The organism is Candidatus Blochmannia festinatus (nom. nud.), from assembly GCF_059936355.1.
Window position 1 is genome coordinate 439,514 of record NZ_CP012116.1, and the last position, 51,221, is coordinate 490,734.

Consider the following 51,221-nt stretch of genomic DNA (forward strand, 5'->3'; position numbering starts at 1 on the left):
GCCTACTTAATTCATACTCAAAACCGTTAATTATACTTAAAACAATTATAGATGCAGCAATACTTATAGTTATGATAATAATAGAAATCAAAGATACTAAACTGGTTAAAATATTTTGTTTAAAATTTTGATAAAAACGTAATGCAATTCTTACAGAAAATAACATATGCTTAAATACACTTCCAAAAACAAAAAAAATCATTTTGTATATTGTTTTAATACTCCATTCGCTATTATATAAATTTTATGGCATCTTCGAGCCAAATTTAAGTCATGAGTTGCTATAATAAAAGTTGTTTTATAATTTAAATTCAATTTTTCTAATAGATTAAAAAACTTATCTGAATTTTTTTGATCTAAATTTCCGGTAGGTTCATCTGCTAAAACCAAAACAGGGTTATTAATAACAGACCGTATTATCGCGACTCTTTGACTTTCTCCGCCAGATAATTCATGAGGATAATGATGATTACGCTCATGTAATCCAACTAATTCTAATAAAAATTGAGCTTTTTTTTTAGCTATATTTAATTTCATTCCTCCAATCAATAACGGCATTGCAACATTTTCTAAAACAGAAAAATCTGATAATAAATGATGAAACTGATATATAAATCCCATCCGTTTATTCCGTATAAACGAACAGTCTTTATCAGATAATTTATTTAACGCACTTCCTTCAAAAAAAACATCACCTGAATTGGGTTTATCTAAGCCTCCCATTAAATGCAATAAAGTGCTCTTTCCTGATCCAGATTCGCCTATTATAGCAATAATTTCATTATATTTAACAGCAATAGTAATACAATTTAATACTTTTATTGAAAAATTAGAGTATTTATAATATTTTACTAACTGTGTACAATTTAATAATAGTGAAGAAATAATACTACAATCCCTTTTAACCATGACGTAACACCTGAATTGAATGAATAGATGATATTTTCCAAGCAGGAAACAATATTATTAATATAATTAAAATATAAATTATTATACTTATACTGAATATTTGAACATACTGTATTTCTATAGGAAAATGTATTTTTTGAAAAACATCAAAAAAAGATAATATTGGATTTAAACTTTTAGCAAATAATACTCCCATACCAATTCCTAATATTATTCCTATAATACTATTACTCATCCCTTGTATAATAAATAATATCAAAACTTGATTTCGATTAAATCCATATGTTTGTAATATTGCTATTTCTTTTTGTTTTTCTGTTATTAATAAAACTAAAAATGACACGATATTGCATCCAGATATAATTGTTATTAAAATGAATAAAAAAGACATTACATTTTTTTCTATTTTTATAGCTTGAAATAATGATCCATTATATTCACGCCAATCTGTCCAAATCCAATCTTTAGGAATATTTAAATGATTAAATTTATCAAGTTTACATGGGTTATGTACCCATATCCTCCAACCTGTAATACATTGATTAGGATAATTCATTAAAGCTGCCGCATCATCTTTATGAATTAATACTTTAGGAGAACTAAATTCTTCATTGTTAATAAAATAAATATCTGATATTGTAAATAATCGTTGACTAGGAAAATATCCAACAGGGGTAGGGCGTGTGACAGATGGAACAATAACGCGAATTTGATCATTAATATTAACTGATAATTTTCTAGCTAATTCTGATCCAATAATAATATTGTACTTTCCAGCAACCAATTTATTTATATTATTATAAATTAAGTATTTAGATAACGGTTCAAAATGATTAGGATCAACCCCAAACATCATCCCTAACGATATATCTTTAAAACTTTGTAACATTATATTAGAAATAACTAATGGTTTATAATATTCTATATTATTTGATACCTCATGAAATAAAAAATTAGGGAAATTTTCTATATGCATGTACCCTTTAGAGGAAGTAATTAAAATATGAGGGGTAAAATATAAAAGATTTTTTTTTAGTTCATGTTCAAATCCATTCATCACAGACAATATTGTGATCATTATTGTTAAACTTAACATGATAAAGATACTAGAAATCCAATAAATGCATTGACTAAACTGGCTTATTGTTTTTCCACATATATACCGTAATGCAATAAACCATATTATTGAAATATTCATACTATTTTTATCTAAAATTATCTAATTTAAACAAATTACTTTAATAATATAAAGATACTAAAATATTCAATTTATAAAATTTTTATCATCACAATTATTTAATTTATTATAAATAAATATTAAAAATAACTATATTTATCATTTAGTTTTGTATTAACAACACATATAATTTCACCAGTTCTGGATGTTAATAATTGCAATTCTATATTAAGCTCTTTTAAATCTCCATAAATATTACCATAAATTATATAATCAGCCTTTAGATAATGTGCTATTTTTAAGGAATACTCATAAGAATTAAAAATATCTTCGGAAGAAATTTCTAGTTCTCGGTACACATGATGTAATTCATCTAAACTTATGACAGTATATGTATTATTATTTTTTAAAATTAAGTCAATTAAAATATTTGTAATTTTTGTCGTTTGCAATGTATGACTATTACTATTGTTTTTAAAAATATTTACTAAAACAGAACTATGTTCAGGAATATTTTTTTTAAAAAAAGATACATCTTGCAACATTGTATATAAAATAATTTTCCAATTTATTATCCTTGTATTATCAGAAATATTACTAAATAACTCTTCTGCTAATATTTTAGTAACAGTTTCAGTAAATATATTATTAATACATACACTTAGGTCAATTAAAAAAACTAAAACAATAACAACCCCAACATTTATTCCCATTTATCTAATAACATATCTTTATAAAATTTCTACGATATTTTATTAAAAATTTATTTTAATAAAATATTACACAAAATAACTTATTTGCATCCATAATTAATAATTACTATACGCAATACAGTACAAAAATCATTTATTTATATTAATAATCTTTATGTAATAAAGGGCCAAGTAATTTACCACCTAACAAATGCATATGTAAATGATAAATTTCCTGACCAGCATTTTTGTTACAATTCACTATTAACCTATATCCTGAAATATCTATATTTTTTTGTATTGCTATTTTTGATGCCACTAAAAATAATCTACCTAAGGTTATTTCATGTTCATTTGTAACATCGTTAACAGTTGGAATTAATATATTTGGAACAATCAAAATATGAACAGGAGCTTGTGGATATAAATCATAAAATGCAGTAACTAAATCATCTTGATATACAAGATCAACTTTAATATTTTTTTGAATAATATCTATAAATGGGTTCTTTTTTTTCATTGATTTCCTTTATGAAATATAATCACTTTATATAGTACGAAATTATATATAATTTCGTACTACAATTTAATTTTATTATGATATATGTCATAATGTAATTTGAAATAATTTACAAAAATTCGATGTAGTAGTAGATGCTATTTCATCTAAAGTAATTTTTTTGATATCAGAAATATATTTGGCAATATCATATACATAAGCAGGTTGATTTTCTTGACCTCTATGTGGAACAGGGGTAAGATAAGGTGAATCTGTTTCCAATAGCATTCTATCTGTTGGTATATATCGAATGACCTTTTTAAAACTATCAAAATTTTTAAATGTTATCATTCCAGAAAAAGATATATAAAAATTCATATTTAACAAAATTTTAGCAACATATGTATTTTCACAAAAACAATGAAGTACTCCTTTACATTTATTAGCACCTTCTTCATTCAATAAAACTAAAATATCTTCAATAGCATTACGACTATGTATAACAAGAGGTTTATTTAAAGTTTTAGCAATATCTATATGTTGACAAAATATTTCTTTTTGTACATTTCTATTATTCATTTTATAATAATCTAATCCAGTTTCTCCAATAGCTACTACACTTGTACTAGAAGCATAATCATATAATTTATTAAAATCTATTTTATTAGTGATATTAGATATATTAAGTGGATGAACTCCACAGGAAAATACAACATCTTTTCTAAATCCAATCAATTCTGTCATACCTTCGTAATCCTCTAAATCAGTACTCACTGATAAAACTAATTTTACTCCTTTTTGATATGCTTTGTTTAAAACATCTGTTACATCCTGATGAATATTTGTATAGTTTAATTTATTAAGATGGCAATGAGAATCAATTAAAAACATAATATTACACACTCCATAATTGAAAATAAGGCTCTGTTATACCTTGTTCCCAGTTTAATAAACGACAAGTTAATAACAATTTATAATTAATATTATCAAATTTTTTAAAATAATAAAACAAGGTTAACCATTGTGTTAATTGATCAAGTAAATAGAATTTATTCCACTTCATAGATATAGTATAAATTAATGGTAATTGGTCTAAATTCATAAAAAACTTTTCTTTAATCTCTTGTTGTTGTTTTAATGAATCCAAAAGTAAAGTTATTAACCAACACACAGACATATCTATATACCCTTCTACACTTAAAGGTAATAAAAGTTGTAAAAAATTTTTATTTTTAATAACAACATTATTAAGGATTTTACACAATTCTAAACGACAATTCCATATATTTACTTTCAACATACGTTCAGCTAATATAGGAGATCCGTAATTCAGTCTTAGTGCAGTTTTAATTGACACGATATCATTATTATTACTTACATTTTTGTGTTTTATTAACCACTCTAATCCTAATTTTTCTTCAGGTGGAGAAACAAACCATTTTATACATCGACTTCTTATAGTTAAAGCGATATGCATGTATTCTCTAGTCTTTAAAATAAAATAAGTATTAAAAGGGGGTTCTTCTATAACTTTAAGAAGTAAATGTATAGATTCATCATTTAAATGTTCTATATATTTTATATAAATAATTTTTACTCCACTATATGTAGTATTTTTATAAAGAGAATTTATACACATTTTTATTAAATTTGAATTTATAGATTGAGAATTATTTTTTAAATATAATTGATAATAATTAGGATATTGATTGGTGTTCATTAAATAACAATGATGACAAACATCACAAAACTTCATATTATGAGGATTTTTGCAAATTAACCAACGAGCAAGACAATCAATTAATATATCTTCTCCATTATTCCATTTACTGCTAAATAGTAATGCATGATGGCCCTTTCTAAGATAGTAAGAATTTAAAATTTGATAATAAGTAGTTTTTAACCATGGATAATTTAATATAATCATATTAAATTATGTTGAGAATCAACTAACCATATATCTAAATACTGACAAATAGACTTAAATACTGTTTCTAAACTTTGATTAGCGTTAATTGTAATAATATTTTTTTGAATATCAGCAGCTTTTTTGTAATAATTACGCACTTTATGAAAAAAATTTAGAGATTCTAATTCAATACGATCTAATTTATCTCTTTTTTTTATACGTAAAAAACAAACTTCTGGAGCAATATCGAGATAAAATATTAATTTTGGAGATAAAAAATCACTATCTATTACATTTCGAGATAAAAAACGTAACAAAAATTCATCAATTCCACGACCTCCACCTTGATATGCAAAAGAAGATAAATCACATCTATCTCCAATAACCCAATTTCCTTTCAGCAAAGCTGGCTTTATAATATTTTCTAATAATTGAGAACGCGCAGCATATAACATTAACACTTCTGAAATATTAGTAATAGATTCATTTATAGCATTATCTTTAATTAATGCTCGTAATGTATCTGAAACTTTTGTACCTCCTGGTTCATGTGTAGTTATGATATCAGTAATATTATAATGATCATTAAAATATTTGACTAATTTATTAACAATAGTTGTTTTACCTGATCCATCTAATCCCTCAACCACAATAAATTTACTATTCATATTATATCAAATCAAAAATTTATAATTATTATAACTTTATAAAATAAAAAATCTCTTTAAATTTAAATGTTTTAATACACACTTTATAATCAATTGATTACACTAAAATAATTTAGTATATAAAAACCTTCTCAAAATATTCATACAATAAATATCATTAATTTATTATCAATATTTACATAAAAATATACAACCGAAATATCATAAAATAATTAATTTACTATATGAAGTTTTAGTAAATTTAATAATGTTTTGTCTGAATAACAATAATTATTAATAGTATTAACAGAAGCTATCGGCAATAAAGAATTAGTAATAAAAATTTCATCCATTTCCTTCAAATGTTCTATTCCTACCATTACTTCTCGCGCAAAATAACCCAATTTAGGTAATAATTTTAATACTAATTGCCTAATTACTCCATTTACTCCAGAATGATATAAACAAGGGGTAAACACTTTATCTTTTTTACGCCAAAAAATATTAGAATTACAACATTCAATAATGTTATTTTCAGTATCTAATACCAAAGCTTCATCAACTCTTGGCTTATTATTATATATTTCTGATGAAATTAAGACTTGCTCTAGACGATTTAAGTGTTTAATTCCAGAAAACATTGAATTACGAGCTAATCGTATTGGGCTAATTTTTAAGCACACACCAGAATCATATAACTTCTTATAATATTTAGGAAATGGAACAACGCGAATAATACGTAAGACTTCTGATTTATCATCACATCTATATCCGTGAATTTTTCTATCATGATTTATTCGACTTATAATAACTTTTATTATTCCTTGTGTACTATAATCAGCTACTTTCACAATTTCTGCATATAAAAGATTAAAATCTATATTATTAAACATTAATCGTCGAGCTGATAAAATTAATCTATCCATATGGTAATTAAGCCATTTTACCTTTCCATTTTGAATCTGAGAAGTTGTAAAAAACCCATCTCCAAAATGCAAAGCACGATTATCCAGCGATATATTTTTCTTTAAACTTCCATTAACCCAATACATTATGTAAATAAATAATATTAATATAAAAGTAAATATCAAACATAAAACAATGTGCTTTATTTATATCATTTAATTTAAATACATTATTAAAATATCTTTTTTATTACAAATAAGTATTAATAAAAAATACAGATTAATATCTTAATGCACTAATATACAAAATAATAAAAAATTCAAAAAAACATTTACATATTTAATTCTTAAAGAAAATAAGTAACTAATTCGTTCAAATACACACAGTGTTTTCATCAAGAAAAATAATATTATTATATGCACATCAAAATTTGTAGTTTCATTAAACTATCTTATTTTTATTAAGATTAATAAAGTCTATAGCTGATTGAACAGTAGTAATTTTTTCTGCTTCTTCATCTGGAATTTCTAGATTAAACTCTTCCTCTAGTGCCATCACTAATTCCACAGTATCCAATGAATCTGCTCCTAAATCTTCAATGAATGAAGCATGATTAACCACCTCTTCTTTTTTTACTCCCAATTGTTCAGCAATTATAGTTTTTACTTTTTCTGCAACAGTGCTCATACTAATTATCCCATTAAATTATATCACAGTCATATATATTGAACAAATTTATTAAAAACAAAAAAATAAATAAACTACTCACTTCTCTTCCTTAAGCAGAACTATTGATAATAAGCTAAATATTATTATCAATTTATCATGAAGTATAATATTATATATAAATAATGCTTTATTTTAACCCATATACATTCCTCCATTTACATGAATAGTTTGCCCAGTAATATAACTAGAATCATCAGAAGCAAGAAACACTACTGCATTTGCTATATCTTTAGGCTCTCCAAATCGATGAGCAGGAATATTAGATAAAATATTCTTTTTTTGTTTATCAGTCAAATTTTTTGTCATATCAGTATATATAAATCCTGGAGTCACTAAATTTACAGTAATTCCCCAAGATGCTACTTCTCTAGCTAATGATTTCGTAAATCCAATCAAACCTGATTTAGCTGCCGAATAATTTACTTGCCCAATATTTCCCGTCATACTTACTACAGAACCTATATTAATAATCCTACCATAACGATTTTTTATCATCGATCTTATCACTGCTTTAGACATTCGATATACTGCATTTAAATTAACATCTATTACTGACTGCCACTCATCATCTTTCATATATACTAAAATTTTATCTTTTGTAATACCAGCATTATTTATTAATATATCTACATTACCAAATTCTTTATGTATCGTCTGTAAACAAAAGTTAATTGAATGTTGTTCAGTAACATTTAAACAAATACCTTTCCCTTTATTACCTAGATACATATTAATATCTTTTACACCATATTCATCAGTTGCAGTGCCTATTACTGTAGCTCCATAATTTATAAATAATTCAGCAATAACTTTTCCAATACCTCTTCTAGCTCCAGTCACTAAAACATTTTTTTTTGTAAAAATCATTTTGTATATCTATTCCCGTTATAAAACTCATTATTATGAATGTATAATTAATTTTTCGAACATATATCTATTGCAGTTATTAATCCATTAATATCATTTATTGGCAAACTAAGTATATTATTATACATAGATCTATGTATTAATTGAGTTAATATTTTCCCAGGACCCATTTCTAAAAAAATTTTAATATTTGCATCAATAATTTTATGAATAATTTCTTTCCAACGAACTGGAGTATACAATTGACGTATTAATGCATCACGAATAGCTAATGGATCTATTTCAATAGACACGTTAGTGTTATTTATTAATGGTATTTTAGGAGAACAAATCTTCACTTTTTTTAAAGCTTTTCTAAATTCATCAATTATTGGTTTCATTATAACACAATGTGATGGTACACTAATTGGAAGAAATGCAACATATTTTGCTCCTGCTTTTTTACAAAGTAAATTTACCTTTTCTACTGCTTTCATATGACCTGAAATCACTATATTTCCATCAGCATTAAACACAGAGGGAGCTACAATTTGATTACATAAAAATTCAGTAGTTACTTTTTTACACAATTTAATCACAACGTCATCACTTAATCCAATAATAACAGACATTGCTCCATATCCATATGGAGACACTCCTTGCATCAATTCACCCCGAAGCATTACTAATTTTACTGCAGATAATAAGTCTATGCTTTCTGAACATACTAACGCAGAATATTCTCCTAAACTATGACCAGCCATGATATTTGGAATTTGACCTCCCTGTTCTCTCCAAATTTTCCAAATAATTACTGAAGCTGTCAAAATAGCTGGCTGAGCATAACATGTTTTATTTAATTCATCGATAGGTCCGTATTGTATTAATTTCCAAATATTACAATTCAAAATTTCAGACACATCAGAGAAAATTTTTTTCACTAATTTATAACGAATAGCAAAATCTGATAACATGCCTAAATGTTGTGATGATTGACCAGGAAATATCACAGCTAAAGTTCTATCTAAAGTATTCATATATATCCTTTTTGATATTATTTATAAACGTAATAAAACTGACCCCCACGTAAATCCTGCTCCAAATGCTTCTAATAATAATAATTGATTCAATTTAATACGTCCATCTCGAACCGCTTCATCTAACGCTAAAGGAATAGAAGCTGCTGAAGTATTCCCATGTTTATCAAGTGTAATTATTATTTTTTTCATATCTATGTTTAATCGTTTAGCAGCAGCGGAAATAATTCTTAAATTAGCTTGATGAGGTATTAACCAATCTAACTCATCTTGATGTAAATCATTTAATCTTAAAGCTTCTTGGACAGCATGTGTTAATATAGAAATAGCCATTTTAAATACTTTATTACCAGCCATTGTTAAATAAATAGATGAGCAAGAATTTACACATTTGTTACAATTTGGCAAAGTTAATAAATCTCCATGTTTACCATTAGCATGTAAATGAGTAGAAATAATTCCTGGACTATTTGAACGACCCAATATTACCGCTCCAGCTCCATCTCCAAATAAAATTAATGTACCTCGATCTTTAGGATTTAAAGAATGACTTAAAATATCTGATCCCACAATTAAGGCGTATTCAACAGTACCGTTTTTAATATATTGATCTGCTACATTTAATGCATATATAAAACCAGAACAAGCCGCTGCTAAATCAAAAGCAATAGTATCCCGTATATTCAAATCACGTTGAATTTGGCAAGCTGAACTAGGAAACGCATGACTAGAAGATGTTGTTGCAACAATAATTATACCTATTTTGTCAGGCTGGATATTCGACATATCTAATGCTTGTTTAGATGCAAAGTAACCCATTTTAGCAACAGTTTCATAAGAATTAGATATACGACGTTCCTGAATACCAGTACGATCTATAATCCATTCATTTGAAGTATTTACCATTTTTTCTAATACAATATTCGATCTAATATGTTTAGGCAAATAACTACCTGTTCCAAAAATTCTAGTAAACATATAATATATTATTAGTGGTAATTATTTTGAGATAAAATCATTTTGCTTAATCGATCAGCAATTTTTTCTGGTATTTTTCTTTCTACTGCATGAATAGCTTGCATTATGGCTGTAGCAAATGCATATTGATTAGCTCCCCCATGACTTTTTATTACTGTGCTACGCAATCCCACCAAATATGCTCCATTATATTGATCTGGATTTAATTGAATAAATTTTTTAAAAAAAATTTTACTAAACCAACATTTGATATTTTTAATAAAATAACAATATATCTTATTTTTTCCTTCTGATTTTTGAAGTAAAGATAAAATAACTCTTATAACTCCTTCCATAGTTTTTAACGTAATATTTCCAGAAAAACCATCACAAACTAAAACGTCTGTTTTTCCCATTAATAAATCATTAGCTTCAATATAACCAATATAATGAATTGAAGAAATAGTATGTAATATTTTTGACGCTTGACGAATATTATCTAAACCCTTAGATTCTTCTGATCCTATATTTAATAGGGCTACTTTGGGGTTGTTTATTCCTACAATTTGTTCTGATAACACTGTTCCCATAATAGCAAACTGCACTAACATTAAGTCATTGCATAAAATATTAGCGCCTAAATCTAAAATTACAGTTCTTCCTTTATTTTGATTTGGTAAAAATGCTGTTAAAGCAGGTCGATCTATTCCATGAATAGATTTTAAAACTAACTTCGATAATCCCATAAGAGCGCCAGTGTTTCCTGCACTAACACAAGCTTGAGCATGTCCTGACTTAATTAATTCTAGTGCAACTCGCATTGATGTATCTTTACTTACTCTGATAGCTTGAGATGGTCTGTCATTATCGTTAATTACAGATTTTGAAGGTACTATAGTTAATCTATTAACATATTTAATGTTATTTTTTTTTAAAACAAACTTAATTTTATTAGGATTACCAACCAACAATAACTTAAGCTTTGGATATAAATTCAAAGCTTTTAAAGACGCAGGCACAGTCACCTCTGGACCAAAATCCCCACCCATAGCATCTAAAGAAAGAACTAAATTTTTCAAAACTATATATTATGTGAAGTTGACTTTTTAATCACTTTTAATCCTTTATAAAAACCATCATTAGTAATATGATGTCGGCGATGAATTTCTTTAGATATTTGATCTATTGATAGATTTGCTAATTTTAAAGCATGATGAGAACGACGCATACCCCGTTTAGAACGAGTGGATTTATTTTGTTGAACTGCCATTATAATATACCTCCTTTAATTTATTTTTTGATATTTACTTATTAAGTAATGAAACATTATTTATAATCAAAACAAATATTTCTAGTACTAAATACATTAAATTTACAACGAATTACTAAAATTTAACTAGCATTAAGTGAAATAATCTTATAACCAAAACTAAATTTTGTATATATAATTACTTTTTGTATTATTATATTAACAACATCTTCTTAATTGTAATTAATATAATATCAAAAATATATACAAATCAACGAATAATATAAAAGTGTTTAGCATGATCAAATACACAAAACTATTTTTAAAATTATTAAATACCATTTATTATAATAATATATAATAAATAAACATACTAAACAACCAAAACATGATAACTATATTTTATATATTGCTCTATAGATTAAAAATCAATAGAACTAATAATAAAATAAATAAAATACTCAATACTATATTTATATGCTAAATTATTTTAATATAAAAATTATTTACATGTAATAAAAAAATTCTACTATAACTCTATAATAAATTTCATCGTTCATAAATCATATAATATGAATAATAATTTCCTTAAAGTATTTTAAAAATTAATTATTTATTCATCTCAACAGCATGAGATGATACTAATATATATCTTTAACTATTAATAGAATTTTAAATATGCCTTATTTTAAATATATTAGTTATTTATTTGTATTAATTCGCTTTTATTTTTAGAATTGATATTGAATTTACATATGAAATATTAAAAATATATCATAAGTTTTATACTATAAAAAGCAAATATACTAACAATAGTATCAATTATTTTTCTTTTAAAAAATTTAAAATATATATAAATAATATTACTTTCTTTTATGAGAAGAATAGTAATTCATGAATTGTTTTAATATAATAAAGCCATTGATTATAAAAATTATAATTAATAAAAATCTAAATTAATCACAATACCTTAATACAAAAACATACTCGATATTTTATAAGCATTACTATAATAACGAAATATATTTTAACTATATAATACAATTCAACCACCATATAGTTATGCTGAAATACAATACATTTAATATTTAAAACATTATTTTTAACTAAAGATAAATCAAATTAAAAAATAATAATATAAAAATAAAATAATAATTAAAATTACTAAATTAATAATAAATTTTATTATTTAAAATACCATAAAATATTAATTTTTATAACATACTTAAGTTTTAAAAAATATATTTATATTACAAAAATATAAAATAATATTAACATTGAGTAAATCACAATGAAAAGAATGCTAATTAACGCTACTCAAAAAGAAGAACTTCGAGTAGCATTGGTAGATGGGCAACGTTTATATGATTTAGATATTGAAATAATTGGACATGCCCAAAAAAAATCTAATATTTATAAAGGAAAAATTATTCGAATAGAACCTAGTTTAGAAGCAGTATTTGTAGATTATGGATCAGAACGACACGGATTTTTACCGATGAAGGAAATTGCTCGAGAATATTTTCTTTCTTCATCATGTTTGCAAAACAAATCCAACGCTAAAGATATATTACGAGAAGGACAAGAATTAATTGTACAAATAAATAAAGAAGAAAGAGGAAATAAAGGTGCTGCATTAACTACTTTTATTAGTTTAGCCGGAAGCTATTTAGTTTTAATGCCAAATAATCCTAAAGCTGGAGGTATTTCGCGAAGAATCGAAGGAAACGATCGAATAGAATTAAAAGAAACTTTATCTTCATTAGAATTACCTGAAGGTATGAGTTTAATTATTCGTACAGCTGGAGTCGGTAAATCTACAGAAGCATTAGAGTGGGATTTAACTTCTCGTTTACAACACTGGAATACTATCAAAAATACCGCATCTGGTCGACTAGCTCCATTTCTAATTCATCAAGATAGCAATGTAATTGTGAGAGCATTTCGAGATTATTTACGACCAGATATAGGAGAAATTTTAATTGATAATCCAAATATCTTAAATATAGCAAAAGAACACATCACATCTTTAGGCAGACCAGATTTTGTAAAAAAAATAAAATTATATAATGGAGATATTCCTTTGTTTAGTCATTATCAAATTGAATCTCAAATTGAATCTGCATTTCAACATGAAGTACGTTTACCATCTGGAGGATCGATTGTAATCGATACCACTGAAGCATTAACAGCAATTGATATTAATTCCTCTCGATCTACAAAAGGTGTCGATATTGAAGATACAGCTTTTAATACAAATTTAGAAGCAACAGATGAAATAGCTAGACAATTACGTCTTCGAGATATAGGTGGACTGGTAGTAATAGACTTTATAGACATGACATCAAATCGCCATCAACGAGAAATTGAAAATACTCTCCGTACAGTAGTTCGACAAGACAGAGCACGTATTCAAGTTGGTCGTATTTCTAAATTTGGATTATTGGAATTATCTAGACAACGATTAAGACCTTCATTAGATGAATCTAGTCATCATGTTTGCCCTCGTTGCAGTGGAACAGGAAGTATTCGAGATAATGCGTCACTTTCTTTATCTATTTTACGTGTCATTGAAGAAGAAGCATTAAAAGAAAATACTTGTGAAGTACATGCAATTGTTCCAGTAGCTATCGCATCATATTTACTTAATGAAAAAAGAAATGCTATTAGTAATATTGAACAACGGCAAACAGGAGTTCGAGCAATTATTGTTCCGCACGAACAAATGAAGACACCAAATTATGAGGTACGTCGTATACGTAAAGGAGAAATAAACAATAATAACAATAAACCAAGCTATTTATTAGCAACGTATCAAAGTAATAATTTAACTTCATTTGAAGAATATACTACTATAAAAAACTATGATGTTACCATAAATCAAAAAAAATCAATACAAATAACACACACTACAGCATATTTAATTAATTATTATCAAAAGATATTATATTTTTTAAACAATCTGTTACAATTAAAATTTAGAAAAAACATTATAAAAATAATTAAAATAATTAACTTTGACTCATTTTTCAAAAAATATATTTTTTATTTCAACAAAAAAAAAGACATCAAATATAATAAAAATACTAAAAAATTATTTCAATATAGTACTTATATTGAAAGTAAACAAAATATAAATAATAGAAAAAAAAACAATTCCAATACTAACTACAAAAATAATAAAAATAATTATAGTTATCGAGATTCATCAAATTTATATTACGAAAAAAATATATATAATAATATATATTTGTCAAGACGTACTAAAAATAATATAGATCATTTTACCAATAATTTTTCTATTGTAAATATAAAAAAACCTATACATCAATCAAAGAAAAATTTAAAAGAAGAGAACAATCAATACAAAAATAAAAACTTTTATTAAACTATAATATAAAAATTACAATAATGGATATTTACAAAAAATAACTAAATTAAAAATATTTTCTTAAATAATAAATTATAAATATTTTATAAAATATTATTGACAATTCAAAAAAACCATTAGACATATATTTAATTTTAATTTACAAATAAAAAATTCTCATTTAAATTTTATAAAAACCACTTATATAAATATAATTTATATATTTCAATCCATTTTTAGTTTTAAAAAATCATTTTATTTACTACTATTATGATATACTTAGTCCTTAAATATATAACATTTATTTAAATAAAACGTTATTCTATTTAAATTGTAAGATCTTTTTATTAATATAAGATTTGATAAGAGAATAAATCATTGAAAATCTTAATATATATTATTATAAATATGAGTTTTTGTTATGTTTTTGCAGATATTTATTTGTTATCTGACAGTAGTAGAATTATTGGAGAAAACTCAAAATATATTATCCCTAAAAATAATACACATTCTTTAGAATATTTCGCTGAAAAATTCAAAATAGGTTTACGTAATATATTAGCTGCTAATCCTACTATTGATTTATACCTACCAGATCCAGGACAATCAATTCTTATTCCTAAAAAACTTATTTTACCAAATACTCTTCGTACAGGAATTATTATAAATAGCGCTGAAATGAGATTATATTATTATCCTAATATAAAAAATAATAATATTGTTATAGTATTCCCTATATCTATTGGTACTATTGATCACGAAACCCCATCAAAATGGATAACGTCAGTAAAACATAAAAAAAAAACCCTATCTGGATACCAACTCAAAATATGCGAAATGAATACATAAAACATGCTGAAATTTTACCAACAATAGTTTTATCTGGTCCTAACAATCCTCTTGGATCTTACGCTTTATATTTAGGAAATAGTTATGCGATACATGGATCAAACACAAATCTTGGAATCGGATTAAGAGTAACAAGAGGATGTATTAGACTAAGAATAGAAGATATAAAAACTCTATATACTCTAGTTCCAATTGGTACTAGAGTAGAATTTATAAACGAACCAGTAAAAACAGCTATTGATTCAAATGGGATTCAATATTTAGAGATACATACTCCTTTATTTACTAAAAAAAGCAACAATAAAACAAATAACATAGTAAATACACATAATTTAAAATCACATACATATTCGCTGATAAATCACAATTCTAAAAACATAAACTTTTCAAAAGTTAATCAAATTACAGAAGAGCGCTTAGGAATACCAATTGTTATTACTCGATAGCTATTAAATAATATTACAATTCTTTAAAAGTTACAATAATTTATTAAATTGTAACTTTTTTATTAAAACATAATAATCAATTATTAAGAATGATATAAAATAAAGCATATCTGATTTAAAGTATATATTTTTAATAAGTTTATATCTAAATTACATCTAGATAATACCCGGGACGAGATTTGAACTCGTACAGCACAAAGCCGAGGGATTTTAAGTCCCTTGTGTCTACCTATTCCACCACCCGGGCATTATTCATTAAAATAAATTTAATATACTAACTAGTTAGTATATTAAATAATCATTAATAAAATAGGCGCGCCTCGGATTCGAACCGAGCTAAACGGATTTGCAGTCCGCAACATTACCACTCTGTCAACGCGCCTTAATAAATATGCAAATTATTAATTATTGTAGTTTCTTTAATAATTTTAAGTTTTATAAACTACAACAAATATAAATATTTATAACTTTAAAATACTATTAATTTTTTTATTTAAAATTTTAAAAACCACAAAACAATATTTATTTACTATATAAGTAAATATAATATCAATTTAATAATTGATAGTACTCAAATAAAAATTATAATTTCATAATCATACTACACGCAACATACAAATAATAACACATTGACCACAATGTTAATAACACTGCAATGTATAAAGCTATTATTCCTAATATCACAATCCATTCATTAAATCTACATAACAACGCAATTAATGAAGACATTTGTATAAAAGTTTTTATTTTACTTAACCAATAAACAGAAAGATCTTGAAAATTATAAATTTTAGCTATCCACTCTCGTAATGCTGAAATAATAATCTCTCTAATGATCATAGTAGATATAGGTAAAGTTATCCACCATACATGAAAATATTCAGACACTAAAGTGCACGCCGTAACAACCATAATTTTATCCGCTACTGGATCTAAAAATTTACCAAATTTACTAGTTTGTTTCCACCGACGAGCTAAAAATCCATCAAACCAATCTGTAATAGCCGCAATAAAAAATATAATAGCACAAAGCATTGGTCCCCAATATACTGGCAAATAAAACACTATCGTAAAACATGGTACCATTATTAATCTTAATAACGTTAAAAACATTGGTACATTAAAAATTTTACAATAACTTAAAATATTATATATAATAAACATTGCTTTTCTATATTTATAATGTTTGATTATAAATAAACTGGTAGTTATTATACATAATTTTATGATACTCAAAAACCTTTTATTTGTGAACTTAGAAAAATTATTTTATATATATTTACTCACTTCAGTTATTAATAATATACGGGTCGTTAGCTCAACTGGTAGAGCAGTTGACTCTTAATCAATTGGTTATAGGTTCGAATCCTATACGACCCAATAGGAAATTTCAATTAATTTAAAATATGTCATATAATATCACATTAAATATTTAATACATTTATTAACAAAAGATTCATTTTTGGAGGAGTAGAGATTCGAACTCTAGAATGTTATATACATTACTGATTTTCAAGACCAGCGCCTTCATCCACTCGGCCACTCCTCCAAAAATGAATCTTTTGTTAATAAATGTATTTTAAAATTTAAATTCTTATAAAATATAAAGATATATATTATATATACACATTATATCATAACTATATTATAATCATTATTATAAATAATAATTATTTAAAATCATTTCAATTATTTTTATTTAACAATTTATTTATGAAAAAAAATCAACTCAATATTAATACCGATTTAGAAGGATATTTAATAAATTTTGAAGATTGGGACATAACGGTAGCTACTAAATTAGCTGATTCAGAAAAAATTACACTACATAAAATACACTGGGAAATAATTCATTTTGTACGAATGTTTTATAAAGAATATAAAATGTTACCAAAAATTCAAACAATTATTAATATAATAACATTAAAATACGGTCAAAAAAAGGGAAATAGCAGATACTTAATTCAATTATTTCCTAAAAAGTCTGTTATTCAACAAATTTCAAAAATTGCTGGCCTTCCAAAACCTAAAAAATGTTTATAACACTACCAATGCAAAATCTTCTAATTTTTTAAATCTATAACAGATGTAATTACAAAAAATTTATCTATTCATTAACTCTTGATTTTACAATCATTATCCCATATTTATAATAATTATACAGTTAGTAATATTGGAGTATATTACAATGGTTTTTAGTAAATTCGGAATAGGACAACAAGTTCGACATAGATTATTGGGATATTTGGGAGTAATAATAGATGTAGATCCAGAATACTCCTTAGAAAAACCAACTTTAGATGAAATTACTGGAGATGATTCTTTAAAAAAATTTCCGTGGTATCATGTAGTTATGGAAGATGAAGACGGAAAACCCATCCACACTTATTTAGCAGAAGTTCAATTAAGTTATGAAGATACTTCTATGCATCCAGAACAATCTACCTTAGATGATCTTTCTGAATCTATTAGACTACAGTTAAAATCTCCCCGATTAAGAAATTGATTTTATATCTTTATAAATATTTAACAAATTATATAAAATGTTTTTATATTATATACTCAAATTTGTTCATTCAAATTTAATACTTTAATTATTATTTTTTATTTAATAGAAAATGTTTTTGGTTTAAATCGTACTAAATAATTATTTTTATAAAAACTATTCAATTTTGAAAATAATATTCATCACAAATAATAAATCAATATATATTTTTTTATACAAAAATATATATTGATTTATAATCATAAAAGGTAATATATAACTATTTTATTTAAAAAATAATTTAAATACCATATTCGATAGGATAAATGTTTATATGTTAAATAAACGTGAATTTTACACAAAAGAAGATTTATTAAATTCAAGTCAAGGAAAACTATTCGGAAGTAAAGGACCAGTACTTCCTGCTCCCAATATGCTAATGTTAGATCGAATAACAAAAATGACTACAGATGGAGGAAATTATAATAAAGGTTTTGTATCAGCAGAATTAGATATTCGATCAGACATGTGGTTTTTTAATTGTCACTTTATTAATGATCCTGTTATGCCAGGATGTTTAGGGTTAGATGCAATGTGGCAATTAATAGGGTTCTATTTAGGTTGGATTGGAGGAGAAGGTAAAGGACGTGCTTTAGGGGTAAAAGAAGTAAAGTTTACTGGTCAAATTTTACCAACATCTAAAAAAGTTACCTACTTTATTCATTTCCGGAAAATTATCAATAGAACATTAATTATGGGAATGGCAGATGGAGAAGTTTTATGTGATAAAAAAACAATTTATACTGCAACTGATTTGAAAGTTGGATTATTCAAAAACATTGCAAATTTTAATACATAAAACTTAATATCTTAAATATAAAAATAATTATTGAATTATTTTACATACTATCTTTATAATAAAATCAATAATATTATTTTTGCTTATATGAATATATCAGATCTTACTAAAGCAGTTATGATATCAGTTATATATAAACATATTTAACCAAAAAGTTAAAGTGTATAACTATAACTATAGTACACTCCACATCATTTTAAATATATAGGAATTCTTATGAAAAGAACATCTATTTCAAATATATTGCAACAATTTATTCCAGAAAATACTAAAATTACTGTATGTGGTTGGATTCGAACTCAACGACATTCTAAATCTAAGATTTCTTTTCTTAACTTAAATGACGGATCTTGTTTAGACACTTTACAAGTGATTGCTGGAGAAAACTTACATAATTATAAAAAAGACATATTACATTTGACTAGTGGTTGTTCTATAATGGTTTGTGGTAAAATAGTAAAATCTATTGGCAACAAACAAAATATAGAACTTATTGCCACACATGTAACGGTATTAGGATGGATAGATCAACCTAATACTTATCCCATTGCACCTAAAAAACACTCTATGCAACATTTAAGAAATTTTGCACATTTAAGACCAAGAACACACATTTTTGGATCTATTGCACGTATTAGACATATTTTATTTCAATCCATTCATAATTTTATGCACAAAAAAGAATTTTTATGGATACCTACTCCAATAATTACTTCGCTAGATACAGAAGGAAACAGTAAAATGTTTTCTGTTTCAGAAACTTTAGATGATGAAAAAAAACCCAATCATTCTTCTACCTTAAATAAAAATTTAAAACAATTTTTTTTTGGAAAAAAAGCCTTTTTAACAGTATCTGGTCAATTAAATGTAGAAACTCATGCTTGTGCATTGTCTAAAGTTTATACTTTTGGTCCAACATTTCGAGCAGAACATTCTGATACTAATCGACACTTGTCAGAATTTTGGATGTTAGAGCCAGAAATCGCTTTTTCAAATCTAAATGATCTCATTGAATTAGCAAAATCTTTTTTAATAGATATTATTAGGATTATTTTAGAAAAATGTATTTCTGATATAACATATTGCTCACACCATTCAAAATGTAATCTTATTGAACGATTAGAAAATTTTCTAAATAGTAAAATAAATTATATAGAATATACAGATGCGATAAATTTATTAAATAAATGTAATAATAAAAATTTCAAAAATACAATATATTGGGGAGCTGATTTATCTTCTGAACATGAAAAATATTTATCAGAAGAATATTTTAAATCTCCTATTATTATAATAAATTATCCAAAAAATATAAAAGCTTTTTATATGCGTTTGAATGACGATAATAAAACTGTTGCATCTATGGATATATTAGTTCCTGGAATTGGAGAAATTATTGGAGGTTCTCAAAGAGAAGAGAGATTAAAAATATTAGATGAACGATTATTAGAAAATAATCTTTCAAAACAATATTATTGGTGGTATCGAGACTTAAGACGATATGGAACAGTACCTCATGCAGGATTTGGATTAGGTTTTGAAAGATTATTAGCATATATTACAGGAATAAAAAATATAAAAGACACTACTCCATTTCCTAGAGTTTTTAAAAATATTAACTTTTGATACATCTTAAATTTTAATATTTTTATTTGACATATAATTATTAATATTAATAATTATATGTCAAATAAAAATATTAAAATTAATAATTGTCATATATAACAAGTTTTGATACAATTCAAAAAATTATATAATAATATTATTATTTCACATTGGAAATAACAATTATGTTCGAATCAATGTTAATGGCGCCTTCTGATCCTATTCTTGGATTATCTCAAATATTTTCTAGTGATATTAGAAAAGAAAAAATTAATTTAGGTATTGGAGTGTATGTCAATAAAATTAGTGCAGCTCCAGTTCTAGAAAGCGTAAAACATGCCGAAAGTTTTCTATTAAAAAAAGAAATTGACAAAAATTATTTAAATATTGAAGGTATGCATTCATTCATAAATGCAACCCAATCATTACTATTCGGTCAAGATGAATCTATTATATCAAAACAACGTATCAGAACTATTCAAGCACCAGGAGGAACTGGAGCTCTAAGAATAATTTCTGAGTGTATTGCTAACAATTGCAATACCCACTCAAAAAAAAAACAACGTATATGGATTAGTGATCCCAGTTGGATAAATCATAAAAATATTTTTCATGCATCAGGATTAGAAGTTTATTCTTATCCATATTATAATCAATCAAAACACTCACTTGATTTTGAAAAATTAATAGATACATTAAATTCTTCAGTAAAAGCTTCAGATATAGTTTTATTGCACTGTTGCTGTCATAACCCAACAGGTATTGATCCAACAATAGAACAATGGAAAATTTTATCCGAAAACTCCGAAAAAAATGGATGGATACCTTTATTTGACTTAGCTTATCAAGGTTTCGACTCTAGTTTAAAATCTGATTTAACAGGATTACATATTTTTTGTAAGAGAAATCCAGAGCTAATAGTATGTAATTCTTATTCTAAAAATTTTGGTTTATACAATGAACGTGTAGGAGCATGTACCATAGTAGCACAAAACAGTAACCATGCTGAATGCACCTTTAGCCAGTTAAAATCTACTATTAGAGCTAATTATTCTAATCCTCCCGCTCATGGAGCAGCTATTGTCTCTACCATATTAACAAACCCATCATTACTACATATATGGAAAAATGAGCTAAAATGTATGAGAGAATATATTAAAAGCATGCGTTCTTTGCTTTTAAAAAAATTAAATAACTATAAAAATCAAAAATTTGATTTTATTAAAAACCAAAAAGGAATGTTTGCTTATATGGGACTTGATTCAGATCAAGTAATTAAGTTACGCGAACAGTCAGGAATTTATCTAGTAGACTCTGGTAGGCTAAATTTAGCAGGTTTATCAAAAGATAACATCACATACATATGCGAATCTATATGTAAAATTTTTTAGCATGATAATCGCTAATCAAATTATTTGACATTACAAAATTTCTTATTACATTATTCATATTCAACAATATAAATATAATGCAACCCCACCTGATCCTAAATTAGAATCTAAGGCTGCAGTATTTTACTTCTATTCTTTACCCTATCTATCTTTTTTTACGTTAAAAAAACATTATTTTTACGTTCATATCCAATAGTAGAAATAGGACCATGACCTGGTAGAAAAGTAACATCATCCTCTAAAACAAGCAATTTATTTTTAATTGATTCGATCAAAGTAAGATAACTACCTCCTGGTAAATCTGATCTCCCAACATTCTTTTTAAATAACACATCTCCCATGATTATAAACTTACACAATTCATTCCAAAAGACAACATGACCTGGAGAGTGACCTGGACAATGTAAAACTTTAAAAACTTCATAACCTACTTGTATTTTATCTCCATCTTTTAACCAAAAATCAGGATTAACTGAAAAGTTATAAGCTTTATCAATTTTTAAAATTTGACATTGTAATCCTAAATCATTCATTAAAAACTCATCATCTTTATGTGGTCCAAAAATTGGAACATTATAATGTTTTTTCAAATCTATAGCCCCACCGACATGATCAATATGACCATGAGTTAATACAATTTTACTAATGTTGACATTTAAATAATCTATTTCCTTCAATAATTTTTCTTTTTCTCCACCAGGATCCACTACAATTGCTTCATTAGATTTTTCACACCAAACTACTGAACAATTTTGATTAAAAGAAGTAACTGGTATAATATGATATTTCATCTTAACCCTTTTAAAGTAGCAAAAATAAATAAAAAGCCATTAAACAATTCAATAAACTTTATATTAATAACAAAAACTAAAAAATAATTTTTTATATATACAACAATACATACTATAATGCTATATCATCTGTATTAGAAACAATATTAAATCCTCCATCAACATATACTATTTCTCCAGTAATACCAGAAGAGAAATTAGAACATAAAAAAGCAGCAACGTTCCCTACCTCTTCAACTGTAACATTACGACGAATCGGGGAACATCGTTCATAATAAGATAACATTTTTCTAAAATTTAAAATACCGGAAGATGCTAACGTTCTTATAGGGCCAGCAGAAATAGCATTAACTCGAATACCATCTGGACCCATTGCTTCTGCCATATATCTAACATTTGATTCTAAAGATGCTTTAGCTAACCCCATGACATTATAATTCGGTACAACCCTATTAGATCCTAAATAAGTTAAACTTAATAAAGATGAATTTCTTCGCAACATTTTTCTACATGCTTTTGCTATTCCAACAAAACTATAAGAACTTACTACATGTGATATTTCAAAACCTTCACGAGTAATGTTATCAACATAATTCCCTCTTAATTGTTCAGTAGGAGCAAAAGCAATAGAATGTACAAAACCGTCAAATTTAGTCCATCTTTTTCCTAATTCAATAAACAAGTGCTCAATAGCACTATCAGAAGAAACATCACAAGGCAATATTATATTATTTAACGAATAAAGTTTAGCAATTTCTTGCACTCTTAATTTTAATCTATCAGTATGATAAGTAAATGCTAATTCTGCTCCTTCTCTATATAAAGATTTAGCTATACCACAAGCTATTGATTTATTATTAGCCACTCCAGTGACTAATATACGTTTATTCTCTAATAATGCCATTTTTATGGTAACCCATTATTCTTAATTACATAAATATAACTAACATAAACCCATATAACACGTTCATGATATGAATTATCTCAATACTTATTGTAATCTATTAACAATGTATATGTGTTATTTAACACATATATTCAAAATAAATTCTATCATTTTAATTGTTAACCCCTCTATAATATAAAATATTTCTCTTTTTAAAAACTCTTAAAATACATTACATAATACATCACCTTTGTGATTTTTCACAAACATTAAATTAACATACCATAATTATAACCATGAAAAAATAAAATAATCAATAAAACTTCTATAACAAATGAAAATTAAATAAATCATGTTATTATAAATAATGTATTAAACTTCATTACTCTATCATTAAATTTAATATTAATAATTCAAAAAATTTTTATAAAAACTTTTTAAAAATATAAATAAAAATTATATGTAAATATATAATTGAATTTAATTAACTAAATAATGTAATTAATAAATTAATACGCAATAAATGCTAAATAGTAATAATAAACTATATCGTAACTAAATGTTTTAAGTAAAAATATAATAATTAAACTACTATTAATATAAATATACATATTAAATCTTCAATATTTAAAAACAGTGCCTGTATTAATAATATCCTAATAACAAATAAATATAAATAATTACAAAAATTTATAGGAGATTACAATAATGCGACTTAAACAAGTAGGAAAAGCAAAATTACCAACGCTATGGGGAAATTTTTTAATTGTTGGGTTTGAAGATCATTGCACTAAACAAAATCATATAGCCTTAATATATGGAAACACATCAGGTCCAGAACCAGTGTTAACACGAGTGCACTCTGAATGTCTGACAGGAGATGCTTTATTTAGTTCTCGATGTGATTGTGGTTTTCAATTAAATACTGCCCTGCATTACATTACGACAGAAGGACGAGGAATTCTTATTTATCATCGTCAAGAAGGGCGAAATATTGGCTTATTAAATAAAATTCGAGCCTATTCTCTACAAGATAATGGAGCAGATACTGTAGAAGCAAATCAATATCTTGGATTTCAAGCAGATGAAAGAGATTTCACTATATGTGCAGATATATTAAAATTACTAAATATACATACGATACGTTTATTAACTAATAACCCTCAAAAAATTACAGTATTAAACAATTCCAATATCAATATTGTTGAAAGAATACCTCTAATAGTTGGAAGAAACTCAAAAAATTCTAAATACTTAGATACAAAAAAATCTAAATTAGGACACTTACTTAATATTTACCATAAATAACAATGCATAATTATTAGCATATTTTATATAAAATATAAAGCTAATTTAATAATTAAATTTAAATATCTATTTTTACAAAAACAAATATTTTATAAATTAAAATCTATAGTATAAGTATAACTTTAACAAAAATAATTATTACTTCATGATCACTATCTGCATTACTAACAATAATGTGTCATTCTTCTTTCTTTAAATACTAAAAAGTATATTCATATATATTACTACAACAATTACTATTATCAAATATAATTACTATCAAATTTGATTACTTCACATATTAAGTATATGATCCCATTATTGATAAGATAATAATCACAATTACAATTAAAATTTATCAATAAAAATAACTACTATCGATAGCAATACACTTTATATATAATAAATCTTTAACAAGATAAAACCTAATATAAAAATATATAATTACATTTTCTGTATTTTTCATAATCTATCTATCTATAAAATTAAATTAATAATGTTTACAATATGATATACAAATCATAATACACTGAAATTTTATCAATTTTACATATACTTGAAGTATTCATATTAAATGATTAAACATCACTCAAAAAATTAATACTTTATACATTTAAATTAATTTTTACAAAAATCCAATAAATTTACATTTATAAAAATTTAAATTTATTTGCCAACAATTTTATTTTTAATTTTTAAATTATTGAAGATTTGACTTTTTATAAAAAACCTAGTATTAATATTAGTTTAATATTATAAATTGTTATATTAGCTATTTAAATTCAAACATTTAATTCCATGTACATATTAAATGGATAAATATTATTAATTAACATAATCTTGTTTTAATTAAAATATTTAAGGAAATATAAATAATGGGATATATAAGACAACGAATAGAAAACTTCAAAATTCAAGTTCCTTATCACTCAAATCCTACAATAGTTTTTCATCAATTATGTAGAAATCGGCATTCAACGTTGTTATTAGAATCGTCAGAAATTAAAAAACAACATAATATTGAAAGTATGATGATCATCGATAGCGCTCTAAGAATTTCTGCTTATGACACTAATGTGATAATACACGCTTTTACTCAAAATGGAGCTAACTTATTAACTATACTAGCTCGAGCTTTACCTAATGCTGTCAAAATCATAAAAACATACAGTAAAATAGAATTAAAATTTCCTACTATACAAAACACTTTAGATGAAGATAGTCAACTTAAATCAATTTCTATCTTTGATGGATTACGAACATTATTGAAAATAATGCAATCACCTGCAGATGATCCAAAATCTATATTTTTAGGCGGTTTATTTTCTTATGATTTGATATCTTGTTTTGAACCAATTCCTAGACTGCACAATTACCCTGAATGTCCAGATTATTGTTTTTATTTATCTGAAACACTACTGATTTTCGATCATCAAAAACATATTGCTGAATTAAATGGAACACTATTTGCTCCAGACACTCTAGAAAAAAACAGATTATATAGTAGAATGAATGAACTTAAAAAACAAATAAACCATACTCCATGTTCCATTCCTTATACAACTGTACAAAATATGAAATTAAGTTGTAATCAAAATGATACATCATATATAAAAATCATACATAAAATACAAAATTTTATACGTCAAGGAGAAATTCTTCAAGCTGTTCCATCAAGATGTTTTTTTCTTCCATGTCCTTCCCCATTAGCAGCGTATCATGCTTTAAAAATCAATAACCCTAGTCCTTATATGTTTTTCATGCAAGATAAAATATTTACTTTATTTGGAGCATCACCGGAAAGTTCATTAAAATACGATTCCAATACTAGAAAAATTGAAATTTATCCCATAGCTGGAACTAGAGCTCGCGTATATCATGACGATGGCTCATTAGACATAGATGCAGATAATCGAGTCGAACTAGAAATGCGATTAAATCAAAAAGAATTATCAGAACATTTAATGCTAGTAGATCTAGCAAGAAACGATTTAGCTCGAGTATGTAAAACGGGCAGTCGTTACATATCTGATTTACTCAAAGTAGATCGTTACTCTTACGTTATGCATTTAGTATCTAAAGTTGTAGGAGAATTAAGTCACGATTTAGACATACTTCATGCTTATAGAGCATGTATGAACATGGGCACATTAACAGGAGCTCCAAAAATTAAGGCAATGCAAATTATTTATGAAGTAGAAAAAAAAAGAAGAAATACTTATGGAGGAGCTATAGGTTATTTAACAGGAACAGGAAGTTTAGACACGTGTATTATTATTCGATCTGCTTATGTTGTGAATAATTTAGCAACTATACAAGCTGGAGCAGGAATTGTAATAGATTCCATACCACAATCTGAAGCGGATGAAAGTCGAAATAAAGCAAAAGCTGTACTACAAGCAATTTCAATAGCACATAATTCCAAGGAAATATTTTAATAATGGTAAATATAATATTATTAGATAACACTGATTCATTTACATACAATTTAGTAGATCAATTACGCAGTAAAAATCATCAAGTACTAATATACTCTAATCGACTATCAGATTCAGTAATTATAAATGTTATCAATAATATAGATAACCCTATTTTAGTACTATCCCCTGGTCCTGGATCTCCACAAAATTCTGGTTGTATGATGAATTTAATAAAAAAACTACGAGGACATATTCCAATCATAGGAATATGTTTAGGATATCAAGCGTTGATACAATCCTATGGAGGATACATATCACAATCATCAGAAATTTTTCACGGAAAATCTTCTTTAGTATATCATGATGAATTAGCTATGTTTACTAATATTCCTAATCCACTGTTAGTAGCTAGATATCACTCATTAATAGGAATTAATATTCCTATTAACTTAAAAATTAATGCTTACTATAAAAATCATATAGCTATGGCTATTCGTAATGATTTTGACCGAATCTGCGGATTTCAATTTCATCCCGAATCTGTATTAACCACATATGGAACACAATTAATACACCAAACTATCATATGGGCTAATAATTTAACTAAAACAAAAAGAATGAATATATTATGAAAGATATCCTCGAAACATTACGTCAAGGCAATAATCTTACTCAAGCACAAAGTAAAAAATTGTTTTATAGTATTATAAACAAACAATTATCTTCAACAGAAATTTCAGAAGCTCTTGTTAATATGCAAAGACGTGGAGAAACCATTGAAGAAATTTTAGGAGCAACAAAAGTATTATTAACTCATTCGAAATCTTTTCCAAAAATTAACGAATTATTTGCAGATATTTCAGGTACAGGAGGAGATGGTAAAAATACCATTAATATTTCTACAGCCAGTGCAATAGTTGCCTCAACCTGTGGAATTAAAATCATTAAACATGGTAATTATAATTCGTCTAGCTCAACTGGCGGATCAATGAATCTACTAAATCAATGTAACATTCATATAAATATAGATGTAAATCAATCAATTAAAAGTTTTAAAAAATCTGGAATATGTTTCTTATGTGTTTCTCAGTATTATAAAATATTTCAAGACGTAAGTCATATAAGGAAACAATTAAAAATTCCTACTTTATTTAATATAATAGGACCATTAATTAATCCAGCTAAACCTCCAATAACTTTAATTGGAGTATATAAACGGGAATTATTATTTCCGATAATTCAAGTATTAAAATTGCTAAATTATAATCAAGCGATGGTAGTACATTGTGATGGAATAGACGAGGTAGGATTACATAATTATACAAATGTATTTGAATTACATAACGGAGTAATTACAAATTATATATTAACTCCATCAGATTTTGGACTAAATAAATATCCTCTAGAGGAATTATATTCACATTCACAACATGAGTCATATATAAGTACAATAAATGTATTAAAAGGAAAAGGAAAACCATCTCATACTGCTGTGATAGCAGCTAATGTAGCGTTATTATTAAAATTATATGGATATCATGACTTACGTTCTAATATATCAAATATATTAAACAAAATTCATACTGGAATTCCTTATAAAAAATTGTTATCTCTTTCTTCGCCGATTACATAAACAAATTAACAACACACATAATAAAAATGTCACATACAATTCTAAACCAAATCATATCATATAAAAAAAAATGGATTTTGAATCAAAAGCGTTGTATACCTATTAGCATCTTGAAGTCCAAAATACAAATTAGCTCAAGAAACTTTTACAAAACGTTATCGCATAACAAGAATAAAACAATTTTTATATTAGAATATAAAATTGCTTCTCCATCGAAAAATATTATTTGTAATCATCCTGACCCTACTCAAATTATCAATATTTATAAAAAATACGCTTCGATTATTTCTGTAGTAACTGACGAAAAATTTTTTCAAGGAAATTTTAATACTTTAACTCAAATAAGTAATATGGTAACACAACCCATATTATGCAAAGACTTCTTTATTTCAGAATGGCAAATTTATTACGCACGTTTACATAAAGCAAATGCAATTTTATTAATATTATCCATAATAGATGATGATACTTATTATAAACTTTCTTCTATTGCGCACTCACTAAAAATGGGAGTCCTCACAGAAATAACGAATAAAAATGAATTAAAAAGAGCCATAAATTTAAATGCCAAAGTTATTGGGATAAACAATCGTAATTTACATGATTTATCTATTGATTTAAATCGTACCATTAATTTAAGCATCCATATCCCTAACTCAATCATAAAAATTAGTGAATCTGGTATCACTACTCACCATCATATAAAAAAACTTAGACGTTATGTACATGGATTTTTAATTGGAACAACCTTAATGTCATCTTCAGATCAATTAAATACAGCAATTAAAAAATTAATATTAGGAGAAAATAAAATATGTGGACTTACTCAAATTGAGGATGCAAACATTTCTTATAAATCAGGTGCTATATATGGAGGACTTATTTTTGTTAAACATTCCCCGCGTTATATAAATATACACATTGCTCAAAGCATCGTATCCACGATACCATATTTATATTATGTCGGTGTTTTTTACAACGATACTATACAAAATATCATAAATATAGTTAAAATACTAAATTTATATGCTGTGCAATTACACGGCACAGAAAATCAAAATTATATTAAAGAATTACGTACAAAATTACCAACTACTTGTCACATATGGAAAAGTATTAATATGAATAATCAACCATTATTTATACCTACTTTGACGTATGTAGATCGCTATCTTTTAGATAACAAAAAAGGAGGAAGTGGTAAAACTTTTAATTGGACAAATATATCAACAACAAAAATACAGCTAAATAAATCAATTTTAGCAGGAGGTTTAACAGTACATAATTGTTTAAACGCATCTAAAATAGGGTGCTTAGGTTTAGACTTTAATTCAGGAATAGAAATAAAACCTGGTGTTAAAAATCACCAAGCAATCTCAAAAATATTTCATATATTAAGTACATATTAAATAAATTTATATTAAATAGGTATCAAATATCAATATGACACAAAAAAAATTAAATTCTTATTTCGGAGAATTTGGAGGCATGTATGTACCTCAAATTCTAATACCAACATTAATAAAACTAGAAAAAGAGTTTATATCTGCTCAAAGTGATCCAATCTTTCAACAAGAACTTAAAGAACTATTAAATAATTATGCTGGACGACCCACTCCTTTAACTTTATGTCGAAATTTAACATCTGGAACTCATAGTAAATTATATTTAAAACGTGAAGACTTATTACATGGAGGATCTCATAAAACAAATCAAGTATTAGGACAAGCATTATTAGCAAAACGTATGAAAAAAACTGACATTATCGCTGAAACTGGAGCAGGTCAACATGGCGTAGCTGTTTCTATTGCTTCAGCTCTCTTAAAATTAAAATGTCGTATTTACATGGGGAAAAAAGATATAAACCGACAAAAATCGAATGTATTACGCATGAAACTCTTGGGGGCTCAAGTTATTCCTGTACATCATGGTTCTGCTACATTAAAAGATGCATGCAACGAAGCAATTCGAGAATGGTCAAATACTTATCAATATACTCATTATATGTTAGGAACAGTGGCAGGTCCTCACCCTTTTCCTACTATTGTAAAGGAATTTCAACAAATTATTGGAATGGAAACATATAAACAAATACAAGATTATGAACAAAAATTACCAGATTCAATTATTGCTTGTATAGGAGGTGGATCAAATGCTATTGGGATATTTTCTAAATTTATTAATATTCCATCAGTTCAATTACTAGGAGTAGAAGCTGGAGGATTAGGACTAAATACAGAATATCATGGAGCAGCTTTACAATGTGGAGATACAGGAATTTATTTTGGAATGAAATCTCCCATTTTACAATCCTCAGAAGGACAAATAAAAAACTCTTATTCTATTGCTGCAGGATTAGACTTTCCTTCTGTTGGTCCAGAACATGCTTATTTAAAAAAAATCAATAGAGTAAAATACGTCTCTATATCTGATCAAGAAGCTATACACGCATTTCAACAATTATCTATACATGAAGGTATAATACCAGCTTTAGAATCTGCCCATGCTTTAGCATACGCATTAAAAATAATCAAAAAACAACCACATAAAAAACAAATTTTAATAGTTAATTTATCTGGTCGTGGAGACAAAGATATCATGACAGTACATAATAATAAAATAAATAATAAAGAGATATATTCATGAATCGTTATCAAGAATTATTCACTCACCTACATCAGCAAAAACTTGGAGCTTTTGTTCCATTCGTTACTATAGGAGATCCTAATCCTATTTTTTTTATGAATATTATAGATACATTAATAGCATCTGGAGCTGATGCCTTAGAATTGGGAATACCATTTTCTGATCCTTTAGCAGACGGACCAGCAATACAAAAAAGTATGAATCGAGCTTTTAAATCAGGAATAAATTTTAAAATTTGTTTAAAACTAATAAATGATATCAGAATTAAATATCCCCAATTACCTATTGGGCTATTAATTTATGCTAATTTAATCATTAAAAATGGAATTAATGATTTTTACTATAATTGTTCAAAAATTGGTATTGATTCTATATTAATTCCAGATCTCCCTATAGAAGAAAGTTCTTTATTTTACAAAACTTCTATACGTTATAAAATAGCACATATCTTCATTTGCCCTCCTAATGCTAACTTAAATTTAATAAAAAACATTACTAACAAAGGAAAAGGATATATTTATTTATTATCTAGACCAGGAATAACAGGTATCAATAATACTAAATTTAATACAACTACATTAAATATGTTAGTTAACAACATAAAACAACACAAACAATCCTTACCAATATTACAAGGTTTTGGTATACATACTCCTAATCAAGCCTATGAATCAGTATTACTAGGGACTTCTGGAGTGATTTTAGGCTCTGCAATCGCAAACATTATTGAGAATAATTGCCTTAATCTTAATTTATTATTAGAACAACTACAACAATTAACTTACCTAATAAAAACTGCTATGAAAATTATATAATAATTTAATTTTCCAAATATATTAATGAATTTATTGTTATACAACATACAACTAATCATTCATGTCCTAAACATAAAACAACTTCTTCACATTTTAATTTTTAAATATAATGAATATATATGCTTTACATTTATACATATTTAATATCATTCTATAAAATAATTTATATATATTTTTGAATTTATTACATCATCAGTTAATTTGAATAATACATGATAATTTTGATAATTTTAATTATATGTTAAAATATTTATTATTACAAATAACTACTTTTGTTTATCTTTAATTATTTGTACTGAATTTAAAGCAAATTTAAAAACAATAGTTAAATCTTTTTTTGGTTTTTTCATTTTATATACCCAACGATACATAGCAATTTTAATGCTTTTTTCAAACACTCTAGGGGGAACAGCAGATAATATACGTATTTTTCTAACCCTTCCTCTCTCATCTATATCATACATAACCATCACACTTCCCTCTATTCCTAATATTTTTGCATTCTGAGGATATTCAGGATATATGTATATCATAGGATCAAAATAAGATTTAGATGATGCTTTATTAATATTATTAGTATTAAGATTATTAGCATCAAACTTCTTTAAACAAAAATTATCATACATTTTGTTATCATCTTTTTTATTTATATGTACATCATCTTCCATATTACTTGTTGACTCTTTAAGATTTTCTAATATTCGATTTGATAAAGAAGATGGCGTTGTAGATTCTATATGTTGTTTAAAAACAGACAATGATTCAAATGTTTCCGGTAACTTTTTATCAGTCTGTAATGTTTTATTTTCCATAATATTATTAGCAGAAGATAATATTGTGGTTATCATGTAGTGACGTTTTTTATGAAAGTAATCGCACTCTATTGAATCAAAATATATATGATAAAATATTATCACAATTATAAAAAAAACATGTAAACTACACGATAATACAATAAAAAAAATTGCAGGAATATTTATTTTCAATAAAAGTACCTTACTTGTCACATAATCTAATAAAACAATGAATTGATAAAAATTAATTCATAATATATTCCTTAATGTTTAAAAACATGTATAAATATTACATTGACTAGTATAAAAATATAATTTTTATTAAATATACATTTAAATTTCAAATAAAAATATACATTTAATTAAAAATCCGTATACAGTACTACTAATATATAATTAATTAGCAATTCAAATTAATTATTATATGGAGTTAACAATAAATATAACATTGATAATTTATAACATTTTTAATTATGCTTTAATACTTGGATATTGGGGATTAACTATCTTAGTAACTATTAGAGTTTTATTAAAACGTCGAGCTGTACCATCGTTTATGGCTTGGTTATTAATAATTTATACTTTACCTTTAATTGGAATTATCATGTATTTACTATTTGGAGAACCTAATATCGGTAAAAAACGATTACATAGAAGTAAAATAGCGTGGTCATCCTGTATTTTTCATATAAAAAAATTTAAAAAATATTATAAAGATATATTTTACAGTCAAAATAGCGATATTGCTTCCTCTTTGTTCAAATTATGCAAACATCGACAAGGCATAGGAGCTTTACAGGGCAATCAAATACAATTGTTCAAAAAAATTGATGATACTTTAATATCTTTAATTCAAGATATTGAATTAGCTCAACATAGAATTGATATGGTATTTTATATTTGGGAACCCGGTGGATTAGTGGATTACATTTCCAGTAAATTAATCACAGCTGCTCAAAGAGGTATTCAATGTCGTTTAATTTTAGATTCTGCTGGATGTATAAAATTTTTTAAAAGCTCATACCCTAAAATATTACAAAAAGCTGGAATAAATATTGTAGAAGCATTACACATTAATTTGTTACGAATATTTTGGCGTCGAATGGATCTAAGACAACATCGTAAAATGATATTAATTGATAATCATATTGCATATACAGGTAGTATGAATATGGTAGACCCTAACTTATTTAAACAAAATGTTGGTGTGGGACAATGGATTGATATTATGATCCGTATAGATGGACCTGCAACCTCAGCTATGGGAATAATTTTCGCATTTGACTGGGAAATGGAAACAGGAGAGCATATTATGCCATATCTGCTAACTTCAACTCACTTAACAAAAAAACAAACACCTATTTCTACTAACCTATTATCAACAAACAAACACACAATCCAAATTATACCATCCGGACCAGGATTTCCAGAAGGAATAATTCATCAAGTATTAATTACTTCATTATATAAAGCACAAAAACAACTAATTATCACCACACCATATCTGATCCCTAGTGATGATCTATTATACGCTCTTTGTACAGCTGCACAAAGATCAGTAGAAGTTCATATTATTATTCCAAAAAATAACGATTCTATATTAGTAAACTGGGCTAGCCGAGCTTTCTTCAGTGAATTACTAGATGCAGGAGTTTTTATCCATCAATTTCAATCAGGATTATTACATGTAAAAAGTATATTAATTGATCAACAAATTAGTTTAGTAGGTACTGTAAACTTAGATATACGTAGTTTATGGTTAAATTTTGAAATTACTTTATTAATTGACAGCAAATCTTTTAGCAACGATTTAAAAAAAATACAACAAGATTATATTGCTCATTCAAAATTAATTGACCCTAAAATATGGGCTAATCGACCATACTGGAAAAGAATCATCGAACGTCTGTTTTATCTTTTTAGTCCATTACTATAACATATAATACTTAAAAAATATTTAAACAAAACACAATTTTTATCATTATTAATACTTACCCTAAAATATCAAGGTTTCACCATATTAAATATTATCCATTAATATCAATAATAATTTGCATACAAAAAATAAAAACAAATTTATTCTCTTACTTAAGATTCATTAAATTTTTATTGAATTTTTATAAAATTCAGATTTTTAATTTTTCAAAAAAATGTTTACGGCATACTGAAATATAATTTTTATTGGTACCAATCATTATTTGATCTCCTTCTTTCATTATAATACCTTGATCATCCATTCTTAAAACTCTATTAGCTTGACGTCCACAATAACAAACAGTTTTTAATTCAATTAATTTATCTGCCCATGCTAACAACCATAAACTTCCTGAAAATAATTCAGCACGAAAATCTGTTCGTAATCCATAACATAACACTGGTATGTTTAAAATATCTACTACTTTAGTTAAACCAAATACTTGATTACGACTAAGAAAATGACATTCATCTATTAAAATACAATGAATATTTTTTTTTTTTAATATCAATGATATCTGCTCAAAAAAATCTGTACTATCACTAAAAGCATTTGATCGGGCAGTTAATCCAACCCGAGATTTAATATATTGATGCTCAGTATTTTTAGAATTTATTTTCACAGTATATAATAAAGTACACATTCCACGTTCTTGATAATTATAAGAAGATTGCAATAATGCAGTAGTTTTACCTGCATTCATTGCAGAGTAATAAAAATACAATTTTGACATATATAAAACAACTCCAATTAAATTTTCAATAATTATTAGATCAAATATAATATAATTATTAATATTTAAAAAATTAATATAAACAATTTACACATTATTGAGATAATGCACGACATAAATATAAAATATTATTACAATCACATAATAATTTATAAAATGAATATAATTTTCATTTCATTTTTTTGAAAAAGAGTTCTATATTATAAAAATTTATATATAAAATGTATATAAAATCCATATGACCCATTGCAAGATAAATATATCATATATTTAATTTTGTGCTATTCCAATGTTTATTAATTATAAATATATTATGATAATCCTAATAAAAAATATTAAATTTTAGTTTATAATATATATATACATATATTTTAAAAACTCACACTTAAAAATATTTTCTTAAATAAAACAAAAAATAAAAAAATTTATTATCGAACAATTCACAATAAACCTATAACAAAAATAAAACCATTATCATTTATTAATTATTTTAAAATATGACATTATTAGCATTTTCAAAATAAATTTCTATACATCATAATAATTTATAAAAAATTAAAATAATTAATAATATTAAAACAATAATTTTTATAAAAACATTGAATTAATTTAAATAATTCATGTATACTTTTGATAAATTAATAAATAATTCATATTTACTAAATATGCATATTATAAAATATTACAACATAAATTTAAACATATGAGATTCGTCTCTTTTAATATTAATGGATTAAGAGCTCATATACATCAACTTGATGAACTTATAAATAAATTACAACCTGATGTTCTTGGATTACAAGAAATCAAAGTTCATGATGATTTATTTCCCATAAAAACTTTAAAAAAATATGGATACCATATGTTTTACGATGGTCAAAAACAATACTATGGAGTAGCATTATTTCTAAAAAGTCTACCACTCCTTATAACTAAAGGGTTTGAATTTAATCCTAATCTATATCAAAAAAGAGTAATTACAGCAAAAGTTATGACATCAATAGGATCATTAACAATAATAAATAGTTATTTTCCACAAGGAGAAAATAATCGATCTTATAAATTTATTTACAAGAAAAAATTTTATCAAAATTTTAAAAATTATATAAAAAATATTTATGACAATAAGTCATTATTGTTAATCATGGGAGATATGAACATTAGCCCTACTGATTTAGATATAGGTATTGGGAAAAAAAATAAAGATCGATGGATAAAATTAGGTAAATGTGCATTTCTTCCAGAAGAAAGACAATGGATAAATGATTTACTTGATTGGGGTTTGATAGATATTTATCGAGAAACACATCCATATCAAAACAAACGTTATTCTTGGTTTAGCTATAGATCTAATGGATTTAAAAAAAATAGAGGACTACGTATTGATTTAATACTAGTTACTCCACCACTAGCTTCTTTACATATATACAGCGATATTAATTATGAAATTCGAAGTATGTCACATCCTTCCGATCATGCTCCAATATGGGTAGATTTCAATATTTAATAATCGCAATCCTATTTAATAAATAAAGTAAATATAAATTCGCATAATTATTGTAATATAATATCAATTCATACTTATCGATCTTTAATGTACAATAATACTATATAATTGGAGTAACTATGAAAATTGTATGGAAAATTATTTATAAAATATTAAAATTTGGCGTTAATATATTAAATGCAATACGAGTTACTATATTAAATGTCCTATTATTAATTTTCATAATTATTGGAGTAGGCATATATTTTCATATAAAATATACTAAACATACTACAACTCCCTCTGCTTTAATACTAAATTTAACCGGAATAATTGTAGATAAACCGGGTACATGTACTAAATTTCAAAAAATTAGCAAACAATTACTAAATATTAATAAATCTAATATACAAGAAAATTCATTATTCGATATAATACATATTTTAAGACAAGCAAAAAATGATAAAAATATTACAGGACTAATTTTATTATTAAAAAATTTTTCTGGAGGAAGTCAGTCATCATTAGAATATATTGGCAAAGTACTATGTGAATTTAAAAATACTGGAAAACCAATTTATTCAATCTCTGATCATTATGATCAAATTCAGTATCTTCTCGCTAGTTATGCAAATAAAATCTATATTACTCCGCAAGGCGGAGTAGATTTAAGAGGAATTTCTACCTATAGGTTATACTATCAATCATTATTGAAAAATCTAAAAATTAATACACATGTTTTCAGAGTTGGTTCTTATAAATCAGCAGTAGAACCTTTTATTAGAAATAATATGTCCCCACAAGTACGTCATGAAGAAAGTATATGGATTAATCAACTATGGGATCAATATTTAAAAGCAATTTCTACCAATCGAAATATGACGAAACAACAAATTTTTCCAGGAATTAATAAAATATTAAATGAATTACACGAATTTCAAGGAAATACAGCGTATTATGCATTACAAAAAAAATGGGTAGATGAAATTTCCTCTTACTCTGAAATAGAGAATATAATGAAAAAAAAATTTGGTACAAATAAATACAATACTTCATTTAATTCAGTTAACATGTATGATTATCATCTTAAAACACCTATCGTAAATACAAATAATAATAATCAAATAGCAATAATTTGTATTCAAGGTGCTATTATACATGGAAATAATGACACTTCTGATACAATAGGAGGAGATACAATAGCCCGAAAAATTCGTAATGCACGATTTAACCCAAAAGTTAAAGCTATAATACTTCGAATTAACAGTCCTGGTGGCAGTGTACAAGCATCAGAATTGATTAGACAAGAAATAATAACTACTAGAAATTTTGGAAAACCTGTCATTGTTTCTATGGGAAATATAGCAGCATCTGGAGGATATTGGATATCAACTCCAGCTAACTTTATTATTGCAAGCAATAGCACTCTCACCGGATCTATAGGTGTATTTGGTATTATTAATACATTTGAAGAATCTCTTAATGCTATTGGAATTCATAATGATGAAGTAAATACTTCTCCTATAGCAAATCTTTCTATTACTAAAGCTTTACCTGACGAATTTAAAAACATGATGCAATTATATGTCGACTCAAGTTACCAATACTTCATAAAAACAGTCGCTAAATTCCGTTGTAAAACAATCATTGATATTGATCATATAGCCCAAGGACACATATGGCTTGGATGCGATGCTATTAAAAATGGTCTAATAGATAAAATTGGAGATTTTGATGATGCGATTAATAAAGCGGCAGAATTAGCTAATTTAACAGAATATCAATTAAATTGGTATGAAGATAAAACAAATTGGATAGATATCATTATGCAACAAGCAGATAAAATTATTTATTACATATTTTCAAATTTATTAAATCATTATATTTTATTTAATAATCTTGAAAAATTTAACAAAATTAATTATACTAATGGTAGTAATTTAAATTTTGTATGGAATGATCCGAAGCACTGTTATGCTATTTGTTGTAATTATGTACGTTATAATTAGAACAATTTTAATGTTACAATATGCACTTAATCATCGTAGATACACATTTAAAATGTTGATAAATATCTATAATCTGTAATACTATAATAAAATAATTGAGTCATTTTTCTTTTTTAAATTTAATAATTAATATTAATTGATGGGTGCATTTGGATATACAAAATAGTTATATTTTTAAAAAATTAAAAACAGGAGCACATATATGATTACTAGAATTGGAATCAACGGTTTTGGCAGAATAGGGCGTGTTGTTTTCAGAGCTGCTCAAGAACGTGACGATGTCAATGTGGTAGCTATTAATGATTTATTAAACATAAAACATATAGAATACATGTTAAAATATGATTCCACCCATGGGAAATTTAATGGAAATATTAAATCATATGATGATTATTTATTAATAAACAACGATATCGTGCATTATACTTCTGAAAAAAACCCAAACAATTTGTATTGGAAAAAATTTCAAGTTGACGTTGTTATTGAATCTACTGGAGCATTTTTAACTAAACAACATGCTGAAGGACACATAAAATCTGGAGCTAAAAAAGTAATATTAACAGCTCCTCCAAAAGATAATATTCCAATGTTTGTTATGGGAGTAAATAACCATTTATATCAAGGCGAATCAATAATTTCTAATGCCTCCTGTACTACAAATTGTTTAGCTCCTATAGCAAAGATAATGCACGATAATTTTGGTATTATTGAAGGTTTTATGACTACTATTCATGCTGTTACTGCAACTCAAAAAACAGTAGATTCTCCAATAGATAAAGACTGGAGAAGTGGTAGAGGAGCCTATCAAAATATTATTCCATCTGCTACGGGTGCAGCACAAGCTTTAGGGAAAATAATAAAAGAATTAGACGGAAAATTAACTGGAATGGCATTCAGAGTACCTACATCAAACGTATCCGTAATTGATTTAACTGTACGTTTGGAAAAATCTACATCTTATCAAAAGATTTGTGATACAATTAAATTTGCTTCTGAAAACTCCTTTAAAAACATTGTAGGATATACTGATGAAAATGTAGTATCTAGTGATTTTAATGGAGAAAAATTAACTTCTGTTTTTGATGCCAAAGCTAGTATGTTATTAAATAATAAATTTGTTAAACTAATATCCTGGTATGATAATGAAACAGGTTACTCTAACAAAACAATAGACTTAAGCTCCTACATTATAAATATTCCTACTGCTTGATAAAAAAGCATAGCATGAAGTCTATGTAGATATAAACTTCATATGAATATATGAAGTTTATATGAGGCTAGTTTGTTATTCTATTGTTATTCTATTGTTAGAAGTTATTCTATTGTTATTCTATTGTTATTCTAACAATAGAATAACAATAGAATAACAAACACATATATACATTGATATTGAATTAGTAATTATATAACAATATAAATTTTAAACTATTAATCTTTAATCCTCTGAGAAAATATTATTATGTTTCATAATCTTTATATATTTTCTAAATCTAGAAAATTCTGGATTTTTTTAATATACAGTATTATTGGATTAATAAGTATAGCTTTATGTGAACAATATTTTTTTGAATTAAAACCCTGCGTATTATGTATTTACCAAAGATGTGCGTTAATAGGGATAGCAATTTCTGGAATGATCGCAATTATTTCTCCCAATACTTTCGTATTTAGGTTTTTTGCTATAATAGTATGGATTTATAGCGCTTATAAAGGTTTATTTTTTTCTATAAAACATATAAACACAGTCTTACGTCCTAATCCATTTCGTACATGTGAATTATTTATTTCATTTCCTGATTGGTTACCATTACATAAATGGTTTCCTATTATTTTTAATACAAACGGAGGAGATTGTTCTGAATATACATGGAATTTTTTTTCATTAGAAACATCACAATGGATGCTTTTAATTTTTATTAGTTATTTACTTATAGTATTATTTATAATAGTCTCTCATCTCATTTATATATATAAATATATCAACATATCATTACAAAACAATTAATCAATTAATATATTTGAATTATAAATAAAAATTGTATATATTGTTATACAAAGATTAAAAATATGGTGAAAAACTTTATGTAATAATTCATTCCTTATAACATTAATAAAATGTCAAAAGTTATTTCTATCGATTTACAAGGAAGTAATTTCACATTACTAGTAATTCATGTACGTACTACGTGTATGTCAAAAATTCGAGTAGAATTAATGAAAAAAATAAAAGAATCTCCAAATTTTTTTTCTAAAAACCCTCCAATAATTATTAATGTATCTAATATTAAGCAAAATTCTGATTGGTTTAATCTATATCAAACAATATCAGAAGTTGGATTATTTATCATGGGGGTTTGTTGTTGTTATAATGATCAATTAAAAAAAATAATTACACAAAGTGGTTTACCTGTATTAACTAAAGGAAGTACTATAATCAACTATAAAAAAAACTATAGTTCTAAAATAGAAGAACATAATAACAATTATTCTTTATTAACTTTAAAAACTCAAATAATATATAAACCAATACGTTCTGGCCAACAAATTTACGCTCGTAATAGAGATTTAATTATTATCTCTAATGTTAGCTCTGGTGCTGAAGTTATTTCCGATGGTAATATTCATATTTATGGTTCTATGAGAGGTAGAGTATTAGCCGGGGCTTCAGGATATGAAGATTCTCAAATTTTTTGTAGTAACTTATCTCCAGAACTCGTATCAATAGGAGGATATTACTGGTTAATAGATCAAATTCCACAAGAATTTTTAGGGAAATCAGCAAGATTTTATTTAAAAAATAATACTCTTGGCATTCAACAAATTCTATAATGGGTATTTTATTATGACTCGAATAATAGTAATTACATCAGGAAAGGGAGGAGTAGGTAAAACAACATCAAGTGCTGCTATTGCTACAGGTTTAGCAATGAATGGGAAAAAAACTGTTGTTATTGATTTTGATATAGGATTACGTAATTTAGATTTAATTATGGGTTGTGAACGACGAGTAGTTTACGATTTTATTAATGTAATTCAAGGTGAATCTACCTTACATCAAACATTAATCAAAGATAAACATACAGATCATTTATATATACTTCCTGCATCTCAAACACGAGATAAAAGTTTTTTAACTCGTACTGGTGTAGAAAATATATTAAACAATTTAATTGAAAAAATGAATTTTGAATTTATAATATGTGATTCTCCAGCAGGAATAGATAGTGGAGCTTTGATGGCTTTGTATTTTGCCGACGAAGCAATTATTACTACTAATCCTGAAATATCTTCAGTACATGATTCAGATCGTATTTTAGGAATTTTATCTTCTAAATCTAAACGAGCTGAAAATTCAACAGAAAACATAAAAGAACATTTACTACTTACTCGATATAACCCTATTAAAGTAAAACAAGGAGATATGCTTAGTCTTCAAGATGTCACTGAAATCTTAAGGATTCCACTATTAGGAATTATTCCAGAAGATTCATTAGTATTAAAAGCTTCTAATCAAGGAACACCAGTTATTTTAAACCATTTATCTTCCGCAGGACAAGCTTACTCAGATACTGTAAATAGATTGTTAGGAAAATCTTGTCCTATGAGATTTATCAAAGAAAATAAACAAGGATTCTTAAATCGTTTTTTTAAAAGGAGATACAAAAAATCTAATGATTAATTTAACAAATTTTTTTTCAAGAAAAAAAAACTTAAATACAGCTGATATTGCTAAAGAAAGATTACAAATTATCATTACTGAACACAGAACGAGAAAAAAATTTAATTTTTACTTTTCATCACAATTTAAGCATGAATTACTACAGGTAATCCATAAATATATGCAAGAACCACAAATAATTTCAATAAAATTACAAAAACAAGATGAGGATACATCTATTTTAAAACTAAACATACTACTTAAAAATAAAAAAATATAAATTATTATTAATAATATTACATTTTAATCAAATCATAAAAATATATCACACTAACATAGAGTGTTAATAATTTTTAAATCACACATTATATATTACATTAATAAATTGGATTAATCTGATCAGGAGTGATTATTTTCTCTATTTTCCAAGAATGTTCACCTAACAGTAACATATCATGAGCTTCAGGTAACATAATTTTTTTTAAAACAATTTTATCATTTTTGTCAATACAATACTGTAACTGTTGACAATTACTCCAGCCTGTTCCTACAATCATCCATTCATCTGTTAGAGTATTATTAATTATATTCCTCGCAACTTGTAACGTAACAAGACCATCATCATTTTTACAAACCCAAATATTAGCGCAATTATTATATAAATAACGTGCCCAATATAACTTATTCATACGCGCATTAATAGTCGCTATAATATTTTTAATAGAAAAAACCCTCCAAGCTTTCTGAGCAAGTACTGCCAAAGAAGAAACTACTACTAATGGTAAATTTGCTCCTACAGATAACCCCTGAGCAACACTTATTCCAATCCTTACTCCAACAAAATTTCCTGGACCCTGATCAAATACAATACAATCAAGAGATTGCAATGACACACCAGAATCAACTAATAATTTATCAATCATAAATAAAATTTTTTCAGCATGAAATCGAGGAGTTAAAATACTATAATCATATATCTTTTGATCAATCATTAAAGCAACTGAGCATAATTCGGTTACAGTATTAAACGCCAAAATTCGAACAGACATATTTATTACTATTATTTCCTGTATATATGATATAAAAACTTATTACAACAATAATCAATATATTATACATAAAATCACCATCATTAATATAAAAATACTTTTGTAATTATATATTAAATAACTTCAAATATAATTAAATATTATTATATACACATATACATGTATAATATTAAATATAAAATCATACCTATATTTTATTGATATTATTTTTAATATGTTATAGTATAAAAGTTCAAATAAGATAGTATTTTATTTATTTATGTTTCTTAAAAATCATCTTTTATATACATTTTAATATATTAATTATTACAAAACTACTAAATTCAATGGCAATTACTCTTATAAAGTTACCTTATCATCCTAATGCTACACTCAATCTGTTTAACTCATTATCTAATACTCCTTGGTCTATGTTACTTTATTCAGGTTATAATAATAATCATCCCGACGGACGTTATGATATACTAGTAACTAAACCTATGGTAACATTACTTACATACAATAACATTACTACTATTTCATCCAATCAATCCTATACAATTACCCGAGAAGATCCTTTTTTATTATTAAATAAATATACAAAAACATATTCATTACAATCAGACGATAATTATCCTATACCATTTCAAGGAGGATTTTTAGGAACACTTGGATATGATTTAGTTAGATATATAGAAAAACTACCAAATTTATCAAAAAAAGATATGCTCTTACCAGACATGGCTTTAGGATTATACAAATGGGCCATAATTTCAGACCATAAATTACTGGTAAATTACTTAGTAACTCATGATCATCCAAATGTAATTTTATCCTGGATCAAAAAACAAAATATATATCATGATCATAATAATTATATAAGATCATTTGAATTATTAAATTCATGGAGAAGTAATACTAGTTACTCTGAATATCTAAAAAAAATAGAAATTATTAAAAAAAATTTAAAATTAGGTAATTGTTACCAAATATGCTTAGCTCAACGTTTTTTTGCTCCATATATTGGAAATGAATGGGCAATATTTCGGTATTTACTAAACTATAATAAAGTTCCATTTGCTGCGTTTATTCGATTACCAAATAACTCTGCTATATTAAGCTTTTCTCCAGAACGTTTTATACAATTAAAAAAATCAATAATTAAAACTCAACCAATTAAAGGTACATTATTCCGATTAAAAGATAAGCAGGCTGATAAAAAACAAAAACTAAAATTATTTCAGTCTTTAAAAAATCAATCAGAAAATTTAATGATTGTAGATTTATTAAGAAATGATCTAGGAAAAGTAGCTATACCTGGAAGTATTCACGTTAATAAACTATTTGAGATTCAAACATTTCATAAAATACATCATATGGTTAGTACCATTACAGGAAAACTTGATAAAAAATTTTCAGCTTGGGATTTATTAAAGGCATGTTTCCCAGGAGGGTCAATTACTGGAGCTCCTAAAATTCAAGCTATGAAATTCATAGAAGAACTTGAACCTCATCGACGTGGAATTTGGTCTGGAAATATTGGATATCTAAGTTGTTGCGGAAATATGGACACTAATATCATTATTAGAACACTATTAGCTGAAAGACAATATCTTTTTTGTTTTGTTGGTAATGGTATTATTTTTGATAGCAGTCAAGAATTTGAATACCAAGAAATGCAAGACAAAATATCAACTTTACTCATTCCTTTAGTAAATAAAAATTATAATTAAGATTCACAAAAAACATCATTTACACAATACAAACGCTCTACTTCTACTAATTCAATACGATATTCTATCATTTGTTTAATAACAAAACGCCATTCATTAATTACCAATACATCACCTTCTTTTGGGATATGATCACACCGCGATAATAATAATCCTGCTAAAGATGCAACATGATCGCATATATCTGCCAAATTATATGTTTTTAATGCTTGTTGCAAAGCATGTAGATCTGTACTACCTTTAACTAACCAACTTTTTTCATCAATCATTTTAATTTCAGGAGTCTCATCTTCATCAGGAAATTCACCAGCTATAGCCTCTAACACATCTAAAGGAGTAATTAAGCCTTGAATTACTCCAAACTCATTAGAAACAATCACCATACTTCCTTTTGCTCGTCTTAATTCTGTTAACAAATTTAACACATCTAATGTTTCTGGAACTACAACAGGCAAATTTTTAGCGGCATACGTTTCAACTGGTTTTCCTTGAGAAATAGATGCCATTAAATCTTTAGCTCGAACAACTCCTATTAATTGATCTAATTCTCCATCGCATACCGGAAACATATTATGAGGAGTATTCGTTAAAACAGAATACAATTCTTGAACTGATTTTTGAGCATCTAACCATGTAATTTCGTTACGAGGAGTCATTATACTACGTAAAGAACGGGACGCTAATGATAATACTCCTGTAATCATATGACGTTCTTCTTCAGCAAATTGAGTTTTTAATGGAAAAATTGGAAATTTTTTTTCTGAAGAACTCCATTTTGATGAAATATTTCCTCCCATTAATTTCATTATTGCTTCAGCAGTACGTTCTCGTATAGATTTATGAGATTGACTCTTCATAAAATTACAATAAGCAATTTGATTAAATAATTCAATCAATATAGAAAACCCAATAGCAACATATAAATATCCCTTTGGAATATAAAATCCTATTCCTTCAGCCATTAAACTTAATCCAATAATTAATAAAAAACTTAAACATAACACTACCACAGTTTGATGATTATTTACAAAATTTATTAATACACGAGACATTGATAACATTATAATCACTGAAATAACAACAGCTATAATCATTACCGACAAATAATCTACTGTGCCGACAGCCGTTATTACTGCATCAAGAGAAAAAATAGCATCAAATACTACAATTTGTATCACTACAATCCAAAAGCTAGCATATTCACGATTAGAATGTCGATTATGAACTTTGTATTCTAATTGTTGATGTAATTCTGTAGTTGCTTTAAATAAAAGAAACAATCCTCCAAATAATAAAATTAAATCCCGACCAGAAAAATAAAAAGAAGTAATTTTAAACAACGGTTTAGTCAAAGTTGCAATCCATGAAATTAAAGATAATAACGTTATACGCATCATCAATGCTAATGTTAACCCAACAATACAAACATGTTCACGTTGATTTTTAGGCAACTTATCTGATAAGATGGCGATAAATACTAAATTATCAACTCCAAGTATTACTTCTAGTATAACTAAAGTTAAGAATCCTGCCCACATCGACAAATCTGTTAAAAATTCCATAATCATCCCTATTCACAATATTAAACACAAATATGTTTCCTAACATATTTGTGTTTAAAATAATAAAATATATTAACAATTTACTTCATACAGAAATTATGAAAAGCAAAACTATATTACTAAATATAATAATCTTATAATAGGATGGGAAAATTGTTCATACCAAACAAAAATATATAACTAAAATAACAAAAGTTACTACTATTATGTTAATAGTATGACAATTATAATAGGTATTCATACATTATTATTACTATAATAAATCAATATTTTTATATAATAAACATTATATATCATTATTAAGAAAAAAATAGTATAATGACTTGTTTAAATTAAAATTTATTAAAAATAAAGTACATAAAATTAATAATTACGGTACAAATTGAAATAAATAATAAATATTAATACTAAATTAATTATTCGAGGAAAATGCAATGACTATTGCAATTATAATCAGCGCTCATGGATCTGTATCTGAAAAATTACTCCATACTACAGAAATGATCATAGGAAAACAAGAAAATGTTGCTTGTACTGATTTATTACCTTCAGAAAATGCTGATATATTAATTAAAAAATACAATATACAATTATCAAATTTAAATGTTGATTTAGGAGTCTTATTTTTAGTAGACACTTGGGGAGGTACTCCATTCAATGCCGCTCAACAAATAATATTAAATAAAAAAAATTATGATATCGTCACTGGGATGAACATTCCTATGTTAATAGAAATATTTATAGCTCGTGAAAATATCCATACAATAAAAAAATTAGTACATATTGCATTACAATCTGGATCTGAAAGTATAAAATCAGTGAATAATTCATTGCTTAATTCGAACATAGAAAAATTAGATAAAAAATCAACACCTAATAATAAATATACCGAATCATTAAATGATAATAAAAAAAAACATATGACTATATGCTTAGCTCGAATTGATGACAGATTAATTCATGGTCAAGTAGTAACACGATGGGCTAAAGAGTATAAAATAAATCGAATTATTGTGATAAATGATGATATTGCCAATGATGAAATTAGAAAAAATCTACTTACCCAAGTAACACCTCCTGGTATTACTGCACATGTCATCGATATTGATAAAGCTATACGAGTATATAATAACCCTAAATATGCACAAGACAAAATAATAATGTTATTTTCAAATCCCACAGATATAGTTCGTTTGATTGAAGGAGGAATTCCGATTAAATCTGTAAATATTGGAGGTATGTCTTTTAGTAAAGGAAAAAAACAAATTAATAATGCTGTATCAATAAACTCAATAGATATTAAAGCTTTTAAAAAACTAAATCAGCTTGGTATTAACTTAGAAATACGTAAAGTACCATCAGATTCACCAATTGATTTAATAAAATTAATAGAAAATATTGATTAACCGCATATTGATATAGTCATAACTTTTATATTTTTATTACATTATACTTTAATTTTTATTAAAATCTTTTTTTTAGTCTGTTTATATATAAGGATGATTTATGGAAATCAATACATTTCAAATTATTCTATTATTTTTTGCTTCTTGTATTGTAGGTATGGCTTCAATACTTGATGAATTTCAATGTCATAGACCTCTAATAGCATGTACTATCGTAGGATTAATTTTAGGGGATATAAAAACTGGAATTATAATTGGGGGTACATTAGAAATGATAGCTCTAGGATGGATGAATATAGGAGCTGCTGTAGCCCCGGATGCTGCATTAGCTTCCATTATTTCTACTATTCTGGTGATTTCAGGAAACCAACCCATCGGAGCAGGAATTGCTTTAGCAATTCCATTAGCTGCAGCAGGACAAGTATTAACTATTATTGTGCGTACTATTACTGTTGCATTTCAACATGCTGCAGATACCTTAGCAGAACGCTGCAATCTAACAGCATTAAGTTTAATCCATATAATAGCGTTAATGTTGCAAGCTATGAGAATAGCGATTCCTTCAACTGTTGTTGGAATTTCAATAGGAACTGAAATAGTACATCGAACACTTAATTCAATACCTGAAGTTATAACTAATGGATTAAATATAGCTGGAGGAATGATTGTAGTCGTAGGATATGCTATGGTTATAAATATGATGCGAGCTGGATATTTAATGCCATTCTTTTATTTAGGATTTATTATTACAGCTTTTACTGATTTTAATTTAGTAGCATTAGGAGCGTTAGGAACAATTATGGCTATTTTATATATTCAATTGTCTTCAAGTTATAATAAGAACCTAACAGAACCAAAAAAATATTCTCATTCAACTTTAAGCGTAAAAAATAAATCTGATAATGAATTAGATTAATACATAATAATAGGTGATTATAATGATTAATAATTCTCATCAAAATAATATTTTGAATAATAATAAAATTCAAAATAAAATGATTCAATTAACTAAAAACGATATTAGAGCTGTTTTTATTCGTTCTAATTTCTTTCAGGGATCTTGGAATTTTGAGCGTATGCAAGCATTAGGATTCTGTTTTTCCATGATCCCAGTAATTCGACGTTTATACGTAAAAAATAGTAAAGAACAGAAAGAAGCTATTAAAAGACATTTAGAATTTTTTAACACTCATCCTTATGTTGCTGCACCTATTCTAGGTGTAATAATGGCTATGGAAGAAGAAAAAGCCAATGGTGCTACTATTATTAATGATGCATCTATTAATGGATTAAAAGTAGGGTTAATGGGACCTTTAGCTGGAGTAGGTGATCCAATATTTTGGGGTACTATTAGACCAGTATTTGCAGCACTAGGAGCAGGAATTGCAATGACTGGAAATTTATTAGGTCCATGTTTATTTTTTATTTTATTTAATATAACTAGATTAATCACTCGTTATTACGGCATAATTTATGGATATAAAAAAGGAATTAGTATAGTCAAAGATATGGGAAAAGGAGGAGTGTTAAAGAAATTAACAGAAGGAGCTTCAATTCTTGGTTTATTTGTAATGGGGGCCTTAGTTAACAAGTGGACTCACGTTAATGTCCCATTTGTTTTATCAAAAGTCACAGATAGTACAGGTAATACTACTATTACTACTGTACAACATATTTTCGATCAATTAATGCCTGGTTTTATTCCATTATTATTAACTTTTTTATGTATGTGGCTTCTAAATAAGAGAATAAATGCCTTGTGGATTATTACAGGATTCTTTGTTGTAAGTATAGCAG

49 protein-coding genes and 4 tRNA genes (1 of these 53 cut by a window edge) are annotated in these 51,221 nt (G+C 25.7%); 28 read left to right on the forward strand and 25 right to left on the reverse strand.

The window, feature by feature from the left end:
- The 15 genes from Bfest607_RS02000 to rpmF form a co-directional block, all read right to left on the reverse strand.
- On the reverse strand, positions 1 to 202 hold the 5' end (the start) of the coding sequence (locus Bfest607_RS02000) for an FtsX-like permease family protein (protein WP_500838085.1). 1,085 nt of this gene lie to the left of the window's left edge; the window shows 202 of its 1,287 coding nt (coding positions 1-202); its start codon is at positions 200 to 202; its stop codon lies off the left edge, out of view.
- The gene (locus Bfest607_RS02005) at positions 199 to 909 is read right to left on the reverse strand and encodes an ABC transporter ATP-binding protein (RefSeq protein ID WP_500838086.1); all 711 of its coding nucleotides are present in this window, start codon (positions 907 to 909) and stop codon (positions 199 to 201) included. Before Bfest607_RS02005 ends, Bfest607_RS02000 begins: the two co-directional genes overlap by 4 nt.
- The gene (locus Bfest607_RS02010) at positions 902 to 2,107 is read right to left on the reverse strand and encodes an FtsX-like permease family protein (protein ID WP_500838087.1); all 1,206 of its coding nucleotides are present in this window, start codon (positions 2,105 to 2,107) and stop codon (positions 902 to 904) included. Before Bfest607_RS02010 ends, Bfest607_RS02005 begins: the two co-directional genes overlap by 8 nt.
- 119 nt (positions 2,108 to 2,226) lie before the next feature.
- Positions 2,227 to 2,799 carry an LpoB-related protein gene (locus Bfest607_RS02015; RefSeq protein WP_500838088.1) on the reverse strand — a complete coding sequence of 191 codons (573 nt, stop codon included), beginning with the start codon at positions 2,797 to 2,799 and terminating at the stop codon, positions 2,227 to 2,229.
- 142 nt (positions 2,800 to 2,941) lie between these two features.
- Positions 2,942 to 3,298 (reverse strand): HIT domain-containing protein, encoded by a 357-nt coding sequence (locus Bfest607_RS02020; protein WP_500838089.1) that lies wholly within the window; start codon positions 3,296 to 3,298, stop codon positions 2,942 to 2,944.
- 87 nt (positions 3,299 to 3,385) lie between these two features.
- Positions 3,386 to 4,168, reverse strand: coding sequence for a YchF/TatD family DNA exonuclease (locus Bfest607_RS02025; RefSeq protein WP_500838090.1), 783 nt, complete (start codon positions 4,166 to 4,168; stop codon positions 3,386 to 3,388).
- Positions 4,169 to 4,172: 4 nt separating this feature from the next.
- Entirely contained in the window at positions 4,173 to 5,204 is a 1,032-nt protein-coding gene (locus Bfest607_RS02030; RefSeq protein WP_500838091.1) for a DNA polymerase III delta subunit-related protein, read from the reverse strand.
- The gene (gene tmk, locus Bfest607_RS02035) at positions 5,201 to 5,854 is read right to left on the reverse strand and encodes a dTMP kinase (RefSeq protein WP_500838092.1); all 654 of its coding nucleotides are present in this window, start codon (positions 5,852 to 5,854) and stop codon (positions 5,201 to 5,203) included. The genes Bfest607_RS02030 and tmk overlap by 4 nt, the downstream gene beginning before the upstream one ends.
- Before the next feature lie 212 nt (positions 5,855 to 6,066).
- Positions 6,067 to 6,885 carry an aminodeoxychorismate lyase gene (gene pabC / locus Bfest607_RS02040; protein WP_500838093.1) on the reverse strand — a complete coding sequence of 273 codons (819 nt, stop codon included), beginning with the start codon at positions 6,883 to 6,885 and terminating at the stop codon, positions 6,067 to 6,069.
- A gap of 295 nt (positions 6,886 to 7,180) precedes the next feature.
- The gene (gene acpP / locus Bfest607_RS02045; protein ID WP_500838094.1) at positions 7,181 to 7,426 is read right to left on the reverse strand and encodes an acyl carrier protein; all 246 of its coding nucleotides are present in this window, start codon (positions 7,424 to 7,426) and stop codon (positions 7,181 to 7,183) included.
- A 174-nt stretch (positions 7,427 to 7,600) separates the two neighbouring features.
- On the reverse strand, positions 7,601 to 8,335 hold the full coding sequence (fabG, locus tag Bfest607_RS02050) for a 3-oxoacyl-ACP reductase FabG (protein ID WP_500838095.1): 735 nt from the start codon (positions 8,333 to 8,335) through the stop codon (positions 7,601 to 7,603).
- A 47-nt stretch (positions 8,336 to 8,382) separates the two neighbouring features.
- Positions 8,383 to 9,351: an ACP S-malonyltransferase gene (fabD, locus tag Bfest607_RS02055; protein ID WP_500838096.1), complete on the reverse strand. Its 969-nt coding sequence runs from the start codon at positions 9,349 to 9,351 to the stop codon at positions 8,383 to 8,385.
- A 21-nt stretch (positions 9,352 to 9,372) separates the two neighbouring features.
- Positions 9,373 to 10,329, reverse strand: coding sequence for a beta-ketoacyl-ACP synthase III (locus tag Bfest607_RS02060; protein ID WP_500838097.1), 957 nt, complete (start codon positions 10,327 to 10,329; stop codon positions 9,373 to 9,375).
- Between the two features lie 11 nt (positions 10,330 to 10,340).
- Positions 10,341 to 11,387, reverse strand: a complete 1,047-nt coding sequence (gene plsX, locus Bfest607_RS02065) for a phosphate acyltransferase PlsX (RefSeq protein ID WP_500838098.1) — start codon at positions 11,385 to 11,387, stop codon at positions 10,341 to 10,343.
- A gap of 2 nt (positions 11,388 to 11,389) precedes the next feature.
- Entirely contained in the window at positions 11,390 to 11,578 is a 189-nt protein-coding gene (gene rpmF, locus Bfest607_RS02070) for a 50S ribosomal protein L32 (protein WP_500838099.1), read from the reverse strand.
- 1,270 nt (positions 11,579 to 12,848) lie between these two features.
- Here rpmF and rne point away from each other — a divergent pair.
- From rne to Bfest607_RS02085, 3 genes are all read left to right on the forward strand, one after another.
- On the forward strand, positions 12,849 to 14,945 hold the full coding sequence (rne, locus tag Bfest607_RS02075; protein ID WP_500838100.1) for a ribonuclease E: 2,097 nt from the start codon (positions 12,849 to 12,851) through the stop codon (positions 14,943 to 14,945).
- A gap of 390 nt (positions 14,946 to 15,335) precedes the next feature.
- Positions 15,336 to 15,776 carry a L,D-transpeptidase family protein gene (locus Bfest607_RS02080; protein WP_500838101.1) on the forward strand — a complete coding sequence of 147 codons (441 nt, stop codon included), beginning with the start codon at positions 15,336 to 15,338 and terminating at the stop codon, positions 15,774 to 15,776.
- Positions 15,758 to 16,222, forward strand: a complete 465-nt coding sequence (locus Bfest607_RS02085; protein ID WP_500838102.1) for a L,D-transpeptidase family protein — start codon at positions 15,758 to 15,760, stop codon at positions 16,220 to 16,222. The genes Bfest607_RS02080 and Bfest607_RS02085 overlap by 19 nt, the downstream gene beginning before the upstream one ends.
- Positions 16,223 to 16,386: 164 nt before the next feature.
- Here Bfest607_RS02085 and Bfest607_RS02090 read toward each other — a convergent pair.
- From Bfest607_RS02090 to pgsA, 3 genes are all read right to left on the reverse strand, one after another.
- A tRNA-Leu gene (locus Bfest607_RS02090) sits at positions 16,387 to 16,469 on the reverse strand.
- A 64-nt stretch (positions 16,470 to 16,533) separates the two neighbouring features.
- Positions 16,534 to 16,604: transfer RNA gene (locus Bfest607_RS02095), tRNA-Cys, on the reverse strand.
- Positions 16,605 to 16,804: 200 nt separating this feature from the next.
- Positions 16,805 to 17,386, reverse strand: coding sequence for a CDP-diacylglycerol--glycerol-3-phosphate 3-phosphatidyltransferase (gene pgsA / locus Bfest607_RS02100; RefSeq protein WP_500838103.1), 582 nt, complete (start codon positions 17,384 to 17,386; stop codon positions 16,805 to 16,807).
- Positions 17,387 to 17,529: 143 nt separating this feature from the next.
- Between pgsA and Bfest607_RS02105 the strand changes: the two genes are divergently transcribed.
- Positions 17,530 to 17,602, forward strand: a tRNA-Lys gene (locus Bfest607_RS02105).
- Positions 17,603 to 17,685: 83 nt separating this feature from the next.
- Here the strand turns inward: Bfest607_RS02105 and Bfest607_RS02110 are convergent.
- Positions 17,686 to 17,771, reverse strand: a tRNA-Ser gene (locus Bfest607_RS02110).
- Between the two features lie 164 nt (positions 17,772 to 17,935).
- On the opposite strand from Bfest607_RS02110, the gene Bfest607_RS02115 reads away from it, so the two are divergent.
- The 5 genes from Bfest607_RS02115 to Bfest607_RS02135 all read left to right on the forward strand — a co-directional run bounded on the left by Bfest607_RS02115 (position 17,936) and on the right by Bfest607_RS02135 (position 22,562).
- Entirely contained in the window at positions 17,936 to 18,265 is a 330-nt protein-coding gene (locus Bfest607_RS02115; RefSeq protein ID WP_500838104.1) for a TusE/DsrC/DsvC family sulfur relay protein, read from the forward strand.
- A gap of 145 nt (positions 18,266 to 18,410) precedes the next feature.
- Positions 18,411 to 18,728 (forward strand): heat shock protein HspQ, encoded by a 318-nt coding sequence (gene hspQ, locus Bfest607_RS02120; protein WP_500838105.1) that lies wholly within the window; start codon positions 18,411 to 18,413, stop codon positions 18,726 to 18,728.
- A 313-nt stretch (positions 18,729 to 19,041) separates the two neighbouring features.
- Entirely contained in the window at positions 19,042 to 19,566 is a 525-nt protein-coding gene (gene fabA, locus Bfest607_RS02125; RefSeq protein ID WP_500838106.1) for a bifunctional 3-hydroxydecanoyl-ACP dehydratase/trans-2-decenoyl-ACP isomerase, read from the forward strand.
- A gap of 216 nt (positions 19,567 to 19,782) precedes the next feature.
- Positions 19,783 to 21,192: an asparagine--tRNA ligase gene (gene asnS, locus Bfest607_RS02130; protein ID WP_500838107.1), complete on the forward strand. Its 1,410-nt coding sequence runs from the start codon at positions 19,783 to 19,785 to the stop codon at positions 21,190 to 21,192.
- A gap of 164 nt (positions 21,193 to 21,356) precedes the next feature.
- Positions 21,357 to 22,562, forward strand: coding sequence for an amino acid aminotransferase (locus Bfest607_RS02135; RefSeq protein WP_500838108.1), 1,206 nt, complete (start codon positions 21,357 to 21,359; stop codon positions 22,560 to 22,562).
- Positions 22,563 to 22,717: 155 nt separating this feature from the next.
- Here the strand turns inward: Bfest607_RS02135 and Bfest607_RS02140 are convergent, their stop codons facing one another.
- Together Bfest607_RS02140 and Bfest607_RS02145 are read right to left on the reverse strand one after the other, a co-directional pair.
- Positions 22,718 to 23,353 (reverse strand): MBL fold metallo-hydrolase, encoded by a 636-nt coding sequence (locus Bfest607_RS02140; RefSeq protein WP_500838109.1) that lies wholly within the window; start codon positions 23,351 to 23,353, stop codon positions 22,718 to 22,720.
- A gap of 112 nt (positions 23,354 to 23,465) precedes the next feature.
- Positions 23,466 to 24,257: an enoyl-ACP reductase FabI gene (locus Bfest607_RS02145; RefSeq protein WP_500838110.1), complete on the reverse strand. Its 792-nt coding sequence runs from the start codon at positions 24,255 to 24,257 to the stop codon at positions 23,466 to 23,468.
- A gap of 690 nt (positions 24,258 to 24,947) precedes the next feature.
- Between Bfest607_RS02145 and ribA the strand changes: the two genes are divergently transcribed.
- The 7 genes from ribA (at position 24,948) to trpA (ending at position 33,040) form a co-directional block, all read left to right on the forward strand.
- Positions 24,948 to 25,547 carry a GTP cyclohydrolase II gene (ribA, locus tag Bfest607_RS02150; RefSeq protein WP_500838111.1) on the forward strand — a complete coding sequence of 200 codons (600 nt, stop codon included), beginning with the start codon at positions 24,948 to 24,950 and terminating at the stop codon, positions 25,545 to 25,547.
- Between the two features lie 854 nt (positions 25,548 to 26,401).
- A complete protein-coding gene (locus tag Bfest607_RS02155) occupies positions 26,402 to 27,964 on the forward strand; it encodes an anthranilate synthase component 1 (RefSeq protein ID WP_500838112.1) in 1,563 nt (520 codons plus the stop codon).
- A 2-nt stretch (positions 27,965 to 27,966) separates the two neighbouring features.
- Complete coding sequence (locus tag Bfest607_RS02160; protein ID WP_500838113.1) at positions 27,967 to 28,578, forward strand: glutamine amidotransferase-related protein; 612 nt, start codon at positions 27,967 to 27,969, stop codon at positions 28,576 to 28,578.
- Positions 28,575 to 29,579, forward strand: a complete 1,005-nt coding sequence (gene trpD, locus Bfest607_RS02165) for an anthranilate phosphoribosyltransferase (RefSeq protein WP_500838114.1) — start codon at positions 28,575 to 28,577, stop codon at positions 29,577 to 29,579. The genes Bfest607_RS02160 and trpD overlap by 4 nt, the downstream gene beginning before the upstream one ends.
- 26 nt (positions 29,580 to 29,605) lie before the next feature.
- Positions 29,606 to 30,988: a bifunctional indole-3-glycerol-phosphate synthase TrpC/phosphoribosylanthranilate isomerase TrpF gene (gene trpCF, locus Bfest607_RS02170; RefSeq protein WP_500838115.1), complete on the forward strand. Its 1,383-nt coding sequence runs from the start codon at positions 29,606 to 29,608 to the stop codon at positions 30,986 to 30,988.
- Between the two features lie 34 nt (positions 30,989 to 31,022).
- Complete coding sequence (gene trpB / locus Bfest607_RS02175) at positions 31,023 to 32,225, forward strand: tryptophan synthase subunit beta (RefSeq protein ID WP_500838116.1); 1,203 nt, start codon at positions 31,023 to 31,025, stop codon at positions 32,223 to 32,225.
- The gene (trpA, locus tag Bfest607_RS02180) at positions 32,222 to 33,040 is read left to right on the forward strand and encodes a tryptophan synthase subunit alpha (protein WP_500838117.1); all 819 of its coding nucleotides are present in this window, start codon (positions 32,222 to 32,224) and stop codon (positions 33,038 to 33,040) included. The genes trpB and trpA overlap by 4 nt, the downstream gene beginning before the upstream one ends.
- A gap of 266 nt (positions 33,041 to 33,306) precedes the next feature.
- Here the strand turns inward: trpA and Bfest607_RS02185 are convergent, their stop codons facing one another.
- The gene (locus tag Bfest607_RS02185) at positions 33,307 to 33,888 is read right to left on the reverse strand and encodes a TonB family protein (protein ID WP_500838118.1); all 582 of its coding nucleotides are present in this window, start codon (positions 33,886 to 33,888) and stop codon (positions 33,307 to 33,309) included.
- Between the two features lie 370 nt (positions 33,889 to 34,258).
- Between Bfest607_RS02185 and cls the strand changes: the two genes are divergently transcribed.
- Positions 34,259 to 35,770 (forward strand): cardiolipin synthase, encoded by a 1,512-nt coding sequence (cls, locus tag Bfest607_RS02190; RefSeq protein ID WP_500838119.1) that lies wholly within the window; start codon positions 34,259 to 34,261, stop codon positions 35,768 to 35,770.
- Between the two features lie 190 nt (positions 35,771 to 35,960).
- Here cls and Bfest607_RS02195 read toward each other — a convergent pair whose 3' ends face one another.
- On the reverse strand, positions 35,961 to 36,542 hold the full coding sequence (locus tag Bfest607_RS02195; protein ID WP_500838120.1) for a thymidine kinase: 582 nt from the start codon (positions 36,540 to 36,542) through the stop codon (positions 35,961 to 35,963).
- A gap of 703 nt (positions 36,543 to 37,245) precedes the next feature.
- Here Bfest607_RS02195 and xthA point away from each other — a divergent pair.
- The 7 genes from xthA to minE all read left to right on the forward strand — a co-directional run bounded on the left by xthA (position 37,246) and on the right by minE (position 43,975).
- On the forward strand, positions 37,246 to 38,049 hold the full coding sequence (xthA, locus tag Bfest607_RS02200) for an exodeoxyribonuclease III (RefSeq protein WP_500838121.1): 804 nt from the start codon (positions 37,246 to 37,248) through the stop codon (positions 38,047 to 38,049).
- A gap of 119 nt (positions 38,050 to 38,168) precedes the next feature.
- Positions 38,169 to 40,037: a signal peptide peptidase SppA gene (sppA, locus tag Bfest607_RS02205; RefSeq protein WP_500838122.1), complete on the forward strand. Its 1,869-nt coding sequence runs from the start codon at positions 38,169 to 38,171 to the stop codon at positions 40,035 to 40,037.
- Positions 40,038 to 40,239: 202 nt separating this feature from the next.
- The gene (gap, locus tag Bfest607_RS02210) at positions 40,240 to 41,247 is read left to right on the forward strand and encodes a type I glyceraldehyde-3-phosphate dehydrogenase (protein ID WP_500838123.1); all 1,008 of its coding nucleotides are present in this window, start codon (positions 40,240 to 40,242) and stop codon (positions 41,245 to 41,247) included.
- Between the two features lie 249 nt (positions 41,248 to 41,496).
- The gene (gene dsbB, locus Bfest607_RS02215) at positions 41,497 to 42,042 is read left to right on the forward strand and encodes a disulfide bond formation protein DsbB (protein WP_500838124.1); all 546 of its coding nucleotides are present in this window, start codon (positions 41,497 to 41,499) and stop codon (positions 42,040 to 42,042) included.
- 110 nt (positions 42,043 to 42,152) lie between these two features.
- Entirely contained in the window at positions 42,153 to 42,866 is a 714-nt protein-coding gene (gene minC, locus Bfest607_RS02220; RefSeq protein WP_500838125.1) for a septum site-determining protein MinC, read from the forward strand.
- Positions 42,867 to 42,879: 13 nt separating this feature from the next.
- On the forward strand, positions 42,880 to 43,716 hold the full coding sequence (gene minD / locus Bfest607_RS02225) for a septum site-determining protein MinD (protein WP_500838126.1): 837 nt from the start codon (positions 42,880 to 42,882) through the stop codon (positions 43,714 to 43,716).
- The gene (minE, locus tag Bfest607_RS02230; RefSeq protein ID WP_500838127.1) at positions 43,709 to 43,975 is read left to right on the forward strand and encodes a cell division topological specificity factor MinE; all 267 of its coding nucleotides are present in this window, start codon (positions 43,709 to 43,711) and stop codon (positions 43,973 to 43,975) included. The genes minD and minE overlap by 8 nt, the downstream gene beginning before the upstream one ends.
- A gap of 97 nt (positions 43,976 to 44,072) precedes the next feature.
- On the opposite strand, the gene tsaB is transcribed toward minE, so the two are convergent.
- Positions 44,073 to 44,744, reverse strand: coding sequence for a tRNA (adenosine(37)-N6)-threonylcarbamoyltransferase complex dimerization subunit type 1 TsaB (tsaB, locus tag Bfest607_RS02235; RefSeq protein ID WP_500838128.1), 672 nt, complete (start codon positions 44,742 to 44,744; stop codon positions 44,073 to 44,075).
- A 326-nt stretch (positions 44,745 to 45,070) separates the two neighbouring features.
- Here tsaB and pabB point away from each other — a divergent pair, with 326 nt between their 5' ends.
- Positions 45,071 to 46,456 carry an aminodeoxychorismate synthase component I gene (gene pabB / locus Bfest607_RS02240; protein ID WP_500838129.1) on the forward strand — a complete coding sequence of 462 codons (1,386 nt, stop codon included), beginning with the start codon at positions 45,071 to 45,073 and terminating at the stop codon, positions 46,454 to 46,456.
- Here the strand turns inward: pabB and Bfest607_RS02245 are convergent.
- On the reverse strand, positions 46,453 to 48,018 hold the full coding sequence (locus Bfest607_RS02245) for a TerC family protein (protein ID WP_500838130.1): 1,566 nt from the start codon (positions 48,016 to 48,018) through the stop codon (positions 46,453 to 46,455). The two genes, pabB and Bfest607_RS02245, sit on opposite strands and share 4 nt — an antisense overlap.
- 434 nt (positions 48,019 to 48,452) lie before the next feature.
- On the opposite strand from Bfest607_RS02245, the gene manX reads away from it, so the two are divergent.
- The 3 genes from manX to Bfest607_RS02260 form a co-directional block, all read left to right on the forward strand.
- On the forward strand, positions 48,453 to 49,424 hold the full coding sequence (gene manX, locus Bfest607_RS02250; protein WP_500838131.1) for a PTS mannose transporter subunit IIAB: 972 nt from the start codon (positions 48,453 to 48,455) through the stop codon (positions 49,422 to 49,424).
- A gap of 100 nt (positions 49,425 to 49,524) precedes the next feature.
- Entirely contained in the window at positions 49,525 to 50,340 is an 816-nt protein-coding gene (locus Bfest607_RS02255) for a PTS mannose/fructose/sorbose transporter subunit IIC (protein WP_500838132.1), read from the forward strand.
- Positions 50,341 to 50,419: 79 nt separating this feature from the next.
- Positions 50,420 to 51,221 (forward strand): PTS mannose transporter subunit IID (locus tag Bfest607_RS02260; RefSeq protein ID WP_500838589.1); only part of this gene is annotated, 802 nt, incomplete at its 3' end.

Coding starts and splice junctions, on each gene's coding strand:
- pabB (WP_500838129.1), top strand. CDS start 45,071: ATGGCAATTACTCTTATAAAGTTACCTTATCATCCTAATGCTACACTC.
- minC (WP_500838125.1), top strand. CDS start 42,153: ATGTCAAAAGTTATTTCTATCGATTTACAAGGAAGTAATTTCACATTA.
- manX (WP_500838131.1), top strand. CDS start 48,453: ATGACTATTGCAATTATAATCAGCGCTCATGGATCTGTATCTGAAAAA.
- trpCF (WP_500838115.1), top strand. CDS start 29,606: ATGTCACATACAATTCTAAACCAAATCATATCATATAAAAAAAAATGG.
- Bfest607_RS02020 (WP_500838089.1), bottom strand. CDS start 3,298: ATGAAAAAAAAGAACCCATTTATAGATATTATTCAAAAAAATATTAAA.
- Bfest607_RS02060 (WP_500838097.1), bottom strand. CDS start 10,329: ATGTTTACTAGAATTTTTGGAACAGGTAGTTATTTGCCTAAACATATT.
- gap (WP_500838123.1), top strand. CDS start 40,240: ATGATTACTAGAATTGGAATCAACGGTTTTGGCAGAATAGGGCGTGTT.
- xthA (WP_500838121.1), top strand. CDS start 37,246: ATGAGATTCGTCTCTTTTAATATTAATGGATTAAGAGCTCATATACAT.
- Bfest607_RS02135 (WP_500838108.1), top strand. CDS start 21,357: ATGTTCGAATCAATGTTAATGGCGCCTTCTGATCCTATTCTTGGATTA.
- Bfest607_RS02145 (WP_500838110.1), bottom strand. CDS start 24,257: ATGGCATTATTAGAGAATAAACGTATATTAGTCACTGGAGTGGCTAAT.
- Bfest607_RS02160 (WP_500838113.1), top strand. CDS start 27,967: ATGGTAAATATAATATTATTAGATAACACTGATTCATTTACATACAAT.
- trpD (WP_500838114.1), top strand. CDS start 28,575: ATGAAAGATATCCTCGAAACATTACGTCAAGGCAATAATCTTACTCAA.
- Bfest607_RS02025 (WP_500838090.1), bottom strand. CDS start 4,168: ATGTTTTTAATTGATTCTCATTGCCATCTTAATAAATTAAACTATACA.
- dsbB (WP_500838124.1), top strand. CDS start 41,497: ATGTTTCATAATCTTTATATATTTTCTAAATCTAGAAAATTCTGGATT.
- hspQ (WP_500838105.1), top strand. CDS start 18,411: ATGGTTTTTAGTAAATTCGGAATAGGACAACAAGTTCGACATAGATTA.
- minE (WP_500838127.1), top strand. CDS start 43,709: ATGATTAATTTAACAAATTTTTTTTCAAGAAAAAAAAACTTAAATACA.
- acpP (WP_500838094.1), bottom strand. CDS start 7,426: ATGAGCACTGTTGCAGAAAAAGTAAAAACTATAATTGCTGAACAATTG.
- pabC (WP_500838093.1), bottom strand. CDS start 6,885: ATGTATTGGGTTAATGGAAGTTTAAAGAAAAATATATCGCTGGATAAT.
- tsaB (WP_500838128.1), bottom strand. CDS start 44,744: ATGTCTGTTCGAATTTTGGCGTTTAATACTGTAACCGAATTATGCTCA.
- Bfest607_RS02155 (WP_500838112.1), top strand. CDS start 26,402: ATGGGATATATAAGACAACGAATAGAAAACTTCAAAATTCAAGTTCCT.
- sppA (WP_500838122.1), top strand. CDS start 38,169: ATGAAAATTGTATGGAAAATTATTTATAAAATATTAAAATTTGGCGTT.
- Bfest607_RS02080 (WP_500838101.1), top strand. CDS start 15,336: ATGAGTTTTTGTTATGTTTTTGCAGATATTTATTTGTTATCTGACAGT.
- minD (WP_500838126.1), top strand. CDS start 42,880: ATGACTCGAATAATAGTAATTACATCAGGAAAGGGAGGAGTAGGTAAA.
- rne (WP_500838100.1), top strand. CDS start 12,849: ATGAAAAGAATGCTAATTAACGCTACTCAAAAAGAAGAACTTCGAGTA.
- Bfest607_RS02195 (WP_500838120.1), bottom strand. CDS start 36,542: ATGTCAAAATTGTATTTTTATTACTCTGCAATGAATGCAGGTAAAACT.
- Bfest607_RS02115 (WP_500838104.1), top strand. CDS start 17,936: ATGAAAAAAAATCAACTCAATATTAATACCGATTTAGAAGGATATTTA.
- tmk (WP_500838092.1), bottom strand. CDS start 5,854: ATGAATAGTAAATTTATTGTGGTTGAGGGATTAGATGGATCAGGTAAA.
- Bfest607_RS02010 (WP_500838087.1), bottom strand. CDS start 2,107: ATGAATATTTCAATAATATGGTTTATTGCATTACGGTATATATGTGGA.
- Bfest607_RS02255 (WP_500838132.1), top strand. CDS start 49,525: ATGGAAATCAATACATTTCAAATTATTCTATTATTTTTTGCTTCTTGT.
- Bfest607_RS02140 (WP_500838109.1), bottom strand. CDS start 23,353: ATGAAATATCATATTATACCAGTTACTTCTTTTAATCAAAATTGTTCA.
- rpmF (WP_500838099.1), bottom strand. CDS start 11,578: ATGGCAGTTCAACAAAATAAATCCACTCGTTCTAAACGGGGTATGCGT.
- Bfest607_RS02185 (WP_500838118.1), bottom strand. CDS start 33,888: ATGATAACCACAATATTATCTTCTGCTAATAATATTATGGAAAATAAA.
- Bfest607_RS02085 (WP_500838102.1), top strand. CDS start 15,758: ATGCGAAATGAATACATAAAACATGCTGAAATTTTACCAACAATAGTT.
- fabG (WP_500838095.1), bottom strand. CDS start 8,335: ATGATTTTTACAAAAAAAAATGTTTTAGTGACTGGAGCTAGAAGAGGT.
- pgsA (WP_500838103.1), bottom strand. CDS start 17,386: ATGTTTATTATATATAATATTTTAAGTTATTGTAAAATTTTTAATGTA.
- Bfest607_RS02015 (WP_500838088.1), bottom strand. CDS start 2,799: ATGGGAATAAATGTTGGGGTTGTTATTGTTTTAGTTTTTTTAATTGAC.
- ribA (WP_500838111.1), top strand. CDS start 24,948: ATGCGACTTAAACAAGTAGGAAAAGCAAAATTACCAACGCTATGGGGA.
- trpA (WP_500838117.1), top strand. CDS start 32,222: ATGAATCGTTATCAAGAATTATTCACTCACCTACATCAGCAAAAACTT.
- Bfest607_RS02005 (WP_500838086.1), bottom strand. CDS start 909: ATGGTTAAAAGGGATTGTAGTATTATTTCTTCACTATTATTAAATTGT.
- Bfest607_RS02245 (WP_500838130.1), bottom strand. CDS start 48,018: ATGGAATTTTTAACAGATTTGTCGATGTGGGCAGGATTCTTAACTTTA.
- fabA (WP_500838106.1), top strand. CDS start 19,042: ATGTTAAATAAACGTGAATTTTACACAAAAGAAGATTTATTAAATTCA.
- trpB (WP_500838116.1), top strand. CDS start 31,023: ATGACACAAAAAAAATTAAATTCTTATTTCGGAGAATTTGGAGGCATG.
- Bfest607_RS02030 (WP_500838091.1), bottom strand. CDS start 5,204: ATGATTATATTAAATTATCCATGGTTAAAAACTACTTATTATCAAATT.
- asnS (WP_500838107.1), top strand. CDS start 19,783: ATGAAAAGAACATCTATTTCAAATATATTGCAACAATTTATTCCAGAA.
- cls (WP_500838119.1), top strand. CDS start 34,259: ATGGAGTTAACAATAAATATAACATTGATAATTTATAACATTTTTAAT.
- fabD (WP_500838096.1), bottom strand. CDS start 9,351: ATGAATACTTTAGATAGAACTTTAGCTGTGATATTTCCTGGTCAATCA.